Annotated in this window: 33 protein-coding genes; 7 read left to right on the top strand and 26 right to left on the bottom strand. The window is 59.4% G+C overall.

Annotation, left to right across the window (positions count from 1 at the left end):
- Positions 1-103 precede the first annotated feature (103 nt).
- On the top strand, positions 104-337 hold the full coding sequence (locus tag EV688_RS12445; RefSeq protein WP_117318919.1) for a hypothetical protein: 234 nt from the start codon (positions 104-106) through the stop codon (positions 335-337).
- Between the two features lie 19 nt (positions 338-356).
- Here EV688_RS12445 and EV688_RS12450 read toward each other — a convergent pair whose 3' ends face one another.
- From EV688_RS12450 to EV688_RS12570, 25 genes are all read right to left on the bottom strand, one after another.
- A complete protein-coding gene (locus EV688_RS12450; RefSeq protein ID WP_117318920.1) occupies positions 357-1358 on the bottom strand; it encodes an OmpA family protein in 1002 nt (333 codons plus the stop codon).
- Between the two features lie 169 nt (positions 1359-1527).
- Positions 1528-4392, bottom strand: coding sequence for a glycosyltransferase (locus tag EV688_RS12455; RefSeq protein WP_162883949.1), 2865 nt, complete (start codon positions 4390-4392; stop codon positions 1528-1530).
- Between the two features lie 750 nt (positions 4393-5142).
- Entirely contained in the window at positions 5143-6051 is a 909-nt protein-coding gene (locus EV688_RS12460) for a peptidylprolyl isomerase (RefSeq protein ID WP_162883950.1), read from the bottom strand.
- A 109-nt stretch (positions 6052-6160) separates the two neighbouring features.
- A complete protein-coding gene (locus EV688_RS12465) occupies positions 6161-7732 on the bottom strand; it encodes a hypothetical protein (RefSeq protein ID WP_131917649.1) in 1572 nt (523 codons plus the stop codon).
- 100 nt (positions 7733-7832) lie between these two features.
- Complete coding sequence (locus tag EV688_RS12470) at positions 7833-8282, bottom strand: hypothetical protein (protein WP_240624405.1); 450 nt, start codon at positions 8280-8282, stop codon at positions 7833-7835.
- A gap of 349 nt (positions 8283-8631) precedes the next feature.
- Entirely contained in the window at positions 8632-10950 is a 2319-nt protein-coding gene (gene gspD / locus EV688_RS12475; RefSeq protein ID WP_240624406.1) for a type II secretion system secretin GspD, read from the bottom strand.
- A 46-nt stretch (positions 10951-10996) separates the two neighbouring features.
- The gene (locus EV688_RS12480) at positions 10997-11668 is read right to left on the bottom strand and encodes a type II secretion system protein N (RefSeq protein ID WP_117318925.1); all 672 of its coding nucleotides are present in this window, start codon (positions 11666-11668) and stop codon (positions 10997-10999) included.
- Positions 11665-12231 (bottom strand): type II secretion system protein GspM, encoded by a 567-nt coding sequence (gene gspM / locus EV688_RS12485; RefSeq protein WP_205686680.1) that lies wholly within the window; start codon positions 12229-12231, stop codon positions 11665-11667. The genes EV688_RS12480 and gspM overlap by 4 nt, the downstream gene beginning before the upstream one ends.
- Positions 12228-13253: a PilN domain-containing protein gene (locus tag EV688_RS12490; protein WP_117318926.1), complete on the bottom strand. Its 1026-nt coding sequence runs from the start codon at positions 13251-13253 to the stop codon at positions 12228-12230. The genes gspM and EV688_RS12490 overlap by 4 nt, the downstream gene beginning before the upstream one ends.
- On the bottom strand, positions 13250-14047 hold the full coding sequence (locus EV688_RS12495) for a helix-hairpin-helix domain-containing protein (RefSeq protein WP_165876891.1): 798 nt from the start codon (positions 14045-14047) through the stop codon (positions 13250-13252). Before EV688_RS12495 ends, EV688_RS12490 begins: the two co-directional genes overlap by 4 nt.
- 44 nt (positions 14048-14091) lie before the next feature.
- Positions 14092-14700: a prepilin-type N-terminal cleavage/methylation domain-containing protein gene (locus EV688_RS12500; RefSeq protein ID WP_117318928.1), complete on the bottom strand. Its 609-nt coding sequence runs from the start codon at positions 14698-14700 to the stop codon at positions 14092-14094.
- The gene (locus EV688_RS12505) at positions 14700-15095 is read right to left on the bottom strand and encodes a type II secretion system protein (protein WP_117318929.1); all 396 of its coding nucleotides are present in this window, start codon (positions 15093-15095) and stop codon (positions 14700-14702) included. Before EV688_RS12505 ends, EV688_RS12500 begins: the two co-directional genes overlap by 1 nt.
- Positions 15082-15591: a pilus assembly FimT family protein gene (locus EV688_RS12510; RefSeq protein WP_117318930.1), complete on the bottom strand. Its 510-nt coding sequence runs from the start codon at positions 15589-15591 to the stop codon at positions 15082-15084. Before EV688_RS12510 ends, EV688_RS12505 begins: the two co-directional genes overlap by 14 nt.
- Positions 15566-16024 (bottom strand): type II secretion system major pseudopilin GspG, encoded by a 459-nt coding sequence (gene gspG / locus EV688_RS12515; RefSeq protein ID WP_117318931.1) that lies wholly within the window; start codon positions 16022-16024, stop codon positions 15566-15568. The genes EV688_RS12510 and gspG overlap by 26 nt, the downstream gene beginning before the upstream one ends.
- A 64-nt stretch (positions 16025-16088) precedes the next feature.
- Complete coding sequence (locus tag EV688_RS12520; RefSeq protein ID WP_117318932.1) at positions 16089-17291, bottom strand: type II secretion system F family protein; 1203 nt, start codon at positions 17289-17291, stop codon at positions 16089-16091.
- An 11-nt stretch (positions 17292-17302) separates the two neighbouring features.
- Positions 17303-19042 (bottom strand): GspE/PulE family protein, encoded by a 1740-nt coding sequence (locus tag EV688_RS12525; protein WP_117318933.1) that lies wholly within the window; start codon positions 19040-19042, stop codon positions 17303-17305.
- A 129-nt stretch (positions 19043-19171) separates the two neighbouring features.
- On the bottom strand, positions 19172-20800 hold the full coding sequence (locus EV688_RS12530; RefSeq protein ID WP_117318934.1) for a long-chain-fatty-acid--CoA ligase: 1629 nt from the start codon (positions 20798-20800) through the stop codon (positions 19172-19174).
- Positions 20801-20915: 115 nt separating this feature from the next.
- Positions 20916-21749, bottom strand: coding sequence for an MBL fold metallo-hydrolase (locus tag EV688_RS12535; protein ID WP_205686681.1), 834 nt, complete (start codon positions 21747-21749; stop codon positions 20916-20918).
- 11 nt (positions 21750-21760) lie between these two features.
- The gene (gene fabV, locus EV688_RS12540; RefSeq protein WP_117318935.1) at positions 21761-22951 is read right to left on the bottom strand and encodes an enoyl-ACP reductase FabV; all 1191 of its coding nucleotides are present in this window, start codon (positions 22949-22951) and stop codon (positions 21761-21763) included.
- Between the two features lie 59 nt (positions 22952-23010).
- Positions 23011-24042, bottom strand: a complete 1032-nt coding sequence (locus tag EV688_RS12545) for a hypothetical protein (RefSeq protein WP_117318936.1) — start codon at positions 24040-24042, stop codon at positions 23011-23013.
- 30 nt (positions 24043-24072) lie between these two features.
- A complete protein-coding gene (aceF, locus tag EV688_RS12550; RefSeq protein ID WP_117318937.1) occupies positions 24073-25914 on the bottom strand; it encodes a dihydrolipoyllysine-residue acetyltransferase in 1842 nt (613 codons plus the stop codon).
- A gap of 60 nt (positions 25915-25974) precedes the next feature.
- On the bottom strand, positions 25975-28626 hold the full coding sequence (gene aceE, locus EV688_RS12555; RefSeq protein WP_117318938.1) for a pyruvate dehydrogenase (acetyl-transferring), homodimeric type: 2652 nt from the start codon (positions 28624-28626) through the stop codon (positions 25975-25977).
- A gap of 176 nt (positions 28627-28802) precedes the next feature.
- The gene (locus EV688_RS12560; protein ID WP_117318939.1) at positions 28803-31682 is read right to left on the bottom strand and encodes an insulinase family protein; all 2880 of its coding nucleotides are present in this window, start codon (positions 31680-31682) and stop codon (positions 28803-28805) included.
- 4 nt (positions 31683-31686) lie between these two features.
- Positions 31687-32775, bottom strand: a complete 1089-nt coding sequence (locus EV688_RS12565; RefSeq protein WP_117318940.1) for an AI-2E family transporter — start codon at positions 32773-32775, stop codon at positions 31687-31689.
- Between the two features lie 45 nt (positions 32776-32820).
- Entirely contained in the window at positions 32821-33054 is a 234-nt protein-coding gene (locus EV688_RS12570; RefSeq protein ID WP_117318952.1) for a sulfurtransferase TusA family protein, read from the bottom strand.
- A gap of 154 nt (positions 33055-33208) precedes the next feature.
- Between EV688_RS12570 and EV688_RS12575 the strand changes: the two genes are divergently transcribed.
- On the top strand, positions 33209-34684 hold the full coding sequence (locus tag EV688_RS12575; RefSeq protein WP_240624407.1) for a M48 family metalloprotease: 1476 nt from the start codon (positions 33209-33211) through the stop codon (positions 34682-34684).
- A gap of 46 nt (positions 34685-34730) precedes the next feature.
- Here EV688_RS12575 and nadA read toward each other — a convergent pair whose 3' ends face one another.
- Entirely contained in the window at positions 34731-35786 is a 1056-nt protein-coding gene (gene nadA / locus EV688_RS12580) for a quinolinate synthase NadA (RefSeq protein WP_117318941.1), read from the bottom strand.
- Between the two features lie 150 nt (positions 35787-35936).
- Between nadA and EV688_RS12585 the strand changes: the two genes are divergently transcribed.
- The 5 genes from EV688_RS12585 (at position 35937) to EV688_RS12605 (ending at position 48503) form a co-directional block, all read left to right on the top strand.
- On the top strand, positions 35937-37757 hold the full coding sequence (locus EV688_RS12585; protein ID WP_117318942.1) for a two-component system response regulator: 1821 nt from the start codon (positions 35937-35939) through the stop codon (positions 37755-37757).
- A 6-nt stretch (positions 37758-37763) separates the two neighbouring features.
- Positions 37764-39755, top strand: a complete 1992-nt coding sequence (locus EV688_RS12590; RefSeq protein WP_117318943.1) for a S8 family peptidase — start codon at positions 37764-37766, stop codon at positions 39753-39755.
- 223 nt (positions 39756-39978) lie between these two features.
- Entirely contained in the window at positions 39979-40731 is a 753-nt protein-coding gene (locus EV688_RS17590) for a hypothetical protein (RefSeq protein WP_207895407.1), read from the top strand.
- A gap of 145 nt (positions 40732-40876) precedes the next feature.
- Positions 40877-45340 carry a two-component regulator propeller domain-containing protein gene (locus EV688_RS12600; protein WP_165876892.1) on the top strand — a complete coding sequence of 1488 codons (4464 nt, stop codon included), beginning with the start codon at positions 40877-40879 and terminating at the stop codon, positions 45338-45340.
- Between the two features lie 97 nt (positions 45341-45437).
- Positions 45438-48503 carry a triple tyrosine motif-containing protein gene (locus tag EV688_RS12605; protein WP_162884019.1) on the top strand — a complete coding sequence of 1022 codons (3066 nt, stop codon included), beginning with the start codon at positions 45438-45440 and terminating at the stop codon, positions 48501-48503.
- The last annotated feature ends 50 nt before the right edge of the window (positions 48504-48553 follow it).

Here is a 48553-nt window from a genome sequence, read left to right on the forward strand (position 1 = left end):
CACTCGGAAACAGTCAACCTGATTCGCTTTGGCACCACCAATGCCTGTCCCGGCCTGACGCCGAGGCGTCGCCGCAAGCGCAGACTGCCGGGATCCCGCCAACGTGTCCTACTTTGCTGACGCGCCACGGGCTCAACCCCTGTACCGCGACATCATGGTGCTGACAGATCATTTTGTGGACCGGGTGGAGTTGCTGTGCCGTAACCGCCAACTGGAGAGTTGCGCCATCACCGCGGAGGATGGCACGCCCGCATTCTATGATCCGCACCATTTATCGCTGGAATTCGCGAGCATGGCGGGACGTCGGTATGCGGAGCGCTACCCGGATTTATTGTAGAGGTACCCGCGGGCATTGCTCATCGGGCGACCAGTTCCACACGCCGATTCTGCGCGCGACCGGCCTCGGTAGCGTTGCTGACTACCGGAGCTAATGGACCAACGCCGGCAGGCACCACGCGCACGCGATCAATGCCATTGCCGCTGGCCAATGCCTCAACCACGGCCTCGGCCCTTTGTCGCGACAGGGTGAGGTTACCCTCGTAAGCACCTACCGAGTCGGTGTGGCCCACCACGTAAATGTTGAGATCCGGGTTGTCCTGCAGCAAGCGGGCGGCTTCGGCAATCGCATTGCCGGATTCGGCGGTAAGTGTTGCAGCGCCAAAATCAAAATAAATGTTGTCGAGGGTAACACTGCCTTTCTCGCCGATGCCCTTGGCCAGCGCAGCGGCATCTACCATGCGTTCTTCCATGGCCTCCAGTTCCAGCACATCAATATGCATGGCGACACGTCGCTTGTCCGCCGTGCGCAGGAAAATGTGCTCAGACTCCGCAAGAAAAACACCCACCCAGGTAAGCTCGTCGGCGCTGCGCGCAGTGAGATAGCGGCGATCCTTCACGCCGTAATTGAAGATGGTGAAAGAGTGATTCCCCGCATTTCCGATCCGGCGAGCCGTCGGCAGAATAACGCCCTGCAATCTGTCACCATCCCGGACATCACACTCCTTGCCAGAGCAGGAGAAAAGCACCTCAAAGCCCCGTGCGGCTAAAGAACGCTCATAGTTGCGGAAGACCTCCAGTGAACTGCGCCCCTCGGGCGCCAGATACATAAGGCGCGTGGACTTGCCCTCCAGTGTTTCGCGCTGTTCGGGCACCCATGCCCCGTCTTGCTCAACAGCAGGTCCCAGCGGCAGCATGACCTCGTCATAGGCACGTTCTACGTGAGCGATACGGCAGGATCCGTCATAGCGAGGCACCTGCGGGTGATCTGCGCCAGCAACGTCGCTACACCAGTCCTGCGCCCATCCGGAAGGGGCAAATACAAGGGCAAGCAGGACGGCAAGAAGCTTTCGAATCATCATTGTTCTTATTCTCCGGGGTTATTGTTTTTGTCATTAAGGCAATTTCTGGATGTGTACCGACAGTAGTGCATGCGCTACGTCAGTTCGACTACATTTGCCAATTAACGCTGTATCACTCTCGGTTTTTCGCTATGGCGCTACGCCAGGCATGGCACCAAAGAAACAGCGCCTAAGGTCCACCCTCAAAATCCACCCGCAACAAGGCCTCGGCCCGCCTGCTGCTGAAGTGCTGCTCCAGCCAGCCGCCGTAGCGCGCCATGCGATCAGCGGGATTGATGCTGCCGTTCAGAAGCCCCACCACAGTCTCGGCAATGGCCTGTGCGTCATCGGCTATCCACATGACCGCGTCGGCATCGGGAATGCCCTCGGTGCCGATGTGGGTGGTGACCAGCGGCACATTCTGCTGCACGGCCTCCAACACCTTGCCTTTCACCCCCGCACCGTAGCGCAGCGGAACCACGGCCAGCCCAACGTCTCGGTACAGGGCATCCAGCGCGACGTCATCCACGTAGCCGTGCACTGTGACGTTGTCCGTCGCCAGCGCCTTTACCGCGCTGTTGGGGTTGGAGCCGACCAGGTGGAAGTGGCAATCGGGAACGGCGGCGGACACTTGAGGCAGAATCTCTTCCACAAACCAGCGCGCGGCGTCGACGTTGGGCGGATGATTGAAGCCACCGACAAAGAGCAGGTGCGTTGGCCGGATTGGCGCGTACGACGGCAGCGGCTTATCTTCCAGGGCGTGCAGAGGGATTGTTCGCAGGGCCAGGTCGGGTCGATGGCGGGCGATCTCGTAGGTCTCCGCCTGGGAAAAATAGTAGATGCGGTCCACTTGATCGAATACGGCGAACTCGCGTTGGCGCCAGCTGTCGGCGCTTTTCTGCAGAGCCGGGTCTGACTGCAGCTCGGCCTCCCGGCCAATGCGCAGGTAGTGAAGGTCGTGCCCCACAAAGTTGATCGGCGGACAGCTGGCCAGCTTTTTCAGGTGCGGCAGAAACTGCTCGGCCACGTGGGGCCGGTGCAGGAATATCTGGTTGATATAGGGGGCATGCTCTGCCAGCCAGGCATCCAGACCGCGGGCGATGGATTCGCCGACGAGCACTTCAACCCCGAGCTGCTGCAGGGCTTCGGTGTACGGTGAATGGGCAAAGAAATTCGCACCCATGAACTGCACGCGATAGCCCATTGACAGCAGCAGCTTCACGTACATAAAGGTGGAGCGGGAACCGGCGTCCTTGTCGTAATGCGGCACGTAGTGGTCGATGAAGAGCACGCAAGGCTTGTGCGCAGAGCGGTCCCGCGCCCAGATAACGTGCTCGGCGTTGGGGTAATGATCGCGCTCCAGCACCGCCTGCCACTTGTCGGCAAACACCTGCTGGTTGGTGATCTGGTGCTGCTTTACGCCAGACGTAAGATCGGTGCCGTTACTCACGCCCTCAAAATGGAAGATGCACGCCGCCGGCTGGTACACCACGCGATACCCGGCCTCGCGCACGGCAAAGCAGATGTCGGCATCTTCGTAGTAGGCGGGCACAAAGCGCTCATCGAAACCGCCCAGTTTCTCCCACAGGCAGCGGCGCAGCATGAGACAGGCGCCGGAGATATAGTCGACATCCTTCACGTAGCTGTAGGCCGGTTTCGCGGCGTCGTCCATGCGGCCAAAGTTCCAGGCCGAAGCATCTCGCCACATAATGCCGCCAGCCTCCTGCAGCGCCCCGTTAGCAAATACCAACTTCGGTCCGGCGGCACCCACCTCGGGATCCTCAAAGACGTCGAGCAAGGCCTGCAGCCAGCCGGCGGTGACCGCCGTGTCGTTGTTCAGCATCAGCACGAAATCACCTCGAGCCTGCTCAGCGGCACGATTGCAGTTGCGCAGAAAGCCCAGGTTGCCACCGCGAACCACCTGGATGCCACGGATGCGTGACTCGATGGTGCCGGTAAGATCCGTGGAGCCATCATCGGCAAGAATGACTTCGTACTGCCCTGCGGGACTGTGACGCAGCAGAGACTGCAGGCAGTGCACCGTTACCCGGTAGTCGTTAAAGACGGGAACAACAATCGACACCTGAGGTGACTCTGCAGCGGGAAACTCCAGCTCAAGATTATCCAGGCCGGGGCTGAGCTCTGTCGGGTCCAGCGCCATACGCGCCTTCGCCTGCTCCGGGAAACGTGCATCAATCCACACCTGCAGGTCAGCCGCGGAGGAACCGAAGAACACCGAAAACCCCCGGCGGATACGCGGCCAGCTGATGCTGCGCAACGATCCGGCCGGGTTGCTCGCCATATAGCACAGCACGTTGCCCAACATGGCCAGCTTGCCGGGGCGCACCTCGGGCATCTCGAGGGCGTTGTCCGCAATGTATTGCCGGGCATTTGCCAGAACGTCGTCGTAGCGGCTGTTCTCTCGACGTTGTCCGGTTACCAGCTTGTAGAGGCCCGTGGCCCAGCGGTTCACGCGCGCCAGGCTGGATTGCTCATAAGTCAGCAGATGCGTGTAGGCCTGGGAGAGCTCATGGAAGAGGTAGTTGGTCTTGTCCGCCATCTCGGCGAGTTCGTGGTCACGCTGTGCAAGATCCGTCTGGGATATCTCAAGATCTGCTATCAGAGAATCGCGCTGGGCAATGGTTGCCCGGTGGTTCTCTACCTCCTGTTCATGTGCTACCGCAAGTTGGTTATGAGAGGCATCCAGTTGCTCCCACTCGGCAAGCAGGCGATCACGCTCGGCGGTGCGCTCCTGTGAGAGCGCACGCGCCTCGTCTAGACGCTGGCGGGTTTCCAGTGCATCTGCCAAAGGGGCCAGTGCGGCAGCGAAGTCACGGATCTTCTCGTGCAGCGACGTCGTTGGCGCAGGAAGCGGCGTAAGCGGACCACCGGCGCAAAGTGCGTCGCAGTATTCGGCGAGCAGCGTCTGCTCGAAGGACTGCAGACGCGCGGCAGCCTGATCCACCGCAGTAGAATGCTGCATATCGGGATTGAACAGTGACTCGCCTGCACTGGGATCACACTTCACGCCCAGGTCGCGGAGTTTTTCCAGCATCCGTTTCAACGCCTGAGGGTCTGACGCCATTTGTGCGTAACTGATGCAGACGTGGTCTACGTCGCGCAATGACTCAAGGGCGAGTCGGTTATAATGCTCCCAGAGCAGGAGACCAAAGCCTATCGAAAAACCATGCCGAGTTTGCAGTGAGTGGGCGACAGCCAGAGGCTCTCGATAGACAAACACCACAACCGAGCGATCCGAGCGCCAGACCGGCCATGTGAGGCACAATCTCGGATCCTTAATGAATGAGTCCCTGCCTGCGACATTCTCATTGAGATCCTCGAAAATCGCCTCGCACATGCCCGGCCTCTGAACGTTACAAGGTCTCAGCGCAGCCGGCGGCGGGGCGAACCATTGTGATTGAACGCCTGACAGCAGGGTCTCATTGGCACTAACCAGATCCCGACGCTCATAAAAGCCCAGCGGATTATCAGGCTGACTTTCAAGCATGGATTCCGGCCTGCCGCCAAGGACACCCGCTTGGTCAAGGCAGCGCGCGACCAGGGAAGTGCCGGAACGGTGCATTCCGATGATAATTACCAGCGTCATTTAAAGGCCATAAGGAAGATATCCTTGTGGCAGTGGAAGCACAGCCAAATGACAGGGTAACACTAGGTCAGGCGTGGATTCAGACACGGCTTGATGATATCCGCTTTGAACAGAATTGCTCTGACGACGGGATCACCCACGCCACACTGCAGATAGTTCAAATCAGCGGCGGGCGGCTTTCGCCGTCTACGCCAGCGATCAGTACTCTGCCTTATAAGGCTCTAGAAGCTCCTCAAGGAAGTCGGTGTCTAATTGTATCTCATCAGACATCTGATACCGGGCCATAAACGCTTTCTGCTCGAGAGACAGGTACTCCCTTTTGAGGTCCGCCACGATCTGCGACTTCACTTCACTAAATTCCAGGTAATACTTTTCACGGATGTCGTCGAGCCGGATAATGTGCAGCCCAAACGGCGTATCGACGACAGGCGAAATATCACCGATATTCTCTATATCAAAGGCGGCTCCAGTAAAGTGTGGCTCCACGTTTTTATCGCCTAGCTTGAACCAGCGATTGAAGCTTCCTTCCCGCGATTGGGATGCCTTGTCCTCAGAATATTCCGCAGCGAGTTCTTCAAACGACTCGCCGGCTTCAAGCTTGGCGAGAATTTCCGTAGCCTTCGGCCGCAGCGGATCACGATCACAGCCTGGTGGACAAAAAAGCAGGATGTGACTTACCTTGCGATGTTGAGGAACCAGCGCATACTTGTCTTTTTGCGTCGCGTACGTTTCTTTCGCAAGGTCCGAAAAGTCAGGATACTCCAATTCACTCTTGAACTGATCAAGCAGATATTTCTGCTTAAGGTTTCTGATCTTGAGTTGCAGTTCCCAGTAGTCTCTACCGTGTTCATCGTCTGTCAGTCGTGTGGCCTTTTGATCTACCTCATTGGCCATACGCTTCGCTGAGACGACGAGATTCAACATTTCGAGCTTGTCACCATCATCATTTGCAGCAGCTCGCTTGAGGTCGGTTGGCATTGCGTTGACAATGACTGCCAACTCTTCCGCCGAAACAGATACGTCGCCATCTACAAGAACAGGCTCCGCACCCAAGGCACTCCCTGCCATAAGGGCGACCAGAAAACCAGACAATTGTGCAACTTTCATTGAAACTCCAATCGAAAAACTACGGACAAAAAAAACCGGCACACAAGGTGCCGGTTCTCCACTGACTTCACAAAAACTTAAATACTTTTGTACGTCAGTCGCCCACAGGTTATGAAGCCGGAACGTAGCTGTGCTCGATGATGCGACCATAGTTTGAAGCAGGATTAGCTTCGAAACTACGCGCCCATGCGGTAAAGCCTACCATCGGAACCCGACCGCCAGCTTCAACGCTAGCACATGTCATGATGTCACTAGGCTCAAAATCCGGCGAGTTTACATCGTAGCTGGCATTCGGCCAGTCACAGATGCGCTGTGAGGTTTTACGCGGGTCCGACTCTACGACCAGTCGTGCCCAACCGAAGGGCTCATCTGGCGTCGTTACAGAACGAGGCTCAGCAGAACCAAGCACCGGTGAGTTACCCCACTCAATCACGTTGACTTCGCGCGGCAGGATATCCTGCTCGAATTCCGCCGGAGGCGTCGGAGAGACAACCAGATCACCGCTTTCCTGAGTAATCCCGCCCTCTTCGCGGTCATAAACCATGAATGTAGCGCTCAGCGGAATATCACGCCAGTCACAATCATTGATTGCGCAATCCGCATCGGGATCAGTTGAGTCGATCAGAAAATCCGGGTTATCGATAATGGACTGATAGTACTCGGGCAGCTTGAGCATGGTGTACTGGCCGGGCAGCGTAATGACCCAGTCTGTATTGACACCCGCATTTGACGACCATTCGTTAGCGACTGATGCAACACCGAGAACGTCGCCCGAACGCAGCTTGTTGAACAAGCCACGACCCAGATCAACCGGTGAACCACCGTCAAGATCGGGGAAGTTGAAGCCCTGCATGTCACCGATTTCAAAACCACTCTGCTGGTTCGTCATCATGGGGTCGCCAGAGAAATCAGCGAGGTGAACTGCGGAATTGCCCATTTCGATACCGCTTTCGAGATTACGAATGAAATAGGATACTTTCAATGCGTTACCAGAATCGGTGTAAGCGTTGGGACATACCGTGGTGCCGTCCAGGGCAGTACAGATGCCCGTAGAAGCCGTTTGATGTGTACGCGCATTGTTAATCACGCCGCGAGTCGCAAACCCTGGATCACTCGGGCCGTTGGCTGAGTTCCGGAAGAAGTTTGAGCGGACTGCTTCACAGTTTGCCGGTACGCCGGCAGAGTGCTTGGCTGCAACTGCGATCGGCTGGTCTTCGCTGACAGGCTGACCCATCGCGATGATTTCGACGTAACCTTCGTCGGCGCCTTCTTTGTAGATGTCAGGCATAGTCAGGCGGTTGTTGGTGGCCGCAGGAACAACACAGGTGGTGTCTGCGGTGCTGAAGTAGATGTCGCCGTCGTCACCGTCGTCTTTACCGATGAAGCCGGCATAGACATCACGCGGGGACATGACGATGTTCCAGTCAAGCGCGTCCATTGAGTCGCCGCCACGACGCAGGCGGAACTTAACGACCTGAGTAGAGTCGCTGCTGTTCACAACGTGAACGCCGGTAATGAAACCGTCGCGGACTGTGTAGTAAGGAACGATAGCGACGTCGCCGTAGCCATTAGAACCAACGGAAGTGTCAGTTACTGTTGGCGCCGTCTGGGCCTGCGCATAACCTGCAGTAACGGCTGCAACTGCAGCAACGATACCTAAGGGCTTAAAATTGTTTCTCATGAGGAGACTCCTAATGTTTTTTGAACACAACCAAATGGTTAAATGCTAGCGCTATTATTGCTAGCTGCAGCCAGCTGTCAACCCGCTGCCATTGCCACACCTACACACTAAACCACCACTGCCCGTCGACAAATACCCATTTCTCGACTTGCTTTCGCGGTATAGCGCCAAGTGCTGCTGAGGCCGCTGAAGTATGTTTGACGGGTTTGGACATGACCCTTGCCGCCACACTCGCTACAGCTGCATCAGCATCATAGGTAAGGAATTCAACACCTGTCAACTCCCATTCAACCATGTAGGAAAATTTCTTTTCATACAGGCTCTTGGAGAAAACTTCTCTGTAGGCAGGTGAAGTAAATTCATAGGCCGCGCCGAAGTCGCGCTGCTCCAGGGCACGCCAGCGTGATTCGACGCGTTCGAGCAGGCGCGCCTGCTCGGCATCGGTCATGCGTGGTGCACTGGCGCAGCCCGCCAACACCGCTACCAAAAGCACTGTTGCCAGTGCTGAGAAGCGCGCCGCCGTCTTACCCAAGCTACTGTTTTGCATCATCTTTACTGCTCAACCTCTGGTATTCCCGTGGCCCGGTAAAGGCTCTGCATCCTCGCGGCGCTGCTGTGGCCGCCGCACCTGTTAAGTGCATTGGCTGCAGCAAGCGCCTGCTCGACCCCGACCTGCGGGGGCGGCGAGGGTAACATGGCTCCCCGCTTTCGCGGGAGATACCGCCGGTGCTTCCCAGCAACATCTACCGTGCTCACCCTTGATGTCGTCTCAGCGGGGAATTTATTCCCGCGAATCGACTGTTAAAATTACCGTAGATAACCCCCGGTCGGGGCGATTCCGGGACGATCAGGGGGGATTCCCGGGTCTGTCCGCTCTTACCCAGGCCCCTCAAACCGCGTTATTTCACCGGCGCCGGCTGGGAATCGGTATCAATCAGCTCCATAAAGCGGATCTGCGAGCGCATATCCTTGCTCACCTCGCGCAGCTCATCCTCGTTGAAGATGGCCCGGGGCGTGATAATGACCAGAAGCTCTGTGCGGGTATTCTCCCGCGAGCGGGAGCCGAACAGGTTCCCCAGCACCGGAATATCGCGGATCAGTGGCACACCGGAGCCCGCGCGGCTGGCATTTTCCCGAATCAGTCCCCCAAGCACCACAGACTCGGAGGAGCGCACGGCAACGCGGCTGCGTATGGCCCGGTTGAGAAATGTTCGCTGGCCGGTGGCCTCGTCCACGTTGCCGACATCGGTTACCGACTGCTGCACATCCATGGTGATGAGGCCGCCGGCGTTGACCGAGGGCGTCACCACCAGGCTCACGCCCGTGTCGCGGAAGGTGATGTTCTGCACCGAGTTGCCGCCAATGCCGATGGTCTGTCCCTGCAGCACCGGCACCTGGTCACCTACCTGAATTTCCGCGGTATAGTTATCCAGCACCATGATGGAGGGCGTGGAAATGACGTTGAGCAGGGAATCCTGGCTGAGGGCGTTGAGCACGGCAGAAATATCGCCAATGCCGTTGGTGACGGTGTAGCTGAATCCCGGGGAGCGCGCGGTAGGATTGCCTGACTGTCCCGCCAGGGTGCCGCGGCCGTCATAGCCGCCATCAATACCGTTCTTGAACACCCACTCAAGGCCGTAGCGCAGTTCATCGGTGAGGGTGACCTCCATAATGCTGGCCTCGATGATGACCTGGGTGGCCACGGTGTCGAGCTTTTTCAGGGCATCTTCGATAATCTCGTACTGCTGCCCGGTAGCGTAGATCATGAGGGAGTTGTTCACCTCGTCCGCCACCACGCGCACGTCCGCCAGGCTGCGTGTGCCCTGGTCATCGCTTCCGCCCATGTCGGTGGCTGTCATGCCGCCGGCTGCGCCACCTGCCCCCGTGCCGGCGGCGCCTGTATTGTTGCTGCCGCCGCTACGCCGCGACGATGCCCCGCCGCCAATGCCGGAGGCGCCCCCGGCGCTGTTGCTGGCACCGAATCCCGAGGCTGACCCACTGCCGGAACCGAAGCCCCCGCTGCTGCTGGAGCCAGAGCCAAAAGACTCCGGCGACATGCCCGGCGCCACGCCGCGTTCAACGCCCGAACCCCCGGCACTGCGATTGCGATCGACCGCGCCGACCGAGGCCTGCCCCCCGGAACCGCCGGAATAAATGCTGTTCAGCAGCTGCGACAGGCGCTCGGCGGTGGTGTTCTGCACCGGGTAGACGTGCAGGCGCTTCTCGAATTTCTCGTCGGGGCGGATATCAAAGCGCTCAATCCACTCCTTCACCGTGTTGAGGTAATGCTCGCGCGGGGTAATTGCCAGCACGCTGTTGAGGCGCTCCATGGGCAGCACGCGCACCAGGCGGGTAATGTCACCGCCATCACTGCCGGCGGCCGCCAGCAGTTCGTTCACGGCCTGGGTTGTCTCCATCACGCTGGCGTTTTCCAGCGGGAACAAACCCACCGACATGCCTTTCAGCATGTCGACATCGAAGGTGCTGACAATATCCAGCCAGCCCGTGAGCTGGGCCCGGGTGCCCGCCAGCATGATCAGGTTGCGCGCATTGTCGATGCGCACCAGTGACGACGACTCGGCCACGGGCGCAAGGATATCGGCCATGGCCGAGGCGCTGATGTACTGCAGGGGCACAATAATGGTGCTGTAGCCGGCGTATTCATCGGCCGCGCTGGTGACCTGTGGGTCCAGACGCATGGCCTGCTGGGAACCGGTCACCATGTAGCGGCCATCGCGACCGCGTATCAGCAGCGCGTTGTGCGCCTTGAGCAGGGATTCCAGCACGCCGAGCAGCTGATCCCGGGGAATCGGTGTTCGCGTGCGCAGGGTAACTTTGCCCTGTACCGGGTGATCAATCAGGTAATCGAGCTCGAGAATATCCCCCATGACCGCCTGCACGATCTCATCCAGCGGCGCCTGCTCGAAGTTGAGGCTGACATCGTCACCGACGAAGCGCACCGGGTCCGATGGCTCGGGCAGTCGCACCTGGGGGCCGGTTCCCGGGTAGAGTTTGGGCTTGCTGCGCTCGCTGCTTCGCCGCTCCTCCGCCAGGGCCTGCGCGGTCGCCGACAGCTCGCGCTCGGCATCCACCACACGCGCGGTCTCGCTGGCCTCGGAGTCCTCACCGGGCAGCGCCATTTGCGGTTGTTCGCCGCCCCTCGCGGCACAGCCCGCCAGCGCCAGGCACAAGGCCGTGACTAGTGTTTTCTGCAACATGGCTTTCCCAATGGTGTTTATTGCGTTTATCGGCATTCTGTTGTCGTTATCCGCCGCGCCGGCTGGGCCCGCCCAGGGTGAGCTGCGGCTCTTCCTCGTCGGCATCCCCGGCGTTGCCGGCAGACTGCCCGGCGTCGGGCAGTATCACGTCACCGGCGGCGTCCACGGGCAGCGGGATCACCCGCGGCAGGAGTTCGCGCTCATCCCGGGAGCCGCCGCTCACGAACACGGCGCGGTTGGCGGCAATTTCCTGCAGCCGCCAGTCCTGCACGCGATCGCCCACCGCTATACGCTCCTGCTTGCCTTTCACGGCGACAATGGCGCCGCCGGTGCTGCCGCTGCCGAACACGCCGAGCAGGGTAACATCCTTCATTTTCGGGGCGGCCTGCGCATTCTCCGCCGCCGCAGCTTCCGCCGCCGAGCTGGCAATGACGTCTGTCGGGCGCCGCTCGGCCCAGAACAGGGGCCGCGCCTGCACCGCGGCGCTGTCCTTCGCATCCACCCGCTGCGGGCGCGGCACCTCGGCCACCAGCAGGCTGTCCGCCGCCGGCGCCACAGGCGTCACGTTTTCCGCCAGCAGAATACGGGCGCCGGCCCAGACCAGCTGCAGCACCAGTAGGGCCGCAAGCACGATCACCGCCAGCTCGACCCGGCGCTCGCTGCGCAGCGGGTCCGTTGCCACGCCGTAGCGCGCTTTCACGCGACCCAGGGCGCTCATGGCAGCAGTCTCAGGGCCAGCAGCTGTACCACCGCGGTGACTTCCTGCGGCTCCGGCTCGCCGCGCTTGCGCTGGTTGCGCGCGGGAAAGACATCCATGGATTCCACCAGCAGCATGGGGCGGAATGCCGACACGCCGATCAGGGCCGCATCCAGCGCAGCGATGCCGCCGTTGGCGGTGAGCTTGATGGCAATGAGATCGAAGTCCTCGTCCTTGCGCGTCGGCATGACCTGGCTGTTAGTCACGCCAAGGCCGGCCTCGGCAAAGATCTGGCGCACGTCAGCCTGCAGGGTGGCGGCGACGGTATTGGCATCTTCGGTGGCGGGGTAGCCCAATTCGGCAAGTCGCGCACCTACCTGCCCGGCGGATGTGCGCAGGGCCGCCTCGTTGTCAATCAGCCCCTGCAGCCGGGCGATGCGCGGCTTCAGGTCGTCAATGCGGCCCTGGGCCTCGAAGCGCAGGCCGAGCAGGCCGAACAACAGATTGAGATAGAGGCCGAGGGGTACCAGCAGGGTAAGCCCGATGATAATGGCGCTACGGCGATGGTTGCGCAGCCAGATCACGAGTCTGCCTTGCCGGCGAGCCGGATGTCGAGGTAGAACTGTTCGAGATCGGTATTGCCCACGCGCACAATCGCCTGGGGTGCCGTAACCTCGCTGTAGGCGGGCTCGGACGACAGCCGCTGCATGACGGCGGCGGCATCGCTGGACCGGCCGCGCAGGCGAATCACGTCACCGCGCACCGCCATATGCGCGGCATAGGCATCGTCATCGAGCAGGCGGGTCAGGCGCGCCAGCTCGACGTGGGGATTGGGATAGCTGGCGACAATGTCGCGCGCGGCCTGTATCTGCTGATTGGCCTGCGCCAGACTGGCGCGCAATTCGGCGGCGCTGGCGGCCTCGCGGCCGGTGGCCTCGGCCAGTGCCTCCAGTCGGCCCAGCTCCATCTGCTTGGCGCCGCCGGCAAGCCCCGCAATCAGCAGCAGCAGGCCGGCGGCAACACCGGCCTTGATGCCGGCCCGGATCAGCCGCGAGCGGTAGCGGGATTCCCGCTGTGCCTCGCCAAAGCCCTGCAGCACCACCATGCCCGCCTCGGTATAGCCCCAGACTTCCCTCGCCTGCGGGTCATGGATGTCGTGCTGTTTGCCGAGCCAGGCCATGATGGCGCTGCGCGAGGCAATGAGCAGATCCACCCGCAGCTGCGTCTCCGTGCGATCGCGCACGCGCCAGCCGGACGCGGTGTCGCCATGGCTGAAGGGGCTGTTGGCATTCACCTCCAGGGCAATCACCGAGGCCAGCTCGCTCTCCGCCGCCAGCGGCAGCGTGAGCGTCTTGTTCAGCAGCAGGTCTTCCGGCAGGCAGATGGCGCGGCAGGGGTCGGCGGGCAGTGATACCTCGCCCTTTATTTCCCGGCCGGAGTGGTAGACTGCCTGCTGGCCATCGCGCTCGGTGAGAACAACTTCATCCAGACGCTGGCGCAGCGGTGAATCATTGCCCCAGAGCAGATCGCGCCAGGCCGCCAGCCAGTGCTGGCCAACCTGGCGGGTGTCGTAACCGAACAGCACCCATTGCTGGTCGCGGTTCACGGTGCGTTGCCCACCACCCGGGCGATCTCGGTGCGCTCGGTGCGCCAGGGCAGGCGGGAATCCATGGCGGACTGGCTGGCAACCCAGCGCCGGCGCAGCCATTGCCGACCGCCCACGTCAACGATGGCGTCGACGCGGAAGCGGGTGGCAGAGCGGGCAGCCTGGGGCGTGCGTGCGCCGGGGAGCGCCGAGGTTTCGAGACTGCCGCTGTTCCAGCCTGATCCGGGTGCCAGGGCGCTGAGCTGCCGCAGCCTTTCCTGCGGCGCCGCGTTGGCCATGCCGCCGCCCTGCCCTGCGCTGATGAAATGCCGCACGGCATCCAGTCGCGTTCGTGTCATGCCCTCTACCCGCAACACATCTTCCACCACGTCAAATCGTCCGCCACCGCGGTTTCCACCGCCCCGATTGGAGCGCCACTCTACCATATTGACCGCCAGCTGAACGGCCTCGTCGCGCGGCAGACCGGCCGCTTCGCTCCACAATTGCGCAAGCAGGGCCTGGGGCGCGCTGTTCACATCCACCAGTGCCTGGGCGGGCAGCGCCATCACGCGCACCTCGGCCTCGCCGAAGCGGTAACGGCCAAAGGGCAGGCCCTCCATGGCGCCGCCGTCGGCACCGGGAGATTCCTGCAGCTGCGCCATCAGAAGATGGATGGCGCCGTCTCCCGCCGCCTCTGCCTGCGCGCGGAACAGATGCAGCTGCGCCAGCTGAATATCCACCCGCGCCTGGGACACAATGCCAGCCACCAGCAGCGACATGCCGGCGATGAACCACACGACGATCGCCAGTGCCACGCCGCGCTGCCGCACAGGCGTCCGAATACCGGGCCGCCCGCTTCTCACCGCGCCACCTGCATCACCAGGTCGGGCCAGTAGCGGTCGGCGGCGCGGAGTCGCAGTCGCACCCAGCCGGGGGCGCCGGCGCCGTCCCAGTCGCTGCGCCACTCCTCGCCCGGCTCACGCCGGTAGGCCACGGTAAATTCCTGCAGGCCTGGGACTAACGTGCGCGAGGGCGCATTATTCCAGTCGTCCAGCTCGCCGTAACGGTTCTGCTCCTGCCAGCGCAGCACCAGTTCGCCGCCCTCGTCGGCGACGCGCACCACGTAGCTGCCGCCAAAACCTTCGCCGAACAGCACCACGGCTTTCCACATCAGCGCGTTGGGCCCGACCTCGAAGATGGTCTGTTCCCCCCTGCCGCCACCGAGCGTAAGGCCACCGCTGTCGCTGCCGGTGACCGCGGAATTCAGGGTGTCGCGCAGGAAGCTGCTGACCGAGCGCATTTCATCCACCCGGCCAGTGAGTCGCTCTATCGCCACCTGAGTGTTGCCCAGCGTACGCAGGCCCGTCACGGTGGCGAGCATCACCAGGGTGAGAATGGTCAGCGCCACCATCACCTCCACCAGCGTGAAGCCCCGGAGGCGGCCTCGGGCTGCAGACAGGCCTCGCATCAGCGCCGAACCTGATCCGGGGGCGCGCCTTCGACAATGGAATTGAGGGTGACTTCCCGGGTGCGGCCACCGTCGGTCCAGCTCACGCCCACCTCGATTTCCTGCAGCAGGCCGGGCGGCAGACGCGAGTCCCTCGCCCGGGCCAGCGGACGGGCATCCACGCGCCAGACAAAGCCGCCGGCGGTCTCGCCGCGGCGCTGCTCGCCGTTGGCCGACACAATGGCGCTGTCGGCCAGCAGCGAACGGGCGAGCTCAACGGCATAGGCGTAGCGTTCGTCCACGCGGACATTGCGGGTGGCGCCGCTGGCGGCCTGATACAGGGCGCCGAGGGCCAGACCGAGAATGGCGATGGCGACCAGCATCTCCAGCAGGGAGAAGCCGCTAGCGCGTCTCATGCGTCACCCGCCCCACCAGCCAGTCGACGTCAATGCTCACGCGACCGCTGCCGGGGTTGTCGATATCCAGGCCACCGCCGCTGGAGCCGCCCTCGGGGTAGAAACGGATGACACCGGCGTCCTGCCGGTTCACCTCCGCGGCGCCGTGTACGGTGAGCGCCAGGTCTCCCGGCATTTCGCGCACGGTGCTGTTCAGGGTGAGCGTACGGCGGCGCGGGTCAATCACCACGTCCTGGGCGACACCCTGGGTTACCGCCTGCTGTCGGGCGGAGGACAGGAGCGTGATGGTGTCGCGCACCGCCTGCCGGGTCTGCATGCTGTCGTAGAAGCGCATTGACGCCGGCACCGCCACCGCCAGCACCAGGCCGGCGATCGCCATCACCACCATCAGCTCGACCAGCGAGAACCCGGCCTTGTGCGTTGGGCGGCCACCATCGGGCAAGGCGCCGCTGGCGTCGCGCCCAGCGCCACTACTGCCAGTTGCCGACGTCGGCATCCTCACCCTCCCCGCCGGGAGCGCCGTCCTGGCCGTAGGTGTAGATATCCACCTCGGCACGCTCGCCCGGGTACTTGTAGTGGTAGTCACGCTTCCACGGGTCCTGCGGCACATCGGACTTCAGGTAGGGACCGTTCCAGCCCGAGGCACTGCCGGGCTTGCGCACCAGCGCTTCCAGACCCTCATCGGTGGAGGGGTAGCGACCGACGTCCAGCTTGTACATCTCCAGCGACTGCTCCAGGTCACGGATCTGGATACGCGCCGTCTTGGTCTTGGCGCCGCCAAGCTGGTTCAGCACCTGCGGGCCCACCAGGCTCATGAGCAGGCCGAGAATGGCCAGAACGACCAATAGCTCCATCAGGGTGAAGCCGCGCTGGCGGCGCCGGCTGCCTTCGGGTCGTGACCAAATAGTGCGGGAGTGTCGTGCTTGCATGCGTGAATCCTTGGTTGTTGTCTCGTGCAGCGGCCCGGTGGTGGCGCTGCGTTATGGGGTCAGCCTACATGGCGAGGTCATTCACCGACAGGATGCCCATCAGAATGGAAATGATGATGATCGCGATCACGAAGCCCATGAACAGAATCAGCACTGGCTCGAGCAGCGTGAGGCTGCGCTTGACGCCGGACTGAACGTGGTCGTCGAACACCCGCGCCAGCTCCAGCATCATGGTATCGAGACTGCCGGATTCCTCGCCAACCCGGGTCATCTGTATCACCATGGGCGTGAACAGCTTCGTTTCGTCCAGCGCGATGGACATGCGCTTGCCAGCCTTCACCGCCGGCGGCAGCACCTGCAGGGCCTGTTTCACCGTGCAATTGTCCACGGTATCAATGGCGATGGAAATCGCCTGTAACAGAGACACCCCGTTGCTCAGCAACGTTCCCACGGTGCGCGCGAATTTCGCCACTTCGAATTCGAACACGATATTGCCCATGATCGGGAGTGTCAGCATGCGCTGATGGATGGCGCGGGTGCCGGCCTCTGTTCGGGCCCAGCGCCGGATGCCAATGCCCGCGCCAATGATCAGCACCAGAAGCAGCACGCCCCAGCGCTGCACGATGTCGGCGCCGGCGATCACCATGCGGGTCAGCGGCGGCAGGGCGTCGCCCATGTCGTCGAACAGGGTCTCGAACTGAGGCACCACAAAGCCAAGCATCACCACAATGGACAGCACCGCCACCACCAGCAGAATCGCCGGATAGATGAGCGCCGACACAACGCTGTCGCGGTTGGCCTTGGCGCTCTCGAGATAGGCCACGAGCCGATCGAGCACCGAACCGAGCTGACCGCTGGCCTCGCCCGAGCGCACCATGTTGATATAGAAGTTGCCGAACAGATCGGCGTGCGGCGCAAGGCCGGTGCTCAGAGGCTTGCCGCCCTTCACCGCCTTCAGCAGGTCCTGCAGCAGCGCCTGCATGGCCGGCACCGAGGCCATGTCGATGAGTACCTTGAGCGCACGATCCAGCGGCAGGCCGGCGCGCAGCAGCACCGCGAGTTCCGAGGTCATGGACAGGATATCCTGGCGTCCCGGCGGCTTGCCCTGGCGCTTGCTGACCACAGCGCCACTGCCCGCCTCCAGCTTGAGCAGCGTGAGACCCTGGGCGCGCAGCTGGCGCTGGGCCATTTCCAGCGCATCGGCCTCGATGGTGCCGTCCAGGCTCTTGCCGTCGCGACCGAGGGCCCGATAGTAGAACTGCGCCATGCGGGGCTACCTCAGGCCAGGGCCGACTGCGCGGCAGCCGCCATAACCGGCTCCATGGCCTCGTCGCCGCTCTGATCCTGGGTGACCCGCATCACCTCCTCCAGCGAGGTTTCCCCCAGCACCACCTTGCGCAGGCCGTCTTCATACAGGGTAATCATGCCCTGCCGCCGCGCCGCGGTGTGCAGCTGGGTGGCGTCGGCGCCACCCATGATCACGTCGTGCATGTCGCTGTCGAGCATGAACAGTTCATGGATGGCGGTACGGCCGATGTAGCCGGTCTGCAGGCAGTGGTCGCAGCCCTTCGCCTGGTACACGCTGCGCTGCCCCGCCGGCAGGAAGCGCTTCAGGCCGTAGCGGGCGATGGCCGTGTCGCCAAGCTCCACCGATTCCTTGCAGCTGCTGCACAGCGTGCGCACCAGGCGCTGGGCGAGCACGCCGTTCACCGAGGAAGTGATCAGGTAGCGCTCAACGCCCATGTCCTCGAGCCGGGTAATGGCGCCGGCGGCGGTGTTGGTGTGCAGGGTGGACAACACCAGGTGGCCGGTGAGCGCCGACTGCACGCCGATCTGCGCCGTCTCGGTGTCGCGCATCTCGCCGATCATGATGATGTCCGGGTCCTGGCGCAGGATGGAACGCAGCGCACGGGCGAAGGTGAGCTCGATCTGCGCCTGCACCTGGATCTGGTTGATGCCGTTCAGCTGGTACTCCACCGGGTCTTCCACGGTGATGATCTTCAGGCGCTGGGAATCGATGGACGCCAGCGAGGCGTAGAGCGTGGTGGTCTTGCCCGAGCCCGTGGGGCCGGTCACCAGCAACACACCGTGGGGCCGGGTGAGCAGGCTCTGGTAGCGCTCCAGGGTATCGGCGGAGAAGCCCATGTCCGACAGGCTGAGGCGGATGCTCTCGCGGTCCAGCACGCGCATGACAATGCTCTCGCCGTGCACGGTGGGAATGGTCGATACACGCAGGTCAAGCTCGTGGCCCTTTACCCGGGTCATGATGCGCCCGTCCTGGGGCAGACGGCGCTCGGCGATGTTCATGTGCGACAGCAGCTTGATGCGCGAGGCGATGGCCGGCGCCAGCGAGGGGGGCGGCGGGTCTGCATACTCCTGGAGCACGCCGTCGACCCGGTAGCGCAGGTGCAGCCCGTCCTCGAAGGGCTCGACGTGAATGTCCGAGGCACCCATGTCCAGCGCACGGTGGATCACCTGGTTCACCAGGCGGATGACCGGAGCCTCGCTGGCCAGGTCGCGCAGGTGCTCGATGAACTCGTCATCGCTCTGGCCGGCAAACTGGTCCGCAATGTCCTCGCGCTCCTCATCGTCTTCCTGGCCGCGCAGGTAGCGCTCCAGGGCGCGGGCGATGTCGGTTTCCAGGCCCAGGGCGATATCCACCGGCCTGTCCAGCGCCATGGCCAGCGCGCGGGCGGCGAACCGGTCCTGGGGCACCGCCGCGGCAAAGCGCACGCCACCCTCTGTCACCGCCACCGGCACCACGGCATTGCTGGCGAGGAAGTCCGCGGCCACGGCATCGAGGTGCAGGGGCTCCTCGGGATAATCGGCGGCCGTCAGCAGCGGAATGTCCAGCTGCTCACTCAGGGCCTGGGCAAAATCCAGCTCCGACACCAGGCCGAGCTTCACCAGCACGCGGCCGAAAAGATCGCCCATTTCGGCCTGCGCCAGCAGCGCCCGTTCGACGTCGCGCTCGGAAAGCTTGCCCTGTGCAATCAGCCATTCGCCGATTTTCTTCATGCCGGTGCCCGTGAATTGCCTGTGTCAGCCTTCGCTGCCGGTATCGCCACTGCTGTCGATCGTGACGGCACGTATGGCGGCCCCTTTACTGTAGACGTGCGGGCCGCCGAATGATTCATTCTACGCGCTTCACTCCTCGAAGGCGTAATCCCTGAAATGGTCGCGCAGGTCCACCTTCTGGATCTTGCCGGTGGCGCCATGGGGCAGTTCGTCGATGAACTCCACCGCATCCGGCGTCCACCACTTGGCGATCTTGCCGTCAAACCAGGCCAGCATCTCCTCCGGGGTCAGGTCGGCGCCGTCCTGCGCCTTCACCACCACCAGCAGCGGTCGCTCGGACCACTTGGGGTGGTAGCGGCCGATCACCGCCGCCTCGGCGACCTTCGGGTGATCGGTGGCCACGTTCTCGATCTCGATGGAGGAAATCCACTCGCCGCCGGACTTGATCACGTCCTTGGTGCGATCGGTAATCGCCATGTAGCCCTTGGGGTCGATAGTGGCAACGTCACCGGTCTCGAACCAGCCGTCGTCGGTGTGGGCGTCGGTGCGGTCGAGTTTGAAGTAACCCGAGCAGATCCACGGCCCGCGCACCATCAGCGAGCCATAGGCCTCGCCGTCCCAGGGCAACGCCTTGCCATCGTCGTCGATGATCTTCATTTCCACCCCGAAGATGGGCTTGCCCGCCTTCTGCCGCAGCTTCGCGAACGACTCCGGCGAATGCTTCTCGCGCTCGTGATAGCTGGCGTTGGCGCTGCCCAACGGGCTCATCTCGGTCATGCCCCAGCCGACGCGGGTCTCCACGCCGTGCTTGTCGAACGCCTCCATGATGGACAGCGGACAGGCCGCGCCGCCGACAATGATCTGCTTGAGCGAATCGACGCTCTTGCCGGACTGCTTCAGGTAGTTGAGCAGGTTCAGCCACACCGTGGGCACGCCCGCGGAGCGTGTGACCTTTTCCTCGTTGATCAGAGTTGCCAGCGTCTCGCCATCGCCCATTCGGTTGCCCGGGAAGACGATTTTCGCGCCGACCATGGGCGCGCCGTAGGGCGTGCCCCAGGCATTGACGTGGAACATGGGCACGATGGGCAGCACCGAGTCGTGGTGGGCAAGCCCCAGTGCATCCGGCATCAGCGTGGCGTAGGCGTGCAGCAGGGTGGAGCGGTGCGAGTAGAGCACGCCCTTGGGGTTGCCGGTGGTGCCGGAGGTGTAGCACAGCGCGCAGGCCTGGTTCTCGTCGATTTCCGGCCAGTCGAAGTCGTCGGAATGGCTGTGCACCAGGCGCTCGTAGCATAGCACGTTGTGCAGCTTCGTCTCGGGCATGTGTTCCTCGCTGGTCATGACCACCCAGTGCTCAATGCCGGGACACTTGTCGGCAATCGCCTCCACCAGCGGCATGAAGTCGGGATCGACGAAGAGCACCTTGTCCTCGGCGTGATTGATGATGTAGACAATCTGCTCCGGAAACAGCCGCGGATTGATGGTGTGGCAGACAAAGCCGCTGCAGGCCGAGGCGTAATACACCTCGAAGTGGCGATAGTCGTTCCAGGCCAACGTCGCCACGCTGTTGCCGGATTCCAGCGGCCAGGCGGCGAGGGCGTTGGCCAGCTGACGGGTGCGGCGGAAGGCGTCCCGGTAGGTATAGCGGTGGCGCGGGTTGTCGCGGGTGACCGAGACGATCTCGCTGTCACCGTGCACGCTGTCGGCGTGCTTCATGATTGACGTGATCGTCAGGGGAAAATCCATCATCAGGCCGTTCATGTGTCGCTCCTTTTAGAGGTATTCGCAGAGGTCTTCGCGTTATTCCGTTTACGTTGCCTTGTGGACTTCGGTTTGTCGGTGCTTACCGGTGCGGAGACAGGCCCCGGATTCTGCATCAGGCACTGGGCTCCCAGATGCGTCCGTCATCGCTGCCTGTGGCCCGGCGCTCCGCCGCCAGCTTGATCAGGTGCGCCATCATGGACAGCTGCGCCCAGGGGTGCAGCGACGGATCGACATCGTCGTAAACCACTTTGACCAGCGCATCCAGGTCACAGCGTCCCAGCTTTTTCAGGCCGGCAAGGACCCGGGACTCGCGCATCTGGCGGTGACGCACCAGGCGCGTGATCTCGCGCTCGCTGTCCTCGATCACGCTGCCATGACCGGGGGCAATCCGCGCCAGGGGATACTGCAACAGCCGCTGCAGCGAGTCGATATAGGCCGCCATGTCGCCACCCGGCGGAATGATGACCACCGTCGAGCCCTGCATGATGTGATCGCCAGCAAACAGCACGCCCTCGGACTCCAGCAGAAAACAGTAATGATTGCTGACATGGCCCGGCGTGTGGATGGCCAGCAGCGACAGTTCGGCGGTCTGCAGGCGGTGTTCGTGCGTGAGTACCGTGGTTGGCGTGAAGGTGTCGTCCTGATGGCTGTCATTTGCGGGCAGCGCGCCATACACCGGCGCCCCGGTAGCCTCGGCCACCGCCTGCCAGGCCGGTGAGTGATCAGGATGGGTGTGGGTGCAGGCAATGGCGCGAATTCTGTCCTTGCCGGCCGCCAGAATAGCGTCGATATGCGCCGGCAGTGCCGGCCCCGGATCGACAACCACCACCTCGTCGTGACCCAGCAGATACGTATTGGTGCCGGGGCCGGTCATTGGCCCGGGATTCGGCGCCACCAGGCGGCGCACCAGCGGGGTGATCTGCTCCGGGATGCCCGGCTCGAGCATGGGCCTGCGTCCTAAACGAGTTGGGGTATCGGCACGACCGGGTCGACATCGGCATCGTAGTCAACGCCGTCCACCTCGAAGCCGAACAGCTGCAGGAACTCCCGGCGGTAACCGGCAAAATCCGACAGCTCATGCAGATTTTCGGTGGACACCTGCTGCCAGAGCCCGGCGACCTCGGCCTGCACGGCCGGGTCCAGCTCCTTCCCATCCATGCGCAGACGCCCCTCGTCATCCAGCTCGGGATGATCGCCATACAGAGCCTGCCGGAACAGGCCGTCGATCTGCTCGATACAGCCCTCGTGGACACCGCGCGCCTTCATGACCTTGAACAGCAGGGCCAGATAGATGGGCATGGCGGGAATGGCCGCACTGGCCTGGGTGACCACCGCCTTGAGCACGGACACCCGGGCATCACCGCCCTTCTCCGCCAGGCGCTCGCGCAGGCTGAGCACGCGCCGGTCGAGGTCCTTCTTGGCGGCACCGATGGTGCCGTGCCAGTAAATATCCCAGGTGATCTTCTCGCCGATATAGGTGTATGCCGTGGTCTTGCAGCCGTCGGCCAGAACGCCGGCCTCGTCGAGCGCCTCGATCCAGAACTGCCAGTCCTCGCCGCCCATGACGGCGACCGTGTTGTCGATCTCTTCCTGGGTGGCCGCCTCCAGGTGATAGTCCTGAATGGCTTCCTTGTCGGTGTTCACGCCCTTCTGCACCGTGTCCTTGCCGATGGGCTTGAGGGTAGAGGTATGCACAACGCCGGTCCGGGGATGCTGACGCCGCGGCGAGGCCAGGCTGTAGACCACGAGGTCAACCTGGCCCATGTGTGCCTTGATCTCCTCGATTGCCCGGGCCTTGACCTCGTCGCTGAAGGCATCGCCATTGATACTGCGCGCATACAGGCCCGCCACCTCTGCCTCGGCGTGGAAGGCGGCGCTGTTGTACCAGCCCGCTGAGCCCGGCTTGCGCTCGCTGCCCTCTTTTTCGAAGAAGATACCCAGAGTGTCGGCGCCGCCGCCGAATGCCGCGGTAATGCGTGAGGCCAGGCCATAGCCGGTGGAAGCACCGATCACCAGCACGCGCTTCGGCGCATCGGGAATGGGCCCCTGCGCCACAACATGGGCGATCTGCGCCTTGACGTTGGCGGCACAGCCGACGGGGTGTGTGGTGGTACACAGGAAACCGCGAACGCGGGGTTTTATGACCATGATGTGTGTTCCTGCCGGGTCGAAAAAACAGAGCCAGAGTCTATCACAGCCTTGTGGGGTCAGGTCCCCACGACGGGTCCCGCCTGTGTCGCGCCGTGCAGGTCCCCCGCGATGGAGCTGACAGCCCGGCTGCCGTCTAGCCGGTACAGGATATCCACCCGGCCAGGCAGGGACTCAAGGCAGTGGCGCGTGAGTCGCTCGTAGTGCTGGATGAATCTGGCGAGTTGCGGTTCTGACATGATGCCGGTCCCGTTACCGGTCCCTTCGCCTGCGCCGCTGCGTGCCAGCGAGAGCTTCTGCTCCTGCTCGAGGCGCCAGCGGTAGACGCAATCGACGTCCGGAGCGCAGAGCATGACCCAGAGGTCGATCTGCCGGTAGAGCGGGAGGAAGTCTGCGGCCAGCACCGCGTTGATGTGGCGACGCCAGCTGCCGTCGGGGTCTTCGGTGGCTTCCAGCGCGTTGAGCGGTGGCTCGACCACGCTCACGGGCCGTGCGCCGAGGCACCACCCTTCCAGCAGGATAATGTCGACGGGGCCGCTTATCCGATCCCACTGTGCGGCCGGGAATCGGTCATCGGCCCCCTTGTCGAACCGGGGAATCGCCACGCTATCCCTTTTGCCATCGTCCGCGTTCACGCGCGCCGCCTGACTCGCCGTGCCGTCATCACCCCGAGTCTGATCCCGCCCCACCGCCTGCAGGGCCTGCAGGGTACGCCGGAGCAGCGGCATGTCATGGGTCCCGGGAACACCACGGGTAACGAGCAGGGGATGCACCTCAGCGGCGAGGCTGCGTCGCGCCTCAAGGGTGAGATAGAAGTCGTCCAGTGAGAGCGCGACGGTGTTGCAGCCGTCGTGGGCCGCAAGGCGCGTCGCGAGGTAATCACACAGCGTGCTTTTGCCTGACCCCTGACAGCCGTTGACGCCGACCAGCAGAGGATGCGCGCTCACCGCGGCCAAGTCGCGCAGGCGCAGCGCCAGCGGATCAAACCAGCGCGCTGCGCTGTCCAGATAAGCTACCGGGAGCTGCTGGCGCTTGAGAAAGTCGCGCTGCCAGGGCGCGAGCGACGCATCGGCAGCGGATTCCTCAGCCATCGACAGCCGCGCGCGGCGCCGGCAGGGCCATTACATCACCAGCCGACGGATATCGCTGATCAGCGCGGTGAGCGTGGTCATGAAGCGACCGGCGTCGCCGCCATTGATGACGCGGTGATCGTAGGACAGCGTGAGCGGCAGCAGCGTGCGCGGCTGGAAGGCCTCGCCGTCCCAGACCGGCTTCACCGCCGCGCGACTGACGCCGAGTATGCCCACCTCCGGCGCATTGATGATCGGTGTGAAGCCGTTGCCACCGATGCCGCCCAGACTGGAGACAGTAAAGCAGCCACCGCGCATCTCGTCCGGCTTGAGCTTGCGCTCGCGGGCCTTCTCGGCCAGCTCCAGAATCTCTGCCGACAGCTCCCACAGCGACTTCCGGTCCACATCGCGGATTACGGGGACCATCAGGCCGGCCGGAGTATCCACCGCCATGCCGATGTGGAAATACTTCTTGTAGGCCAGGCTTTTGCCGCCGTCGGTGAGTGAAGCGTTGAACTTCGGATGCTCCCGCAGGGCAACCGCGCAGGCCTTGATCAGGAAGGGCATCGGCGTCAGCCGCGTGCCGCGTCGCTCGGCCTCGGTCTTCATCGACTGGCGGAAGGCCTCCAGCTCGGTAATGTCGGCATCGTCGAAGTGGGTGACGTGCGGCAGGTTCAGCCAGCTGCGCTGCATGTTGACCGCGGTGAGCAGGTCGAGCTTGCCGCGCGTCTCGATCTCCACCTCGCCGAAAGCGGAGAAATCCACCTCGGGTATGGGCGGAATGCCGGCGCCGTCGGTCGCTGCCGGCAGGGCGCCGGCCTGGCTCTTGCGGGTTTTCTGGGCGTAGGTGTGCAGGTCTTCCTTGAGCACGCGCCCGCGCGGCCCGGAGCCGGTGACCTTGTCCAGCGGAATAGCGAACTCCCGGGCCAGCTTGCGCACCGCAGGTCCGGCGTAGACATTGGCACCGGCGTCATCCGCCTTGCCCGCTTCGGTCGCGCTGCCTCCCTGCGTCGCGCTGCTGCCCTGCCCCGCCGGGCGCTCTGCGCCTGACGGCTTCGCGGCGCCGCTGTCCGTCCCTGCTGCGGTGGCTTTTGTCGTACCGCCATCGGCGGCCGCTGCCTTGCCTTCCGCCGACCGGCCATCTGCCGCCGCGGATTCCGTGTCCTTGCCCGCGGCACCGTCGGCTTCCTGGGCCGCAGAATCCGCACCGGCCACCTCGATGACGGCGACATCGTCACCCTCGGAGAGCTGATCGCCCTCCTTCACCAGCAGCTCGACCACCTTGCCGGCGACGCTTGCCGGGACTTCCATTGACGCCTTGTCCGATTCGAGAACCACGAGGCCGCCGTCAACGTCGATGGCATCACCCACCGCCACCAGCAGCTCGACCACCTCTGCCGCCTCGGCACCGCCGATATCCGGCACGCGCACGGTCTGTCGCGAGCGGGTGCCCGCTTCCGCGGTGTCCGCACCGTCTTTCCTGTCCCCCTCTGCGCTGGCGTCGTCTGCCGCGCTGGCAGCGCTGTCTGTGCGCGGCTCATCGGCGGCATCGGCAGCCTCCGACGGCGCATCCGCATCGCCGGATGATGATTCGGTATCCTTCCCGGTCGAGGCGTCGGCATCTGCCTCTGCCGCGTCATCGCCGGCATCCCCGCCCGCGGTCTCGACCAGTGCAACCTCGTCGCCCTCGGCGAGCTCGTCGCCTTCCTTGACGAGCACCTCCAGCACCTTGCCCGCCACAGTGGAGGGAATTTCCATGGATGCCTTGTCCGACTCCAGCACGATCAGCCCGTCATCGACCGCAATGGTGTCGCCCACGGCGACCAGCAATTCGACGACTTCCGCCGCTTCCGCGCCGCCGATGTCCGGTACCAGTACTTTCTCTTTTGCCACCTGTCAGTCCTCGTTATCGTCTGCGTTGCGCCCGCGGTGCTGTCACGCGGGGCGGGAGTCTCATGCCAGCATCGGATCGATCTTGTCCGGATCGATACCCAGATTGCGGCGCGCCGCTATCAGGACATCGCGCTCGATGCTGCCCTCCTCCACCAACGCGGACAGTGCGGCCAGAACGACAAATTCGCGGCTGACCTCGAAGAATCCCCGCAATTTGGCGCGGGTGTCGCTGCGCCCGAAACCGTCCGTACCCAGCACCACAAAGCGACCGGGGATAAACGCCCGCAGCTGCTCTGAGTAGGCCGCAATGTAGTCGGTTGCCATGACGCAGGGCCCCCGGGCATCGGCCAGCAGGCCCGTGACGTAGGGTACCTTCGGCTCCTCTTCCGGGTGCAGCAGGTTCCAGCGCCGCACCGAGCGACCCTCGCGGAACAGTTCGTTCACGCTGGTGACGCTCCAGATATCCGCGCTGACATCGTAGTCGCGCGACAGGATCTCGGCGGCGGCCTCCACTTCCCGCAGAATGCTGCCCGAGCCCATCAGCTGCACGGTCGGGCCCTCGCTGCGCGTCGACTGACGCAGGCTGTACATGCCACGCACAATGCCTTCCTCGACGCCCTTGGGCATCTCCGGCTGCGGGTAGTTCTCGTTCATGGTGGTAATGTAGTAGAACTTGTTCTCGCACTCCCGGAACATGCGCCGCAGGCCGTCCTGGATGATCACCGCCAGCTCGTAGGCATAGGTGGGATCGTAGCTCATGCAGTTCGGAATGGTGCTGGCGAGCAGGTGGCTCTGGCCGTCCTGGTGCTGCAGCCCCTCGCCGTTCAGTGTTGTTCGGCCGGAGGTCGCCCCGATCAGGAAGCCGCGCGCCTGGCTGTCGCCCGCCGCCCAGGCGAGGTCGCCAATGCGCTGGAAACCGAACATGGAATAGAAGATATAAAAAGGCACCATGGGATAGTTGCTGGTGCTGTAGGAGGTGGCCGCCGCCAGCCAGGCCGAGAAGGCACCGGCCTCGTTGATACCTTCCTGCAGAATCTGGCCCTTGATGTCTTCTTTATAGAACATGATCTGGCCGGCATCCTGCGGCGTGTAACGCTGCCCCACCGAGGAGTAGATCCCGAGCTGGCGGAACATGCCTTCCATCCCGAACGTGCGCGCCTCATCAGGCACAATGGGCACCACGCGCTCGCCGATGGCCTTGTCCTTGGTCAGCGTGGACAGCAGCCGCACGAAGCCCATGGTGGTGGAAGCGGCGCGCTCACCGCTGCCCTTGAGCTGGGCCTTGAAGGTCTCAAGCTCAGGCACATCCAGCGGATTGTCGGCGTGGCGTCGCGTCGGGATAAAGCCGCCCAGCGCCTCGCGCCGCTCGCGCAGGTACTTCATTTCCGGGGAATCCGGAGCCGGCCGGTAATAGGGCACACTGGCCAGCTCGGAATCGCTGATGGGGATGGCGAATCGATCGCGGAAGGCCTTGAGGCTTTCCAGGTCGAGCTTTTTCAGGGAGTGGGTCTCGTTGTTCGCCTCACCCGATTCGCCTGTGCCGTAACCCTTCACGGTGAGCGCCAGCACCACGGTTGGCCGCTCGTACTGCGAGGCTGCCTCGGCATAGGCCGCATAAACCTTGTAGGGGTCGTGACCGCCGCGGTTCAGGTACATGATGTCGTTGTCCGACAGGTCAGACACCATTTCCAGCAGTTCGGGGTATTTGCCGAAGAAGTGCTCCCGCGTGTAGGCACCGCCGTTGTACTTGTAGTTCTGCAGCTCGCCGTCACAGACCTCGTCCATGCGCTTCTGCAGCAGACCCTTTTCGTCGCGCTCCAGCAGCGGGTCCCACTTGCGACCCCACACCACCTTGAGCACGTCCCAGCCGGCGCCGCGGAACACGCCCTCGAGCTCCTGCATGATCTTGCCGTTGCCGCGCACCGGGCCGTCGAGGCGCTGCAGGTTGCAGTTGACGACAAAAATGAGGTTGCCGAGCTTTTCCCGTCCGGCCAGGGAAATGGCGCCCAGCGACTCCGGCTCGTCACACTCGCCGTCGCCCATGAAGCACCACACGTTGCGATCGCCGTGTTCCACCAGACCGCGATCGGTCTGGTACTTCATGACGCGCGCCTGGTAGATCGCCTGGATGGGCCCCAGGCCCATGGAGACGGTGGGAAACTGCCAGTAGTCCGGCATCAGCCAGGGGTGCGGGTAGGACGACAGGCCGTTGCCGTCGACTTCGCGGCGGAAGTTGTCGAGCTGCTCTTCGGTCAGCCGGCCTTCCAGGTAGGAGCGGGCATACATGCCCGGCGCGCTGTGGCCCTGATAGAAGACCAGGTCGCCGGGGTGATCGCCGTCGCTGCCGCGGAAGAAGTAGTTGCAGCCCACGTCGTACAGCGTGGCGCTTGAGGAGAAGCTGGAAATGTGACCGCCCAGCGCCTCGTCGTTGTCATTGGCGCGCATGACCATGGCAAGAGCATTCCAGCGCACCAGCGAACGGATACGGCGCTCCATGAACAGATCGCCCGGCATCTGCTTCTGCTCGGCCGGAGAGATGGTATTGCGAAACGGGGTGGTGATGGCGGCAGGCAGCCGGATACCGTCGGCAAAGGCCCGCTTCGTCAGCTCGTCCATCAGGTAGGTGGCGCGCTCTTCGCCGGCGTTCTTGACCACGGCGTCAAGCGCATCCAGCCACTCGCGGGTTTCCTGGGGATCGTTGTCTTCAATCATGAGGTCATCCGGCTCCAGCGGTGATTCGCCCCACTTATCATTCTATAGTGGAACTATTATGGGTGCGCGGCGCCAGTGCACGACCTCCGCCGCACACCGTCACCGCAAGAATCCCGACATGCTACACCAAAAAACGCATCACCGACAGATCAGTTCCTTTAAGGAACTCAAGAGGGTCACTCGATGGTATACACCGCGTGGTCGGTCTTTATCGCGTCCGCGGCGTTCAGCTCCCGGGCCGGGCCGTCGGGGGTATCGCCCTGCTCTCCCGGCGCCACCACCAGCAAAGAGCGGCGGCTCTCGAGAAAGTGCTCGCGGTAGTAATCCAGCCATGCCTCCCGCGACATCCCCTCAACCGCCTCCGCCAGGCGCTGGCGCCGGTCGAACGAGACCTGATTGCGGGCGATGGACTGCCAGTAGTACTCCGCTCGCTCCAGGAGATTCTTGTCCGGCTCCATGATGTCGTTTACCAGGGCCTGGCGATGTCGCAGAAACGCCGGCTCGTCCACTTCCTCCGGCAGCTTCTCCATAAAGGTCTGCATGGCATCGGCAACATGCGCCGACGAGTGTCCCGGCGCCTGTACCAGCATCACCAAGCCAGGAACGTCGTGCTGTGGCCAGGAGAACGCGCTGACCACGTAGCCCAGCTGCTGCTCGGTTCGCAGCTGCTGAAAGAAGCCGGAACGCATGGTCTGCGCCGTCAACGACGTTGCGGCACGGTCTTCCACCGCGTCGCCGGCGCCCTGCAGATACCAGGCGACGACGGCATCGGCGTGGGGCACATCGGTGACGAACCGTATCGATTCATCCGCCGCGAGCTTGAGCACCCGCAGCGGCGGCAGTCCCGGAGCCTCACCCTCGGGCAGCTGCCCCGCCAGCAGGTCGGACAGCTCTCCGACAGCAGACGCGGGGTAATTGCCATACAGCAGTGCTTCTGCCTTCGCGTCGCGCCAGAACGCGTCCGCATAGGCCGTGAGCCCCTTGAGGTCGAGGGCCTGGAGCTCATTGATGAGTACCGTCTCGCCATACTCGCCGTACTGCAGTGCTTCACGCAGATCATCCAGCACCTGGCTCGACGGACGCTTGGCAACCGCGTTCTCCAGCGAGCGCACCAGATCGGCGCGCACGTTGTCAAAGCGATCCTGCGTAAATGCCGGCTCCGCGATCACGCCCAGCAAGCGCTTCAGCAGCGTCAGCTGTTTGTCGTTATAGCCGCTGATACGCATGCTGATGCCCTGGGCATGCTTGTAGATCGAGAAGTTCAGCCCTGCCAGCGTCGCCGGGTAGGTAAACGTATTGACACGGTCACTGAGCAGATTCGTATATAGCACCGCGGCCGCCGTCTGCGCCGCGGACTCACCCACGGCGGGTGAGCGGAAGTTGATATAAAGGGCACCGCGCGGTACGCGGAACTCCTCCGACTGGCGGTACCAGATGCGCTGGCGCTCCGCCTCGTGTCGCACCTCCGGCAGCTCGGGATTCTCATCCGCCAGCGGCAGCAGGGCAACATCCTCGGCGATAAACGCGTTTGGATCCGGCAGATGCAGTTCGTCGGGCCGTTCGTCGGCCAGCCAGCCGGCGATGTCCTCTTCCGTCAGCGTCTTCACGCTGTAGGGAACATCGTATTTTTCAGAGCGGCGATCCGTCGGCACATCCGGCGCCGTCAGCACGATCTGCGCCTGCTCCGGCCTCAGCGCGGCGAGCGCTGCGCTGATGAGATCGGGACGATAATCCTGCATCAGGTAAGGTCCGGCGAGGACGTCCCGCGGTGCATAGTCATGCATGCCGCTGGACAGCGAGCTCACGTAGCCGATCGGTGCACCCTGCTCACGAAAGCGGAAGGACAGCTGTGCCAGCTGCGCCTGCTCCTCGAACAGCCACTGCCTGGGCCCCTCCTCGCGCAAGAGGTCGAAGTAGGCGAACAGGACCTGCAGAATGCGCTCGTACTCCTCCACACCCTTGTCCGTGAGGGACACGGATACGCTGAACAGGGAGCCGCCGCGCCAGTCCAGCCCGCCACCGGCGCCGAGCCCGTCGGCGAGGCCTTCTTTCTTGAGCAGCGCCAGCACGCTGCCCTCTCCCTCGTGGCCAATCAGGTTGCCGAGGTAGGACATGGGCTTGCTGGTGTACTCGCTCCGGTACTCGGGGAGGGTGAAATTCACCTGCAGCTGGCGTGAGACTGCCTGTGGCTGCACCGTGACCAGCATGGGGAGCTCACGCGGATCAAACAGCGGGGCGGCGATGGGTTCCGGCGTGTAATTGTGGTTGGGTACCTGCACGAAACGCTTTGTCACCATGGCTTCGAGTTCGTCCAGCGGCTCGGCGCCCATCACCACCAGGCGCATGGCGTTGGCGGAGTAGTGCTTGCGGTAGAAGGCCAGAAGATCATCGCGGATACTGGAACCTGGCCGATCTGCCAGGGTCTCGAGGCTGCCTACCGAAAACTGGCTGAAAGGGTGCCTCGGGTTCATCACCTCCTGAAGCACATCCAGGCCGCGCCGGCCGTCGCTCTTCAGGCCCATCTGGTACTCCGCCTCGACGGCGTTCTTCTCCCGGTCAACGTACACGGCGTCGAAATTCGGGGAGATAAAGAACTGGGCGAAGCGATCCAGGGCCTCGTCGAGGTGTCCGGCATCGATATCGAAGAAATAATTGGTGTGCTCAAAGCTGGTGTAGGCATTGCGCGACCCACCGTGTTCGGTGATGTAGCGCTCGTACTCCGCCGCATCGGGATACTTTTCCGTGCCCAGGAACAGCATGTGCTCCAGGAAGTGCGCCAGGCCCTCGCGACCGCGCGGGTTGTCGCCACTGCCCACCATGACATCGAGCGAGGCGGCCGCCTTGCGCGTGTCGGGATCGGACACCAGCAGAGCCTGCAGGCCGTTATCCAGCGTCACCAGGCGATAGGCGTAGTCATCGTTGGGACTCTGCACGGGGCTGGTGACCGACTCGACAGGGTCTGCGGCCAGGGAGGACGCTGCCGCAACGGCGGTGACGGCAAGGGCAAACACATAACGCAACCAGGCGCCGGGCAGGCGCACGGATGGATCAGACATCGTTTTACTCTCCGGTTGAAACGTTGACGTCGGCGGGCGCGTCGTCGAGGCGCGTCGGCCAGGCGTTGATCACGGCCTTTATCAGGGTGGCAAGGGGAATGGCAAAAAACACGCCCCACAGCCCCCAGATGCCACCGAAAAACAGTACGGCAACAATGATCGCGACAGGGTGAAGGTTAACAGCTTCTGAAAACAACAGAGGCACCAGCACATTGCCGTCGAGGATCTGTATCACCATGTAGACCGCGAGAACGTAATAAAATTCGCTGGACAGCCCCCACTGGAACAGTGCCACGGCGAGGATGGGAATAGTCACCAGCAGCGCCCCGATGTAGGGAATAATCACGGAGAGCCCTACCATCAACGCCAGCAAGGCCGCATAGGCCAGATTCAACCAGGTAAACGACACATAGGTGACGGCGCCGACGATGATGACCTCCACCACCTTTCCCCGGGCATAGTTGGCGAACTGCTGGTTCATCTCCTCCCAGATGCGCGTCAGCAGGGGCCGTCTGGACGGCAGAAAGCTGCTCACCCAGCGCATCACCTGCTGCCGGTCCTTGAGAAAGAAGAACACCATGATGGGGATCAGCACCAGGTAGATCACCACCGTAAGGAAGCCGGGAATGCCCGCCAGCGTGCGCGTGACCAGACGCTGGCCGTAGGTAGCGATCTCGACCTGAGCCGCGGCAACCACCTGGTTGATCTGCTCCTGATTGAACAGCTCGGGATACTTGCTGGGGAGAACCGCGAGCATCTGCCGCCCACCTTCCAGCATGCGCGGCAGTTCGCCGGCCAGGGCCACCAGCTGGCGCCACACCAGCGGCAACAGACCGAGCAGAACCCCGAAAAAGGCGCCGACGAATACCGCGAAAGAGAGCGTGAAGCCCAGCCACTGCGGCAGGCCGAGCCGGGTCATGAGGTTGGCCACGCCCTGCACGAGGTAGGCCAGAACGATGGCCGCAAACAGTGGCGCGAGAATGTCGCCGACGGTAGCAAGCAACACCAGGGCGACAATAAGCAGCACGAGCAGCAGGATGGACTCCTCCTCCTGCAGGTAGCGACGGTACCACTTGTTGAACACTTCAAGCATGTCTGGATAATCCCCAGGCTCGACCCGCGAGCGATGACAAAACGGCTATGACTTGCGCAGGAGCAAGGTGTAGACATCTCCGTCCTGCTCGCTGGCCAGCAAGGCGTGCCCACTTTGCTCGCTGAAAACGGCAAAGTCACGTGCAGAGCCGGCATCTGTCGACAGCACCCTGAGCACCTCGCCGGACTGCATGCCGTTGAGGGCCCGCTTCGCCTTCAGCAGCGGCATGGGGCAGCGCAGGCCCTTTGCGTCCACTTCTGTGTCGGCCGTTTCCGTCATTGCTGCGTATCCTCAGGGACTGTTTGGATTGCTGGCTGCACCGGCTCTACCCGCAGAATCGGAGGTCGCAACCGGGGATTCAAGGACAGATACAACCGCTATTTGCGTTACCATAGAATACGTCAACACACACGGACAGACCAACGAGCAAGACGTGTTTTCATTGCCATATAACAAGCTGCAGCGAAAGATCGGCCGGCCGGTAGCGACGGTTCTCCTGTGTTTTGCACTTGCCGCGCCGGCGCACACCTATCAGGAGCTGAAGCTGCCAAACCTTGGCGAAGCCAGCACCAGCCTGTTCTCTGCGGAATACGAGTACCAGCTTGGCCGGGCCTGGCTGCAGATTTTTCGTGGCCAGGTGCCCCTGGTCAATGACCCTCTGCTGTTCAGCTACCTCGAGGATCTGGTTTTCCGGCTGGTCAATCACAGCGAGCTGCAGGACCGGCGCGTCGATATCGTGGTCGTTGACAACCCCACCATCAATGCCTTCGCGGTGCCAGGTGGCGTCATCGGCATTCACAACGGGCTGCTGATGCACGCCCAGTCCGAGGACGAACTGGCAACCGTTATTGCCCACGAGATTGCCCACCTGAGCCAACGCCATTTCTCCCGGCGAGTGGAGTTTCAAAAGCAGCAACAGCCACTGACCCTCACCTCGATGCTGGCAGGCTTCGTGCTTATGGCCACGGTCGGGGGCGACGTTGGCATGGCCGCCCTGTCCGCGGCACAGGCGGCAGCCCAGGACTCCGCCCTTCGCTACAGCCGCAGCAACGAGGCAGAAGCCGACCGCATCGGCATGCAGACCCTGGTCAAGGCCGGGATGGACCCGCATGCCGCGCCGAGCATGTTTGAACGCATGCTGCAGATTTCCCGCTACTCCATTGGCAACCGCGTACCGGAGTTCCTGCGCACGCACCCGCTGTCGGAGAACCGCATTGCCGATACCCGCAATCGCGCCCGGCAATATCCCAAACGCATTCAACAGGTCGACCTTACCTACCAGCTGATGCGCGCAAGGGTGGTGAACCAGCTCTCCGACACGCCGGAACAGGCCATTGCCAGGTTCCGCACCGACCTGGAGGGTTCACCGCGCTCTCCCGAGGCCTCGCGCTATGGCCTGGTGGTGGCACTCACCAATGCCGGTCGCACCGATGAAGCCGCCCTGATGCTGGATTCCCTGTGGTCGCGGGATCGCGATCGGCTGGAGTACATCCTTGCCGACAGTGAAATCGATATTGCCCGCAATGCCCCGGAACAGGCGGCGGAAAAACTCAAACGCCACCTGCTCAACTCCCCCGGCAACCATGCGCTGGTCATGACCTATGCCAGGGCGCTGATGAGTGCCGGCGAACCCCATGTGGCGGAAGAAGTGCTTGTCGAACAGTCAAGACGCCGCGGCAATGACCCGCACCTGTGGTATCTGCTTGCGGAAGTTCAGGGCCTTGCCGGGAACATTACGGGCCTGCATCAGTCCCGTGCCGAGTATTTCATTCTCAACGGTATTCTCGATGAGGCCGAAAAACAGCTGCGCTACGCGCTGCGCACCGCGGACGACAATTACACGGTGAGCGCCAGGATCAACCAGCGGCTGCGCGACGTGGCGGATATGCGGGAACGCCTCGACTCCTGATTCCGTATACCGTACCCCCGGCGAGTCAGACGCCAGCGCCCCGAATTCAGTAGCGATTGCCCGCGGCAAAATCCAGCATCCGTCGCAGCGGGCGCATTGCTTTCTCTGCAATCACGGGGTCGACAGCGATCTCGTTATCGCTGCGCTCGAATACCGTCGCCAGGTTCTCCAGCGCGTTCATCGCCATCCAGGGGCAGTGGGCGCAGCTGCGGCAGGTCGCGCCCTTGCCACCGGTGGGGGCAATAATGAACTCTTTGTCCGGCGCCTGCTGCTGCAGTTTGTAGAAAATCCCCTGGTCCGTAGCGATGATGAACCGCGGGTTGTCCATTTCCCGCGCCGCATTGATGATCTGCGTAGTAGAACCGACGACGTCTGCCTGTTCGATAACGGCAGCGGGTGACTCGGGATGCACCAGTACCGCGGCGTCGGGGTAGACCTTCTTCATGTCCGCCAGACCGCGCGCCTTGAATTCCTCGTGTACGATGCAGGCACCTTCCCACATGACCATGTCGGCCCCGCTTTCGCGCTGCACATACGCGCCCAGATGACGATCGGGGGCCCACAGAATCTTGCGACCGCGATCCGACAGGTACTCGGCAACCTGAAGCGCAATGCTGGACGTCACCACCCAGTCGGCCCGCGCCTTCACCGCTGCCGAGGTGTTGGCGTAGACCACGACTTCCCGATCCGGATGCGCATCGCAAAACGCGGCAAACTCGTCTGCAGGGCACCCGATATCCAGCGAACAGGTGGCTTCAAGCGTCGGCATCAGGACCCGTTTCTCTGGCGTGAGTATCTTTGCTGTCTCACCCATGAAGCGAACGCCGGCCACGATCAGTGTCTGTGCCGGGTGGTCGTGGCCGAACCGCGCCATCTCCAGGGAGTCGGCAACACATCCGCCGGTCTCCTCCGCCAGCGCCTGAATTTGCGGTGAGGTGTAGTAGTGCGCCACAATCACCGCATTGTGCTGCTTCAACAGACCCGAGATACGCTCCTTGAGTGCCCGCTCCTGCTCGGGTGACAGCGCTTGCCGCTCTGCCGCATCCAGATGCCGCTGCACGTCAAGGCGAATCGTTTCCAGTTTTTCCGTTGCCAGGCTCATGGTCAATTGCCAAACACTCTTGTGGTCGGGGTGCGCGATTTTAACACAAGCCAATGCCGCCCCCAATCTGCAGTAGATTCAACGTACTAGGCACATTGGGGCAACAGTGTTAGCCTTTCGACTTCGCCAAGGTTAACCACTGCGGGTCTCATGCAAACAGCTCCAAGCGCTGCCGACCAACACCCCAAGGTGCTCGTCAGTGATGACGACATGAATGTCAGGTTGTTGACACGGCAATGCCTCGAAGCGGAAGGCATGATAGTGGTCGAGGCCGCGGACGGTCACCAGGCTCTCGAGCTCTTCATTCGCGAGCGCCCTGACCTCGTGTTCCTCGACGTGGAAATGCCCGGCATGACGGGCCTTGAGGTCTGTCGTCGAATACGCGGGATGCCGCAGGGCGCAAACCTTCCTATCATGATCGTGACCGGATCAGACGACCGCAAATCCATCGATGAAGGATTCGAGGCCGGCGCCACGCAGTACAAGACCAAGCCGGTGAACTGGTCTCTCCTTGGCCGCGACGTTCAATACATGCTGCGCGCCAGCAATGCCTTCAACAGCCTGAAGCGGCAGGAAGACCGACTGCGCTATCTCGCCTACTACGACCCCCTGACCAATCTGCCAAACCGCCGAAGCTTCAACGAACAGCTCAACCGGATACTCAAGCGTGCCCAACGTACCGAGACATCGGCGGCGCTGCTCTTCATAGACCTGGACAATTTCAAGCGCATCAATGACTCCATCGGCCATGGCCGCGGCGACCGACTGCTGGTCGAGATTGCCAAGCGTCTGTCAAACGAGCTGCGCGAAGACGATGCCATCAACTATTTTTCCGATCCTGTTGGCGGCGATATCGAGCCGTCGGATGGCAATACCGAGATTGCTCGCCTTGGCGGTGATGAATTCACGGTGGTGCTGTCCGACGTCAGAGACCTCCGTGACGTAGAGGTGGTTGCGGGACGAATCATTGCCAGCCTCTCCGAACCGATTGCCCTGCACTCGCACAATCCCGTTGTCACACCGAGTATCGGCATCGCCCTCTACCCGCAGGACGGCACCGACGCCGACAGCCTGGTGCGCAACGCTGACACCGCCATGTACGCCGCAAAAGCTGACGGACGCTCCTGCTTCCGCTTTTACAACGAGGAGATGAATGCGCGCTCGGTCGAACAGCTGAAGCTGGAAGAAGACCTGCGCGAGGCCATGAGGCAGAACCAGCTTGAGCTGCGCTACCAGCCCCAGGTAGACGCGAGAACCGGTGCGGTGGTCAGCCTGGAGGCGCTGGTGCGCTGGAAGCACCCCAGGCGTGGCATGATTTCTCCCGGCGATTTTATTCCCGTTGCCGAGCGCACCGGGCAGATTATCGAGCTGGGCGAGTGGGTAATGTCCGAGGTGGCGCGTCACTGCACCTACTGGGACACGCTCGGCCTTGATCACTTCCGGGTCTGTGTCAATATCTCCCCGCTACAGTTCAACCAACCCGAGCTCACGCGCACCATTCGCGACTTTCTGGATCGCTCCGGGCTGGATCCGCGGCGTATAGAGCTGGAACTTACCGAAAGCGCTATCATGACGGACGCCCGCGCAAATATCGAAAAACTCAAAGAGCTGGCAGCACTGGGCCTGGATCTTGCGGTAGACGACTTCGGCACCGGATACTCATCCCTGAGCTACCTGAAGCGGTTCCCGATAACCACCCTCAAGATTGACCAGAGCTTTGTCGCCGACATGTCCAGCGCGGATGGGGTTGCCATTGTTGATGCCATTATTGTGCTTGCGAAAACTCTGAACCTTCGATCGATCGCGGAAGGCATTGAAACCCAGGAGCAGTTGCGCCACCTGGTGCAGAACAAGTGCGACCTGCTTCAGGGGTACTACTTTGCCCGACCGCTATACCCTGAGGACGTGCCCGAGGCACTGCGGCGCAACTACTCCAGTGATATTACCGAAGCGTTGATGGATCTGACCTGACGACTCATGGCGCACCATCTGATTCCGCTCTGCCTGCTGCTGAGCCTGACCCTGCTGCATTCACACGGCACGACGGCTGACACCGCCGACCCCGAGACATTTCGCGTGATGCTGCAAGCTGACTCCGAAGACGCCTATCGACAGATCATTCGGGAAGTCGAAGCCGTTAATGCCGAAGTCAGTCACAGATTGCCCATCATAAATGCCGTGGGTGCGCGGGTTTCGGTCAGCCAGCTGAAAAGCATCACCGACTCACCGGCTATCGCCCGATTGATTGACGACCTCGATACCGCCTCGCCGGAACCCGAACCTCCCGAAGAGCTGAATGCGTGTGGCGCTGCCGCATCGCTGGAGCTGCGTTACCGGGAATCGGCGGCGCACTGGCAGCTCTACAACAAGGGTGATAACGACATCCAGTTGCTTGATCTGTCCGTGACAGCGCCCGACGCACTGGGTGATTTGGTAAGCATACTCTGGTCCGGCGAGCCCATGCCACTTCAGGAAAATACGTCTGCAGAGGACGTCCGTCGAAATACCCTTGTTCCTGCAGTACCGCAGCGCATCGCGCGTCAAGACAATATTGAACTCTCGCTGGTATTCGACAGCCCCGTCGATGCAGTGGCGCATCCACAGCGCGATTTCACCCTCGAAGCGCGCTTTGGGGAAGACTGCTCCGTTGAGTTGATCCCCGGCTATGCAGACAACAGCGCCGACACCTACTACCCCACCGTGACCGGCGCAGACCTGCTGCACCGACACGGGATCACGGGAGAAGGCGTTACTGTGGCCGTTCTCGATTCCGGACTGTGGGAGACCGAGCGCATTACTCGCAACACCCGGGGGAGCATGAGAGTCCTTGCCCGGTATGATGCGGTGACCGACCGTGCCGGCCAGTCCTTCGACGAAAGCGGCCATGGCACCCACATGACCAGCATCATTGCGCAAAGCGGCGAGGCAAAGACGGCCGGCGGGGGCAGCTTCCGCGGCATTGCGCCGGATGTCGGCCTGATCAGCGTAAAGGCGTTCGAAGCCAACGGTCAGGGAGACTTTCTGAACATTATCCGAGGGCTTCAGTGGGTGCTGGACAACCGGGACCAATACGATATCCGGGTTCTCAACCTGTCCTTCGCTGCCCGCCCACGCTGGCCTTACTGGCTCGACCCGATCAACCAGGCAGTAATGCGCCTGTGGCAAGCAGGCGTTGTTGTGGTTGCCGCGGCAGGCAACGAAGGCCCTGGCAGCATGACCGTCGGCTCGCCCGGTAATCTGCCCTACGTTATCACCGTCGGCAGCGTCACCGATTCCTGGACAACCGATACAGAGAACGACGACTACATACCCGATTTTTCCTCACGCGGCCCGACACCAAGCGGCCATATAAAACCCGACATTGTTGCACCGGGCGGGCACATGTCCGGATTGACGCGACCGGGATCCACGCTTCACACCGAGTTTCCAGAGTACCGGCTATCAACCGGGGACTTCGTCATGACGGGCACATCGCAATCCACCGCCGTCGTCTCCGGTCTCGTCGCCCTGCTACTACAGCTCGACGCCACGCTATCGCCAGACGACGTGAAATGTATGATTACGAGCAGCGCCAACCCCGCCATCAATGCTGATGGCAAGCTGAGTTACAGCCCATTCCAGCAGGGCTCGGGCTACGTCAACATTCACCGCGCGATCACGCTGGGCGATACCGGCTGCGGGAACGCGGGTATGGATATCGGTAAAGACATTGCTCGCGTGGATTTCTTTCATGGCCCCGCGATTCTCGAGGATATTGAAAACCCCACGCTGCCGGACCTTGAGATGATCTACGACGGCAGCGCCCCGGAAAAAGGTCTGAGCGAAAACAGACGATGGGGTGTCAAAGCCCACGTGGAACGCCTGGAAAGCAGCCGTCACGAAAAACCTACGAACTCGCTGATGCCCGACTGGAAAAGAATCTACCAGATCGAAAAATCTACCATAGAACAATTGCGCTACCGCGACTGACCAACGCCTGGCGACCGACACACCCACGTTTCAGTTCATCCTTCCGTTCGCTGGATAACTTTATACCCCAATGGGGGTATGGTCTGGTCTGTAGTCATCATCTTTGTCCATCTATCTTCTATTGCAGTTTCCCGGCACGCGGGGACGAGAAACTCAATGCGTCAGCAAACTGCTGAAGTTTGGGTGACTTCCAAATTTTCAATGACGAAGGTGGCGTGGGAATATGAATGCATCGAAGCATGGGATAGCTGCAGCAGCAATTGTTTTGGTTTTTTTGGGAACGTCGTCCGTTGCGATTTCAGGAAATACGACTGGACAAGACAAACTGCGGACAGCACTTGCGAAAGAACAGCTCTACGGTGCGCACACAGCAACAAATTATGGCTATAAGTGGGGCAAAAACACGCAGCGCACCTCTAAGGAGAGCTGGACTGCTCTTAGCAACGAAAACATTTCAAAGAATGCTTATGGCTGGGATAAAAACTTCAGGGTTTCAACAGCGACACCTTTCAACTACATGGCGACAAGTAACGCTGAATTAAACACAAGCGCGAATCACACCGGATACAAATGGGGCATTCGCTCCAACTCCGACCAGGCTGGATACAAGTGGGGGATCCGCTCTAACGCTGACCAAGCCGGATACAAGTGGGGCATTCGCTCGAACGCCGACCAAGCCGGATACAAGTGGGGGATCCGCTCCAACGCTGACCAGGCTGGATACAAGTGGGGCATTCGCTCCAACGCCGACCAAGCCGGATACAAGTGGGGCATTCGCTCCAACGCTGACCAGGCTGGATACAAGTGGGGCATTCGCTCCAACGCTGACCAGGCTGGATACAAGTGGGGCATTCGCTCCAACGCCGACCAAGCCGGATACAAGTGGGGCATTCGCTCCAACGCCGACCAAGCCGGATACAAGTGGGGCATCCGCTCTAACGCTGACCAAGCCGGATACAAGTGGGGCATTCGATAAAACAGTGCAAACTCACTCGATGCCGCTAAACATCTAAAGAGTTGCCGAGCACACCTGTTAGGGCCAGAGGACAAAAGTCCTGGCCCTAACTCAATTCCATTTTTTCCTGTTAACATGCTTCATGATTGCGTCCTCGGAGCCGTACATGAAGGCTTTTATAAAGCTTCTCCTCTTAGGCTGGTGTCTACAATTTTCAGAGATTTCTCACGGGGAAGTTGACTTTAACTTCAAACTCGCAGAGTTTTCCTCACGGTTATCTCAGAGCTCCATAACTGCAATCACCCAGTCAAAATCTGGAGAACTGTGGGTCGCTACGCAAGAAGGTCTAAATAAATATAACGGTCACGATGTAAAAACTTACCGCAGCTCCCTAAGCGACGATAGATCGTTATCTTCTGATGTAGTGACGGCCATATCGGAGACCTCTGATGGCACGCTTTGGATTGCAACCTTGAGCGGCGGCTTAAATAGATACAACCCCGCAACTGATGATTTCGAGGCCTTGTTTGGAACACGCGCATCAGCGAATGCCCCCCTTTCTGACAACATCTATACTCTATATGCAGATACATCAGGAAACTTATGGTTAGGTTACGAGGGTGCGTTTAGCAAATTCAACCCTCGAACGGGAAAGTTCATACATTTTCTAGATCAGACGATAGGCTCACCACTTGGGCTGGTAACAAGCTTCGCTGAAGTCCACGATGCAATTTTCGTATCGGCGACCGAAAGTGGAATTCTCAAATTAGACCGCTCTGACTCTATTGTTGATCGGTATTCAGACATTGAGATTTTCATATCGACAAACAGAGCGCAGATCACAAAAATAAAACCCACAGAAACCGGAGATTTGTGGGTCGCATCGATAAATGCGGGTATCGCGAATTTCGATATTTCAAACGGAAGCGTAAAGAACCGCAGCCTTTCCGACAAAATCAATAAATCTTTAGGCTCAGAAACTGTTTACGATATCTTCGTCGACGGGACAGGAAATATTTGGTTCGGAGGCAATAGCGGTCTGGTCATTTACTCTCCAGCTAGTGATGAGGTTCACCAATACGGGACAAATAACTCAGCAATACCAGCCGATAGAATCACTTCTATATATCAAAGTTCGGATCAGACTTACTGGATTGGAACTTATTATGGGCTTAGCAAGGCTCGTGAAACCTCGATAGAAAAACACACCCCAGAAAATTCGTCTCTATCAAACGCATCGGTCAATGCTTTTGCTTTCACTGATGATGGCACAACTTGGGTCGGCACAGATGATGGCTTGAATCGCAGAGAGAAAGGCAGCAGAAAATTTAGCTGGATAAATACATTTACTACACCTCGGCTCACCGACGATGCGGTCATGTCTTTGCTCGCCACGAAAGAATCACTATGGATTGGTACTTTCTCCGGCGGGGCTAATAGACTCGATCTAGAAACCATGGAGATCGAAGTTTTTAAATTTGATCCCTCAGATCCGAGTTCTATTGGGGCTAACGGTGTCACATCATTTTTAATCACAAAAGAAGGCGAGCTAATAATTGGCACTTATGAGGGTGGGCTAAGTATTTTAGAGAAAGGCTCAAGCCGATTTAAAAGATTTAACACGCGAAGCGACCAGGATTCACCTTTAAGCAACGACAATGTTCTGGCGCTATATCAAGACTCACTCGGATACATTTGGATAGGAACTGAGAACGGATTGAATTATTTCGATCCAAAAAAAGAGGTTTTTGAGCATTTTTACAACGAAAGAGGCAAGAAAAACACATTATCTAGCAACATGATTTGGTCCTTTCACGAAGATAAAGAAGGAACCTTATGGATCGGGACCAATGGTGGTGGACTAAATCAATGGAGATTAGAGGATCGCCGAGCATTGAGGCCAGAGTTCACACATTTCTCAGAGAACACAACTCTGCCCAGTAACAGCATTTTCGGGATTGAGGGTGGAACCAACCATGATCTTTGGCTGAGTCATAATCGAGGAGTCACAAAGATTTCAACTGATGGCACACGTATCCAGAACTTTCGGGAAATCGATGGACTACAGGACACAGAGTTTAATATGGGCGCGTCAGCAACATCGCCTACTGGTGAAATTTTTTTTGGAGGACACCTAGGGTTCAATATTATCGATCCTTCTAAATTTGGTCAGGAAAGCACTCCTCCAATTGTGGGGATTTCCGAGATTACGGTAATGAATAACCGCATAAATCTGCCACACCCAGCAAACCAATTAACTGAACTCAAATTAAATCATGAAGATAAAATGTTCAGCGTTGAATTTTTCGCAGCTGAGTATGCGTCACCTGAAAACCTACAGTATGCATACAAACTCTCAGGAATATCTCCTGATTGGGTTATATCAAAGGATGCAAGGAAAGCGTCTTTCACCACTCTTCCTGCGGGAGAGTATAAGTTGAAGCTGGCGGCCGCAAATTCAGCTGGGTTGTGGAATTGGGACGCGCGTGAACTCAAGATAATTGTTTCTCCGCCTTTCTGGCTCAGCACTACCGCGTATTGGATATATTTAGTATCAGCATTGTTATTTATAATCTACGCTTTGCGCTGGGTAAGACAAAGGGAACAGAGAGCAGAAAAAAACAGGCAAGAACTTGAAGCTAAAGTAAGGGAGAGAACGCGTGAACTTGAGATCGCAAAAAAAATAGCCGAATCGGCGAACGAAGCAAAATCTCAATTTCTCGCCACAGTAAGTCACGAAATCAGGACGCCAATGCATGGAATCATCGGCATGTCTGACTTGCTTCTGACAACCAACCTCTCTCCAGCACAGCGTCGATTCGCATCAACGGTAAGAACAAGTGGTCTATCGCTATTAAAGCTGATTAATAATATTTTAGATTTATCTAAGCTGGAAGCCTCAAAGATAGAGGTCGAAAGCGTCGGGTTAGACATAAACAGGATAGTTGATGAAGTTTGCTATCTACAATCAGAGCCAGCTTCAAAAAAAGGTCTAAGGCTGATAAACATCCTTGACCCAAGTATCAAATGGGCCGTGATGGGGGACCCGACAAAGCTTAGCCATATACTAACAAACTTACTTGGCAATGCGATCAAGTTCACCGAGGACGGCAAAATAACTGTAAGAGTATCAGTCAAAAACCACCGAAGTGAAAATGGCTCTGACAATCCTACTATTGAGATTTCGGTTAAGGACGAAGGCATTGGCATCAAGCCTGAATCCCGCGAGAGAATATTTGATTCCTTTACCCAAGCCGATCCGAGCACAACACGTAAATTTGGTGGTACCGGACTGGGACTGACCATATGTAAACAGTATGTAGATTTAATGGGAGGCGAGTTGCAACTTTTTTCAGAAGTGGGGGTTGGAACAAGTGTCGTTGCTCGAATCCCTACAACCTATGGGCACGAACTATCAAACACATATCAAGCGAATTCCTTAAAAATATTTTTAGTTCCGAATTCTGACATCGACGTATCAGAAATGATTATTAGCCACTTGAGAGTAATAGGCATACCGGAATCAAATATAAAAATTGTTGACGAATCTAAGGTTCGAACAGAATGTGGAGAAAACTCAATCGCCTTCATAAGGCTCGACTTAAACTCAATCTCTGGCGGCGAATTTATTGAAGAAAAAACACCTCAAGGGAAAATATTTTTTAGCTTTTCCTCACTTGATTTGGCCAGAATCTCTGAGATAGCTCATCCACTACTTAGTTTGCCTATATCTCCAAATAATTTAATAGAATGCATTCAGTTGGCGGAGCACGACGAAAAACTCTCGGAAGCAAACAGAGGGAGCACAAGCGACATTACACCAACAAGAACGATCAAAGTTTTGGTTGCCGAGGATATTGAGGTAAATCAACTGATCATAGGAGAGATGCTTGTCGCTCTTCATTACACTTTCGATATGGCCAAGAACGGGGAAGAAGCCGTAAAAATGTATAGGACTGGCAACTACGGACTTATTTTCATGGATTGCCAAATGCCAATTAAGGATGGTCATCAAGCAACTATTGAAATAAGAAGTTTTGAAGAGTTTGCCAATAAGCCCAGAGTGCCCATTATTGCTCTAACAGCTGGAAGCTCTGACTCAGAACGCATCAATTGTCTTGAAAGCGGGATGGATAATGTTCTCGAGAAGCCGTTTACCAGATCAGAAATCGAACAAACTATTTCAACCTACCTTTCTCAAACCACTCTTTCCCTTGCGAAAAACTCCCGACAATCTGAAGATGAGATACTGCCCAATACACAAGATATTCTAGATAAGTCAGTTATTGACGGATTATTCGAAATCCAAGCGCAAACTGGCAATGATATCGTTATCAAGGTTTTTGATGGATACAAAACGCAAATGACGGACGCCATCAATGAACTCAAAGTACTTTCGCATGAAGGTGGTGCTCAGGGCGCGAAATCTTTGGCACACGGAATCAAGTCCATGAGCGCGAATGTAGGCGCGGCAATGGTCAGAGAAGATGCAGCCAGGCTGGAAGAGGTTCTGAACAGCGGCAACTTGGACAACTTTATCATCGTTTGCGATTCTCTTGAAAAAAACTACCAGCTTTTCGTCAGCACATTTGAGCGTAACTTTTTCGATAGAGAAGTAGGCGGGATTTGAATAGAAACCAAATTACCATTACCAAAACATGACTCTCTTTCGCTTCCCATGGGCTATCTTAGGTTTCTTGGTACATGGTTGCGGATATGCCGCGGAAATGGCATCTGTAGATTCAGTTCGAGAATCTTTAAGGCCTCGGAAATTCATATCATTCACTCCGGACCCATTAAGAATTCTTAATGGAAATACCATAACTAACGTCTTGGTCAGAGCAGATAAAGACTTTTGGATATCTTCTTCTGATGAGGTTTTTCAATTCGACGGTAATGACGTCAATACGTTTCCCGTCATCGGCCTACCTGAACCAAAGTATCCAGAAAGCCAATTTGAAGCAATAATCGAAAACTCCAATTCTGAGTTATTTCTAATTTCCTTTACTGGCATCATTTATAAATATTCAAAGAAGGAAAAAGCCTTCACTCGCATCACTCCCAGATCGCCAGTCAACAAGGATGGCATTGAAGTAATGTCATCATACATAGACGACGAGGATATGATTTGGATTGGCTACAGCGACGGGTCAATTTCAAGATTTGACACCCGATTAAAAACATTGAGCAAAATGGATATAAAATTGAGCGCGCCCATAATCTCCATTTTGGGTGGCCACAGAGGCGTCCACTTCGTAGATGATTCCGGCAGCATCATAATCTCCCCTAAACCAATAGATGGCCGGGGGTTGAATTATTTTACCTGTGGCAAAGCTCTTTCTCCGTTTAGCGCGGGATTTATTGGTCGTGCCGGTGAGATTTTCCTAGGTACTAAAGGTGACGGAGTTTGGAAGGCTGAGTTGGCTAATGAAAAATGCACGTTGGAGAAAGCGTTCGCCAAGAAGGACGAAAAAATAGGGACAGCGACAATTCATGATATATCTTCAGCTTGGAATCACAGAGATGATCTCATGCTTATTTCTTCTGATTCGGGACTATTCATAACCAACAAGGACGAAGTTTTAGCAATTTTTGACAGAAGTAATTCTAATATTGGCACAAACGAAATACTTACAGCACGAGGTGTCGGAGACGCAGGCATCTTAGCCGGCACGTACACTGGCTTGAAAGTGTTGAAAAAAACAAACGTCGAGGTGATAACAGACTTTGCAGGCAACAATAGTCCTTCGGTAGTCGCTACGACGACGTCGCCGCAGTTAGGAACATATATTGCTGACTACAGCCATGTTTACAAATTATCTCAAGGCACAAGGGAAGTTTCTATTCAAGAGGTAATTCTCTCGACTCGTTCAGCACGCGGAATCATGTCACTTGAAGCCAATCACGAAAACCTATGGATTGGTTTTAGAAATGGTCATTTATTGAGGTACACACCTTCAAGCGGCGAAGTGGCAACCTATTCTACTGACTTTAAAAAAAGACGCATGCCACCAATTAGCGCTATTTATGCTGCCAAGGATGGCGTGATTTACATTGGCACTTTTGGAGGCGGTGTCTATAGCCTGAGTAATAATCTGATAAAACCACTCTCATCCGAAAATACACTATCGAAAGACAAGATACTGCAAATCACCCGGTTCAGAGGCATAGGTATAGTCGCATTTACTGAAAGAGGGACTCAACTTATCGATATCGATGGTGAAGAAGAAACTGTCTCTCGAAAAAGATTGTCGATGTTAAGTGATTTACCGATTTGGTCTTCGGATGAGAGCCAAACATCGCGATGGTTAGTGACACCGAAACACGGTGTTTACCTGCAAACGCGTAATGAGCTTGGCGAATTCAGTTCACCAGCGCAAGTCGTACCTGAAGAACTATTAAAGCGGCTCGTCATTTACGCTGCTCTCGTGGATCGCGACGATATTGCTTACATATCATCTAATCGAGGCATCTTCAAAAGATTGAGAGACGGGACTTTCCATAAGGTTCTTAAAGGATCAATTTCCAACTCGGTTACATTTGATTTCGGAGCAAGCGGAGTCGATGAAAAAGATAATATTCTCTTTGGTGGTACAGGAGGTTTAGTGCGAATTGGCTACCAAGAAGGCTCAAGGGGTCCTGATAATCAAGCCTTAAGGTACACGAAGACGCTTGTTAACGGAGTAGCACGTCAAATCGCAGATTCTGATTTCGAAGGTCTTCACCTCATCATTGAATATCCCGTTAAAGTGTTATCGTTTCATTACTCTATGATTGATTTCACGGCAACCGATGACTTCAAATACCGCTACAAACTATCCCCGTTTGACCCAGATTACATAGATGGCGGAAATGACGGATCGGCAACATACACAAACATTCCACCTGGTGACTATGTTTTCCACGTGCAGGGGGCGAATTCAGCGGGGGTGTGGAATACCGATGGAATAGCCATGAGCGTGAGGGTTCTGCCACCTCTCTGGCGCACATGGTGGGCTTACTGCATTTATGCGATGAGTCTGGCGGCCGCTATACTTCTGGTCAAGAAATGGTACGACACGAACGTCCTGAGGATACAGGCAGACGAAATTGCGAGAGAAAGAACGATTGCAGCGGACTCGGCACTTGACGAGATGCAAGAGCAATTGGAGGCGCAGGATTCGCTCGTACGTAATATCAGGGAAAGAAACATCGCCACATTTGATACCGTGGCCAAGATTATTCAGCACCGTTCCGACTATGTCCCAGATGAGTTGTCTGCGGAAATCATGCGCGGCTCTTGCACGCATGTTCATGCCCTCGCGCTTCTTGAGCGTTCCCTCAAATATTATAACGATAGCCTTTTCGCAGACCTTCACGCATTTACGGCGGACTGCTTATCCGACTTGTCGGTAGCGCATGAGCACTCAGGCAGCGTAACCACGATCAATGAGGTGACTTCCGAGTTGATATCTGCAGAAAACGCAACGCTCATAGGCATCTTGATCCACGAATTGCTCAGTAACGCCTTTCAACACGCATTTCCTGAGAACTCCCATGCACGGTATCTTCGTGTTGTCATGTCTTATGAAGATGCGTCCGCCGACGGCTCCGTGAAGGTCCGCCTGAAGGTGCAGGATAGCGGATCAGGCATTCCAGAAGGAATTATCAGCGAGCTGCCTGGACTCAGTCTGGTACGGCAGGTCGTCGATCACTACCGTGGCGTCATGGAAGTCGCCTCTTCGAATGGCACTGTAATAACAATCACCTGCGTATTCCGGACCAACGTGACCACTCATTCCGTTTCATCGTGACCGCCTGTTCCGGGTGATCGTGACCGCCCATTCCGTTTTATCGTGACCGA

Origin of the sequence: Chromatocurvus halotolerans (assembly GCF_004340525.1) — a bacterium.
GTDB classification, from domain to species: Bacteria; Pseudomonadota; Gammaproteobacteria; order Pseudomonadales; family Halieaceae; genus Chromatocurvus; species Chromatocurvus halotolerans.

Excerpts from the sequence above, each read along its gene's own strand:
- EV688_RS12605 (WP_162884019.1), top strand. The coding sequence starts at position 45,438 with ATGGCATCTGTAGATTCAGTTCGAGAATCTTTAAGGCCTCGGAAATTC.
- EV688_RS12585 (WP_117318942.1), top strand. The coding sequence starts at position 35,937 with ATGCAAACAGCTCCAAGCGCTGCCGACCAACACCCCAAGGTGCTCGTC.
- EV688_RS12480 (WP_117318925.1), bottom strand. The coding sequence starts at position 11,668 with ATGAGCGCCCTGGGTCGCGTGAAAGCGCGCTACGGCGTGGCAACGGAC.
- EV688_RS12530 (WP_117318934.1), bottom strand. The coding sequence starts at position 20,800 with ATGAACGGCCTGATGATGGATTTTCCCCTGACGATCACGTCAATCATG.
- EV688_RS17590 (WP_207895407.1), top strand. The coding sequence starts at position 39,979 with ATGAATGCATCGAAGCATGGGATAGCTGCAGCAGCAATTGTTTTGGTT.
- EV688_RS12545 (WP_117318936.1), bottom strand. The coding sequence starts at position 24,042 with ATGGCTGAGGAATCCGCTGCCGATGCGTCGCTCGCGCCCTGGCAGCGC.
- gspG (WP_117318931.1), bottom strand. The coding sequence starts at position 16,024 with ATGCAAGCACGACACTCCCGCACTATTTGGTCACGACCCGAAGGCAGC.
- EV688_RS12470 (WP_240624405.1), bottom strand. The coding sequence starts at position 8,282 with ATGATGCAAAACAGTAGCTTGGGTAAGACGGCGGCGCGCTTCTCAGCA.
- EV688_RS12600 (WP_165876892.1), top strand. The coding sequence starts at position 40,877 with ATGAAGGCTTTTATAAAGCTTCTCCTCTTAGGCTGGTGTCTACAATTT.
- EV688_RS12590 (WP_117318943.1), top strand. The coding sequence starts at position 37,764 with ATGGCGCACCATCTGATTCCGCTCTGCCTGCTGCTGAGCCTGACCCTG.
- EV688_RS12535 (WP_205686681.1), bottom strand. The coding sequence starts at position 21,749 with ATGCTCGAGCCGGGCATCCCGGAGCAGATCACCCCGCTGGTGCGCCGC.
- EV688_RS12460 (WP_162883950.1), bottom strand. The coding sequence starts at position 6,051 with ATGAAAGTTGCACAATTGTCTGGTTTTCTGGTCGCCCTTATGGCAGGG.
- EV688_RS12570 (WP_117318952.1), bottom strand. The coding sequence starts at position 33,054 with ATGACGGAAACGGCCGACACAGAAGTGGACGCAAAGGGCCTGCGCTGC.
- EV688_RS12505 (WP_117318929.1), bottom strand. The coding sequence starts at position 15,095 with ATGAGACGCGCTAGCGGCTTCTCCCTGCTGGAGATGCTGGTCGCCATC.
- EV688_RS12560 (WP_117318939.1), bottom strand. The coding sequence starts at position 31,682 with ATGTCTGATCCATCCGTGCGCCTGCCCGGCGCCTGGTTGCGTTATGTG.
- EV688_RS12510 (WP_117318930.1), bottom strand. The coding sequence starts at position 15,591 with ATGCCGACGTCGGCAACTGGCAGTAGTGGCGCTGGGCGCGACGCCAGC.
- EV688_RS12520 (WP_117318932.1), bottom strand. The coding sequence starts at position 17,291 with ATGGCGCAGTTCTACTATCGGGCCCTCGGTCGCGACGGCAAGAGCCTG.
- fabV (WP_117318935.1), bottom strand. The coding sequence starts at position 22,951 with ATGGTCATAAAACCCCGCGTTCGCGGTTTCCTGTGTACCACCACACAC.
- gspD (WP_240624406.1), bottom strand. The coding sequence starts at position 10,950 with ATGTTGCAGAAAACACTAGTCACGGCCTTGTGCCTGGCGCTGGCGGGC.
- EV688_RS12500 (WP_117318928.1), bottom strand. The coding sequence starts at position 14,700 with ATGCGAGGCCTGTCTGCAGCCCGAGGCCGCCTCCGGGGCTTCACGCTG.
- nadA (WP_117318941.1), bottom strand. The coding sequence starts at position 35,786 with ATGAGCCTGGCAACGGAAAAACTGGAAACGATTCGCCTTGACGTGCAG.
- EV688_RS12450 (WP_117318920.1), bottom strand. The coding sequence starts at position 1,358 with ATGATGATTCGAAAGCTTCTTGCCGTCCTGCTTGCCCTTGTATTTGCC.
- EV688_RS12455 (WP_162883949.1), bottom strand. The coding sequence starts at position 4,392 with ATGCTGGAAAAACTCCGCGACCTGGGCGTGAAGTGTGATCCCAGTGCA.
- EV688_RS12565 (WP_117318940.1), bottom strand. The coding sequence starts at position 32,775 with ATGCTTGAAGTGTTCAACAAGTGGTACCGTCGCTACCTGCAGGAGGAG.
- aceE (WP_117318938.1), bottom strand. The coding sequence starts at position 28,626 with ATGATTGAAGACAACGATCCCCAGGAAACCCGCGAGTGGCTGGATGCG.
- EV688_RS12465 (WP_131917649.1), bottom strand. The coding sequence starts at position 7,732 with ATGAGAAACAATTTTAAGCCCTTAGGTATCGTTGCTGCAGTTGCAGCC.
- EV688_RS12525 (WP_117318933.1), bottom strand. The coding sequence starts at position 19,042 with ATGAAGAAAATCGGCGAATGGCTGATTGCACAGGGCAAGCTTTCCGAG.